Source organism: Pigmentiphaga aceris (assembly GCF_008119665.1).
GTDB classification, from domain to species: Bacteria; Pseudomonadota; Gammaproteobacteria; order Burkholderiales; family Burkholderiaceae_B; genus Pigmentiphaga; species Pigmentiphaga aceris.
Window position 1 is genome coordinate 6,039,450 of record NZ_CP043046.1, and the last position, 57,671, is coordinate 6,097,120.

At 63.0% G+C, this 57,671-nt stretch carries 53 protein-coding genes and 2 riboswitches (2 of these 55 cut by a window edge); of the genes, 27 read left to right on the top strand and 26 right to left on the bottom strand.

The features are described from left to right. The 4 genes from mrdA to FXN63_RS26115 form a co-directional block, all read right to left on the bottom strand. Nucleotides 1–106, bottom strand: the 5' portion of a protein-coding gene (gene mrdA, locus FXN63_RS26100) for a penicillin-binding protein 2 (RefSeq protein ID WP_148818566.1). The gene continues 1,790 nt to the left of window position 1, outside the view; 106 of the gene's 1,896 nt are visible here — the first part of the coding sequence; its start codon is at nt 104–106; the stop codon falls past the left edge of the window. Between the two features lie 88 nt (nt 107–194). After that, nucleotides 195–743: a rod shape-determining protein MreD gene (gene mreD, locus FXN63_RS26105; RefSeq protein WP_148818568.1), complete on the bottom strand. Its 549-nt coding sequence runs from the start codon at nt 741–743 to the stop codon at nt 195–197. Nucleotides 744–746: 3 nt separating this feature from the next. Beyond that, nucleotides 747–1,640, bottom strand: a complete 894-nt coding sequence (mreC, locus tag FXN63_RS26110; RefSeq protein WP_148818570.1) for a rod shape-determining protein MreC — start codon at nt 1,638–1,640, stop codon at nt 747–749. A gap of 65 nt (nt 1,641–1,705) precedes the next feature. Next, a complete protein-coding gene (locus FXN63_RS26115) occupies nt 1,706–2,749 on the bottom strand; it encodes a rod shape-determining protein (protein ID WP_148818572.1) in 1,044 nt (347 codons plus the stop codon). A gap of 283 nt (nt 2,750–3,032) precedes the next feature. Between FXN63_RS26115 and gatC the strand changes: the two genes are divergently transcribed. Genes gatC through FXN63_RS26135 form a run of 4 tightly spaced genes read left to right on the top strand, consistent with a single transcriptional unit; the run spans nt 3,033 to nt 6,709 of the window. Then, entirely contained in the window at nt 3,033–3,341 is a 309-nt protein-coding gene (gatC, locus tag FXN63_RS26120; RefSeq protein ID WP_148818574.1) for an Asp-tRNA(Asn)/Glu-tRNA(Gln) amidotransferase subunit GatC, read from the top strand. 3 nt (nt 3,342–3,344) lie between these two features. Next, a complete protein-coding gene (gatA, locus tag FXN63_RS26125; RefSeq protein ID WP_148818576.1) occupies nt 3,345–4,871 on the top strand; it encodes an Asp-tRNA(Asn)/Glu-tRNA(Gln) amidotransferase subunit GatA in 1,527 nt (508 codons plus the stop codon). A gap of 7 nt (nt 4,872–4,878) precedes the next feature. Continuing rightward, nucleotides 4,879–6,330 (top strand): Asp-tRNA(Asn)/Glu-tRNA(Gln) amidotransferase subunit GatB, encoded by a 1,452-nt coding sequence (gene gatB / locus FXN63_RS26130; RefSeq protein ID WP_148818578.1) that lies wholly within the window; start codon nt 4,879–4,881, stop codon nt 6,328–6,330. A gap of 16 nt (nt 6,331–6,346) precedes the next feature. Continuing rightward, entirely contained in the window at nt 6,347–6,709 is a 363-nt protein-coding gene (locus FXN63_RS26135) for a helix-turn-helix domain-containing protein (protein WP_222863971.1), read from the top strand. A gap of 115 nt (nt 6,710–6,824) precedes the next feature. Here FXN63_RS26135 and pyrE read toward each other — a convergent pair whose 3' ends face one another. Further along, entirely contained in the window at nt 6,825–7,511 is a 687-nt protein-coding gene (gene pyrE / locus FXN63_RS26140; RefSeq protein WP_148818582.1) for an orotate phosphoribosyltransferase, read from the bottom strand. A 231-nt stretch (nt 7,512–7,742) separates the two neighbouring features. On the opposite strand from pyrE, the gene FXN63_RS26145 reads away from it, so the two are divergent. Beyond that, nucleotides 7,743–8,537 (top strand): exodeoxyribonuclease III, encoded by a 795-nt coding sequence (locus tag FXN63_RS26145; protein ID WP_148818584.1) that lies wholly within the window; start codon nt 7,743–7,745, stop codon nt 8,535–8,537. Nucleotides 8,538–8,723: 186 nt separating this feature from the next. Here FXN63_RS26145 and FXN63_RS26150 read toward each other — a convergent pair whose 3' ends face one another. Together FXN63_RS26150 and FXN63_RS26155 are read right to left on the bottom strand one after the other, a co-directional pair. After that, nucleotides 8,724–10,028 (bottom strand): MFS transporter, encoded by a 1,305-nt coding sequence (locus FXN63_RS26150; RefSeq protein WP_222863972.1) that lies wholly within the window; start codon nt 10,026–10,028, stop codon nt 8,724–8,726. 134 nt (nt 10,029–10,162) lie between these two features. Then, nucleotides 10,163–10,585 carry an Rrf2 family transcriptional regulator gene (locus tag FXN63_RS26155; RefSeq protein WP_148818586.1) on the bottom strand — a complete coding sequence of 141 codons (423 nt, stop codon included), beginning with the start codon at nt 10,583–10,585 and terminating at the stop codon, nt 10,163–10,165. Nucleotides 10,586–10,665: 80 nt separating this feature from the next. Here FXN63_RS26155 and FXN63_RS26160 point away from each other — a divergent pair, with 80 nt between their 5' ends. Then, nucleotides 10,666–12,096, top strand: coding sequence for a muropeptide transporter (locus tag FXN63_RS26160; RefSeq protein WP_246164975.1), 1,431 nt, complete (start codon nt 10,666–10,668; stop codon nt 12,094–12,096). Between the two features lie 237 nt (nt 12,097–12,333). On the opposite strand, the gene metW is transcribed toward FXN63_RS26160, so the two are convergent. The 10 genes from metW to FXN63_RS26210 form a co-directional block, all read right to left on the bottom strand. After that, the gene (metW, locus tag FXN63_RS26165) at nt 12,334–12,981 is read right to left on the bottom strand and encodes a methionine biosynthesis protein MetW (protein ID WP_148819846.1); all 648 of its coding nucleotides are present in this window, start codon (nt 12,979–12,981) and stop codon (nt 12,334–12,336) included. A 56-nt stretch (nt 12,982–13,037) separates the two neighbouring features. Further along, nucleotides 13,038–14,270 carry a homoserine O-succinyltransferase MetX gene (gene metX, locus FXN63_RS26170; RefSeq protein WP_148819848.1) on the bottom strand — a complete coding sequence of 411 codons (1,233 nt, stop codon included), beginning with the start codon at nt 14,268–14,270 and terminating at the stop codon, nt 13,038–13,040. Between the two features lie 77 nt (nt 14,271–14,347). After that, a riboswitch (SAM riboswitch) is annotated at nt 14,348–14,423 on the bottom strand. Between the two features lie 155 nt (nt 14,424–14,578). Beyond that, the gene (locus tag FXN63_RS27415; protein ID WP_281290843.1) at nt 14,579–15,448 is read right to left on the bottom strand and encodes a helix-turn-helix transcriptional regulator; all 870 of its coding nucleotides are present in this window, start codon (nt 15,446–15,448) and stop codon (nt 14,579–14,581) included. A gap of 124 nt (nt 15,449–15,572) precedes the next feature. Next, nucleotides 15,573–17,300 (bottom strand): phosphoenolpyruvate--protein phosphotransferase, encoded by a 1,728-nt coding sequence (gene ptsP / locus FXN63_RS26180; RefSeq protein WP_281290844.1) that lies wholly within the window; start codon nt 17,298–17,300, stop codon nt 15,573–15,575. Further along, nucleotides 17,300–17,569, bottom strand: coding sequence for an HPr family phosphocarrier protein (locus tag FXN63_RS26185; RefSeq protein WP_148818588.1), 270 nt, complete (start codon nt 17,567–17,569; stop codon nt 17,300–17,302). The genes ptsP and FXN63_RS26185 overlap by 1 nt, the downstream gene beginning before the upstream one ends. 60 nt (nt 17,570–17,629) lie before the next feature. Beyond that, nucleotides 17,630–18,046 (bottom strand): PTS sugar transporter subunit IIA, encoded by a 417-nt coding sequence (locus FXN63_RS26190; RefSeq protein ID WP_148818590.1) that lies wholly within the window; start codon nt 18,044–18,046, stop codon nt 17,630–17,632. Then, nucleotides 18,043–19,002: a glutathione synthase gene (gene gshB / locus FXN63_RS26195; RefSeq protein ID WP_148818592.1), complete on the bottom strand. Its 960-nt coding sequence runs from the start codon at nt 19,000–19,002 to the stop codon at nt 18,043–18,045. Before gshB ends, FXN63_RS26190 begins: the two co-directional genes overlap by 4 nt. A 464-nt stretch (nt 19,003–19,466) precedes the next feature. Beyond that, on the bottom strand, nt 19,467–20,720 hold the full coding sequence (locus tag FXN63_RS26200; RefSeq protein ID WP_148819853.1) for an ammonium transporter: 1,254 nt from the start codon (nt 20,718–20,720) through the stop codon (nt 19,467–19,469). A 175-nt stretch (nt 20,721–20,895) separates the two neighbouring features. Continuing rightward, complete coding sequence (glnK, locus tag FXN63_RS26205) at nt 20,896–21,234, bottom strand: P-II family nitrogen regulator (protein ID WP_148818594.1); 339 nt, start codon at nt 21,232–21,234, stop codon at nt 20,896–20,898. Nucleotides 21,235–21,302: 68 nt separating this feature from the next. Then, complete coding sequence (locus FXN63_RS26210; protein WP_148818596.1) at nt 21,303–22,040, bottom strand: TorF family putative porin; 738 nt, start codon at nt 22,038–22,040, stop codon at nt 21,303–21,305. Between the two features lie 304 nt (nt 22,041–22,344). Between FXN63_RS26210 and FXN63_RS26215 the strand changes: the two genes are divergently transcribed. Next, nucleotides 22,345–22,650, top strand: coding sequence for an accessory factor UbiK family protein (locus FXN63_RS26215; protein WP_148818598.1), 306 nt, complete (start codon nt 22,345–22,347; stop codon nt 22,648–22,650). Nucleotides 22,651–22,759: 109 nt separating this feature from the next. Here the strand turns inward: FXN63_RS26215 and FXN63_RS26220 are convergent, their stop codons facing one another. After that, entirely contained in the window at nt 22,760–23,260 is a 501-nt protein-coding gene (locus FXN63_RS26220) for an invasion associated locus B family protein (RefSeq protein ID WP_222863974.1), read from the bottom strand. 483 nt (nt 23,261–23,743) lie between these two features. Here FXN63_RS26220 and FXN63_RS26225 point away from each other — a divergent pair, with 483 nt between their 5' ends. The 3 genes from FXN63_RS26225 to FXN63_RS26235 all read left to right on the top strand — a co-directional run bounded on the left by FXN63_RS26225 (nt 23,744) and on the right by FXN63_RS26235 (nt 27,748). Next, nucleotides 23,744–24,646, top strand: a complete 903-nt coding sequence (locus FXN63_RS26225) for a hypothetical protein (RefSeq protein WP_148818600.1) — start codon at nt 23,744–23,746, stop codon at nt 24,644–24,646. Between the two features lie 125 nt (nt 24,647–24,771). Further along, complete coding sequence (locus tag FXN63_RS26230) at nt 24,772–26,094, top strand: hypothetical protein (RefSeq protein WP_222863975.1); 1,323 nt, start codon at nt 24,772–24,774, stop codon at nt 26,092–26,094. A 112-nt stretch (nt 26,095–26,206) separates the two neighbouring features. Further along, entirely contained in the window at nt 26,207–27,748 is a 1,542-nt protein-coding gene (locus tag FXN63_RS26235; RefSeq protein ID WP_148818602.1) for a YifB family Mg chelatase-like AAA ATPase, read from the top strand. A gap of 19 nt (nt 27,749–27,767) precedes the next feature. Here FXN63_RS26235 and FXN63_RS26240 read toward each other — a convergent pair whose 3' ends face one another. Beyond that, complete coding sequence (locus tag FXN63_RS26240; RefSeq protein ID WP_148818604.1) at nt 27,768–29,432, bottom strand: GGDEF domain-containing protein; 1,665 nt, start codon at nt 29,430–29,432, stop codon at nt 27,768–27,770. Between the two features lie 369 nt (nt 29,433–29,801). Here FXN63_RS26240 and FXN63_RS26245 point away from each other — a divergent pair, with 369 nt between their 5' ends. The 3 genes from FXN63_RS26245 (at nt 29,802) to FXN63_RS26255 (ending at nt 32,108) form a co-directional block, all read left to right on the top strand. Next, the gene (locus tag FXN63_RS26245) at nt 29,802–30,386 is read left to right on the top strand and encodes a sigma-70 family RNA polymerase sigma factor (protein ID WP_246164976.1); all 585 of its coding nucleotides are present in this window, start codon (nt 29,802–29,804) and stop codon (nt 30,384–30,386) included. Next, the gene (locus FXN63_RS26250; protein WP_148818607.1) at nt 30,383–31,156 is read left to right on the top strand and encodes an anti-sigma factor; all 774 of its coding nucleotides are present in this window, start codon (nt 30,383–30,385) and stop codon (nt 31,154–31,156) included. Before FXN63_RS26245 ends, FXN63_RS26250 begins: the two co-directional genes overlap by 4 nt. A 97-nt stretch (nt 31,157–31,253) precedes the next feature. After that, on the top strand, nt 31,254–32,108 hold the full coding sequence (locus tag FXN63_RS26255; protein ID WP_148818609.1) for a DUF4394 domain-containing protein: 855 nt from the start codon (nt 31,254–31,256) through the stop codon (nt 32,106–32,108). A 214-nt stretch (nt 32,109–32,322) separates the two neighbouring features. On the opposite strand, the gene FXN63_RS26260 is transcribed toward FXN63_RS26255, so the two are convergent. From FXN63_RS26260 to FXN63_RS26280, 5 genes are all read right to left on the bottom strand, one after another. After that, nucleotides 32,323–33,429 (bottom strand): branched-chain amino acid ABC transporter substrate-binding protein, encoded by a 1,107-nt coding sequence (locus FXN63_RS26260; protein ID WP_425468755.1) that lies wholly within the window; start codon nt 33,427–33,429, stop codon nt 32,323–32,325. Nucleotides 33,430–33,913: 484 nt separating this feature from the next. Further along, complete coding sequence (locus FXN63_RS26265) at nt 33,914–34,303, bottom strand: hypothetical protein (RefSeq protein ID WP_148818613.1); 390 nt, start codon at nt 34,301–34,303, stop codon at nt 33,914–33,916. A 151-nt stretch (nt 34,304–34,454) separates the two neighbouring features. After that, a complete protein-coding gene (locus FXN63_RS26270; protein WP_148818615.1) occupies nt 34,455–34,736 on the bottom strand; it encodes a YkgJ family cysteine cluster protein in 282 nt (93 codons plus the stop codon). Next, nucleotides 34,736–35,290 (bottom strand): hypothetical protein, encoded by a 555-nt coding sequence (locus FXN63_RS26275; RefSeq protein WP_148818617.1) that lies wholly within the window; start codon nt 35,288–35,290, stop codon nt 34,736–34,738. The genes FXN63_RS26270 and FXN63_RS26275 overlap by 1 nt, the downstream gene beginning before the upstream one ends. A 96-nt stretch (nt 35,291–35,386) precedes the next feature. Then, on the bottom strand, nt 35,387–35,764 hold the full coding sequence (locus FXN63_RS26280; RefSeq protein WP_148818619.1) for a hypothetical protein: 378 nt from the start codon (nt 35,762–35,764) through the stop codon (nt 35,387–35,389). 241 nt (nt 35,765–36,005) lie between these two features. Between FXN63_RS26280 and FXN63_RS26285 the strand changes: the two genes are divergently transcribed. The 13 genes from FXN63_RS26285 to FXN63_RS26345 all read left to right on the top strand — a co-directional run bounded on the left by FXN63_RS26285 (nt 36,006) and on the right by FXN63_RS26345 (nt 51,913). Next, nucleotides 36,006–36,833, top strand: a complete 828-nt coding sequence (locus FXN63_RS26285) for an alpha/beta hydrolase (RefSeq protein ID WP_246164977.1) — start codon at nt 36,006–36,008, stop codon at nt 36,831–36,833. A gap of 402 nt (nt 36,834–37,235) precedes the next feature. Further along, on the top strand, nt 37,236–37,658 hold the full coding sequence (gene rnk, locus FXN63_RS26290; protein ID WP_148818621.1) for a nucleoside diphosphate kinase regulator: 423 nt from the start codon (nt 37,236–37,238) through the stop codon (nt 37,656–37,658). Between the two features lie 141 nt (nt 37,659–37,799). Then, nucleotides 37,800–38,027: riboswitch (cobalamin riboswitch) on the top strand. A 157-nt stretch (nt 38,028–38,184) separates the two neighbouring features. Next, entirely contained in the window at nt 38,185–40,050 is a 1,866-nt protein-coding gene (locus FXN63_RS26295; protein WP_148818623.1) for a TonB-dependent receptor domain-containing protein, read from the top strand. A gap of 103 nt (nt 40,051–40,153) precedes the next feature. Further along, the gene (locus tag FXN63_RS26300) at nt 40,154–41,161 is read left to right on the top strand and encodes a FecCD family ABC transporter permease (protein ID WP_148819863.1); all 1,008 of its coding nucleotides are present in this window, start codon (nt 40,154–40,156) and stop codon (nt 41,159–41,161) included. Continuing rightward, nucleotides 41,158–41,928 (top strand): ABC transporter ATP-binding protein, encoded by a 771-nt coding sequence (locus tag FXN63_RS26305; RefSeq protein ID WP_148818625.1) that lies wholly within the window; start codon nt 41,158–41,160, stop codon nt 41,926–41,928. Before FXN63_RS26300 ends, FXN63_RS26305 begins: the two co-directional genes overlap by 4 nt. Continuing rightward, nucleotides 41,928–42,596, top strand: coding sequence for a cob(I)yrinic acid a,c-diamide adenosyltransferase (gene cobO / locus FXN63_RS26310; protein WP_148818628.1), 669 nt, complete (start codon nt 41,928–41,930; stop codon nt 42,594–42,596). The genes FXN63_RS26305 and cobO overlap by 1 nt, the downstream gene beginning before the upstream one ends. 110 nt (nt 42,597–42,706) lie before the next feature. Next, on the top strand, nt 42,707–44,086 hold the full coding sequence (locus FXN63_RS26315) for a cobyrinic acid a,c-diamide synthase CobB (protein WP_148818630.1): 1,380 nt from the start codon (nt 42,707–42,709) through the stop codon (nt 44,084–44,086). Then, the gene (gene cobU / locus FXN63_RS26320) at nt 44,083–44,640 is read left to right on the top strand and encodes a bifunctional adenosylcobinamide kinase/adenosylcobinamide-phosphate guanylyltransferase (protein WP_148818632.1); all 558 of its coding nucleotides are present in this window, start codon (nt 44,083–44,085) and stop codon (nt 44,638–44,640) included. Before FXN63_RS26315 ends, cobU begins: the two co-directional genes overlap by 4 nt. Next, nucleotides 44,634–45,869 carry an adenosylcobinamide-phosphate synthase CbiB gene (gene cbiB / locus FXN63_RS26325; protein ID WP_148818634.1) on the top strand — a complete coding sequence of 412 codons (1,236 nt, stop codon included), beginning with the start codon at nt 44,634–44,636 and terminating at the stop codon, nt 45,867–45,869. Before cobU ends, cbiB begins: the two co-directional genes overlap by 7 nt. Next, nucleotides 45,866–46,945 carry a threonine-phosphate decarboxylase CobD gene (gene cobD, locus FXN63_RS26330; protein WP_187395264.1) on the top strand — a complete coding sequence of 360 codons (1,080 nt, stop codon included), beginning with the start codon at nt 45,866–45,868 and terminating at the stop codon, nt 46,943–46,945. Before cbiB ends, cobD begins: the two co-directional genes overlap by 4 nt. Nucleotides 46,946–47,027: 82 nt before the next feature. Further along, complete coding sequence (locus FXN63_RS26335; RefSeq protein WP_148818639.1) at nt 47,028–47,939, top strand: cobalamin-binding protein; 912 nt, start codon at nt 47,028–47,030, stop codon at nt 47,937–47,939. A 182-nt stretch (nt 47,940–48,121) separates the two neighbouring features. Next, nucleotides 48,122–49,570, top strand: coding sequence for a cobyric acid synthase (locus FXN63_RS26340; RefSeq protein WP_148819866.1), 1,449 nt, complete (start codon nt 48,122–48,124; stop codon nt 49,568–49,570). 216 nt (nt 49,571–49,786) lie between these two features. Further along, the gene (locus tag FXN63_RS26345; protein WP_148818641.1) at nt 49,787–51,913 is read left to right on the top strand and encodes a TonB-dependent receptor; all 2,127 of its coding nucleotides are present in this window, start codon (nt 49,787–49,789) and stop codon (nt 51,911–51,913) included. A 28-nt stretch (nt 51,914–51,941) separates the two neighbouring features. Here the strand turns inward: FXN63_RS26345 and FXN63_RS26350 are convergent, their stop codons facing one another. Both FXN63_RS26350 and FXN63_RS26355 read right to left on the bottom strand, forming a co-directional pair. Further along, the gene (locus FXN63_RS26350) at nt 51,942–53,306 is read right to left on the bottom strand and encodes a winged helix-turn-helix domain-containing protein (RefSeq protein WP_148818643.1); all 1,365 of its coding nucleotides are present in this window, start codon (nt 53,304–53,306) and stop codon (nt 51,942–51,944) included. A 9-nt stretch (nt 53,307–53,315) separates the two neighbouring features. Next, on the bottom strand, nt 53,316–54,677 hold the full coding sequence (locus FXN63_RS26355; RefSeq protein ID WP_148818645.1) for a tetratricopeptide repeat protein: 1,362 nt from the start codon (nt 54,675–54,677) through the stop codon (nt 53,316–53,318). Between the two features lie 236 nt (nt 54,678–54,913). Here FXN63_RS26355 and FXN63_RS26360 point away from each other — a divergent pair, with 236 nt between their 5' ends. Then, a protein-coding gene (locus FXN63_RS26360) for an MHYT domain-containing protein (RefSeq protein ID WP_148818647.1) crosses the window boundary here: on the top strand, nt 54,914–57,671 show its 5' portion. The gene runs 587 nt beyond the window's last position; 2,758 of the gene's 3,345 nt are visible here — the first part of the coding sequence; the start codon lies at nt 54,914–54,916; the stop codon falls past the right edge of the window.

Here is a 57,671-nt window from a genome sequence, read left to right on the forward strand (position 1 = left end):
AGCGGGTGCAGAGCACGCCGAAGCACGCGAACACCACCAGCATCGCGATCAACAGCCGCCCACGGAACCGCCGCATTTCGCGGTTCGAGTCCTTGATCTCGGTCATCGCCGTCCGGTCGCCAGCGTGAAAGCCGGGAACCACGACTGAGAGCGATATCTCTCGCGCACGGAATCTTGCATGCCGCGCCTGCTCCTCAGATCGGACGGGTGTCGTCGCGCTCGGGCGCACGACGTTGGGGGGCGAGCAGCAGGCGGTCGGCGATCGGCCACAACGCGGCAGCAACCACGCTGTCCAGCATCCAGCTCCAGCCCGGCCAAGTGCCCGACAGCGCCGCACGCACGCTGTAGACCACCAACTGGGTAACCAGCAGCAGCGGCAACACATGCAGGGCCTGGCCTATCGGCCCGAACCACTGAATACGCCGATGCAGCGCGATCGCAAAATAAGACAGCAGCGTGTAGGCAAGCGCGTGCTCGCCCAGCAGACGGGCCTGGTGCACGTCCATCAGCAGACCAAACAGGAAGGCCGCAAACATGCCGATCTTGCGCGGCTCGTGCACGCTCCAGAAGATCAGGCACAGCGCCAGCACGTCTGGCACCCCGGGCCACTGGCCCCAGGGCATCAGGTTGATCATCCAGGCGATGACAAGCGTCAACCAGATGAATCGTGGGTTGACGGGTAACAGCAGGGGCTGCGCGCCAAACAGGTGCGAGCGCGGGAGGGTTGAAGGTGCTTTAGGCATAGGTCAGGGACGCCGCGCCTGACGACGCCGCACTTCTTCGGCAGCGGGAAGTGCCGGTAGTTCCGACTGAACCGTCTGCAAGACCAAAAAATGCCGGTAACGGTCGAGTCGGGCTACCGGCTTGGCAAGAATTCGTGCAAAACCTGAAGAACCGTCACGCTCGACCGTATCGACCTTGCCCACCGGCAAGCCGGCGGGATAGATGCCATCCAGGCCACTCGTGACCAGGTCGTCGCCCACCTGCACGTCGATATCGGACGCCATGAAACGCAGGCCCAGGCGGCCCGGCGCTTCGTCGCCGAAGGCGACCGAACGCACGCCGTTACGCAGCACCTGCACCGGCACCATCTGGTCCCGGTCGGTCAGCAAGGCAACTTCGGACGTAAGCAGTGACACACGAACGACCTGACCGACCACGCCCCCGTCATCGATCAGGGGCATACCTGCGGCCAAGCCGTGTTGCGAGCCCTTGTCGACGATCAGCCGACGGCTGAATGCGTCACGGACTTCATATAGCACTTCAACCAGAACCGAGGGCACGCGAACGCGTGCGCTCGCACCGAGCATCCGGCGCAATTGCGCGTTTTCTTCGGCGAGTTGGGTGGCGCGCGTCGTGACTTGCGACATCTCGATGCGCTGGCGAGCCAGGTCGTCAGCTTCCCGCTGGAATTCGGTCTTGCTTTCAAAAAACACGGTGGTCTCGTTCCACATCGTGCCGGGCAGGAGCACGACGCGCTGGAACGGGTAAAGCGCCACGGCGACGGCCTGGCGCACCACATCGAGTGTCTGAAAACGTGCGTCGACGATCAAAAGCGCGATCGACAGCAGGGAAAAGAAGACCAGCCTCACCCAAACGTCGGGGCCCTGCTTGAAGAAGGACGGTGGGCTGTATTGCATGAAACTCCAGCATCGCGCCGTGGCCCTGGGCGGGCCGGCCGGCCCGTGACGGGACCGGCTGCGTCTTACTCGTTGGTGAAGATGGCGCCCAGTTTGTCCATGCGTTCGAGCGCTTCACCGCAACCACGGACCACGCAGGTGAGCGGGTCTTCGGCCACGATAACCGGCAAGCCGGTCTCTTCCTGCAGCAGACGGTCGAGGTCGCGCAGCAAGGCGCCACCGCCGGTCAGCATGATGCCCTTCTCGGTGATGTCCGCGCCGAGTTCCGGCGGGGTCTGTTCGAGCGCGATCTTGACGGCCGACACGATCTGGTTGAGCGGATCGGTTAGGGCTTCGAGAATTTCGTTGGACGACACGGTGAAGCTGCGCGGAATACCTTCCGACAGGTTGCGACCCTTGACTTCCATTTCCTTGACTTCGGAACCCGGGAACGCAGAACCGATTTCTTTCTTGATGGCTTCAGCGGTGGGTTCACCGATCAGCATGCCGTAGTTGCGACGAATGTAGTTGACGATGGCCTCGTCGAACTTGTCGCCGCCGACGCGCACGGAACCCTTGTAGACCATGCCGCCCAACGAGATGACGGCGACTTCAGTCGTACCGCCGCCGATGTCGACGACCATGGAGCCAGTCGCGTCGGATACCGACAGACCGGCACCGATGGCAGCGGCCATCGGTTCTTCAATCAGGAATACTTGGCTTGCACCGGCACCAAGTGCCGATTCGCGGATGGCGCGACGTTCTACCTGGGTAGAACCGCAGGGTACGCAAATGATGATGCGCGGGCTGGGCGCAAACAGGCTTTTCGGATGCACGATGCGAATGAACTGCTTCAGCATCTGTTCGGTCACCGTGAAATCGGCGATCACGCCGTCTTTCATGGGTCGAATCGCTTCGATGTTGCCGGGAACACGACCCAGCATCTGCTTGGCCTCGCGACCGACAGCCTGAATGGTCTTCTTGCCGCTGGGCCCACCTTCCGTGCGGATGGCGACGACCGAGGGCTCGTTCAACACGATGCCCTTGCTGCGAACATAGATCAGGGTGTTTGCTGTACCCAGATCGATCGCCAGGTCATTCGAAAAGTAACTACGCAGGAAACCGAACATGGGAATCTTTTGGTGAAGGGCTGGGTGCGGTGGAGGGCAGCGCGAGAAACGCAAAATCATAACTTATAATCGTCGGCAACTGCCGCGAAATCTGCTTCAAAACCCTGCGTATTGCGAGCTTCCACGCGGTTTGCCCCGTCATTTCGGCCCCAAAGGCCGCAGCCCCGGGCGCTATACGCAAATGCAACATTGTTTCTTTCGGCGGCCGGCGGCATCCCCGCCGCCATCCTTCCGGACCCCGAACGTTCACCGCGGACGTTCTTACCGATACTCCCCGACAGCCATGGCGCTTACCGAACAAGACGTGACGCGCATTGCGCGACTGGCCCGCCTCGATCTCGACGCCGGCCAGCGCGACCGTGTCCTGCAAGACCTGAACGGCATTTTTGGCCTGATCGAACAGCTTCAGGCGGTCGACACCACCGGCATCGCTCCGTTGGCCCACCCGCTGTCGGCAATCAATGAGGTCAGTCTGCGACTGCGCGACGACGTCGTGACCGAGGCACCTGATCAGGCTGCCCGCGACGCGTTGATCGCCAACGCACCGGCCCGACACGACGGCCTTTTCCTGGTGCCCAAGGTGATTGAATAAGCCATGACGACACACGCACTGCACAACGAATTTTCCGGCATTGCCGATCTGCGCGCCGCCCTGGCTGCCCGCAAGGTGTCGGCCGTCGAGCTGGCCCAAAGCGCACTTGCCGCCATCGAGTCGCAACAGGCGATCAATGCCTTCCTGCACGTCGATCCGGCCCTGACGCTGGCCCAGGCGCAAGCCGCCGACGCATTGATCGCCACAGGCAATGCCCCCGCGCTGGCCGGCATTCCGATCGCGCACAAGGACGTGTTCGTGACGCGCGGATGGCGCACCACGGCCGGCAGCAAGATCCTGGCTAATTATGTAAGCCCCTTCGATGCGACAGTTGTCGAGCGCCTGCAAGCCGCTGGCGCGGTGTCGCTGGGCAAGCTGAACTGCGACGAGTTCGCGATGGGTTCTTCCAATGAGAACTCTGCGTTCGGCGCGGTACTGAACCCCTGGGATACCAAGTCGGTTCCGGGCGGCTCGTCGGGCGGCTCGGCGGCAGCGGTTGCTGCGGGCCTGGCGCTGGGCACCACCGGCACCGATACCGGCGGCTCGATTCGCCAACCGGCGTCGCTGTGCGGTATTTCGGGCATCAAGCCGACCTACGGCAGCGTGTCGCGCTACGGCATGATCGCCTACGGTTCCAGCCTGGATCAGGCCGGCCCCTTCGCCCGCAGCGCGCGCGATCTGGTCGAACTGCTGGACCCGATGACCGGTTTCGACGCCAAGGACTCCACCAGCGCGGAACAATGCGGTGCGGAAGCCAACGCCGCTGGCCGTGTGCGTCGTGCCTTCGATGCGCACGCGCAGCCGGCTGACGCCGACCTGCCGCTGAAGGGCCTGCGCATCGGCTTGCCGCGCGAATTCTTCGGCGCGGGCCTGGCTGAAGACGTGTCTGCTGCCATTCACGCCGCCATTCGCCAGTTCGAAGCACTGGGTGCGACCGCCGTGGAAATCTCGCTGCCGCGTACCGAGTTGTCGATTCCGGCCTATTACGTGATTGCCCCGGCCGAAGCGTCGAGCAACCTGTCGCGTTACGACGGCGTGCGCTACGGCCATCGGGCTGCGGAATACACTGACGTCGACAGCATGATCAGCCGCTCGCGTGCCGAAGGTTTCGGTGCGGAAGTGCAAAAGCGCATTCTGGTAGGCAGCTACGTGCTGTCGCATGGTTATTACGACGCGTACTACCTGCAAGCCCAGAAGCTGCGCCGCCTGATCGCACAAGACTTCCAGCAAGCCTTCACGCAGTGCGACGTGATCGCCGGCCCCGTGTCGCCGACCGTGGCCTGGAACCTGGGCGAGAAGTCCAACGACTCGGTGGCCATGTATCTGGCCGACATCTACACCTTGAGCGGCAGCCTGGCTGGATTGCCCGGCATGTCGATTCCGTGCGGCTTTGGCGCAGGCCCGGTCAACGCGCAGCGCCCTGTGGGCCTGCAACTGATCGGCAACTATTTCGACGAGGGCCGTCTGCTTGCCATCGCCGACCGTTACCAGCAGGCGACCGACTGGCATACCCGCCGGCCGGCAAAGTGAGACAGCTATGAAATGGGAAGTCGTCATCGGCCTGGAAACGCATGTGCAGTTATCCACGGCGTCCAAGATTTTTTCCGGCAGCAGCACGCAATTCGGCGCTGAGCCCAACACGCAGGCCAACGCCGTGGATATGGCCTTGCCCGGCACGCTGCCGGTCATGAACCGCGGCGCGGTCGAGCGCGCCATTCGCCTGGGCCTGGGCGTGGGTGCACACATCGCCCCCGTGTCGGTGTTTGCACGCAAGAACTACTTCTACCCCGATTCGCCCAAGAACTACCAGATCAGCCAGTTCGAGATCCCGGTGGTGCAAGGCGGCAAGGTGAGTTTCTTTGTCGGCGACAAGGAAATGACGGTCAATCTGACGCGTGCCCACCTGGAAGAAGATGCGGGCAAGTCGGTGCACGAGAACGTCACCGGCCCGCACGGCGAACGCGCCAGCGGCATCGACCTGAATCGCGCCGGCACGCCGCTGCTGGAAGTCGTGACCGAACCTGAAATGCGCTCGGCTGACGAAGCCGTGGCCTATGCCAAGGCGCTGCACAGCCTGGTCGTGTGGCTGGGCGTGTGCGACGGCAACATGCAGGAAGGCTCGTTCCGTATCGACGCCAACGTGTCGGTGCGCCCGGAAGGCCAGAAGGAATTCGGTACCCGTACCGAAACCAAGAACGTCAATTCCTTCCGCTTCCTGGAACGCGCGATTCAGTATGAAATCCGTCGCCAGATCGAAGTGATCGAAGACGGCGGCAAGGTCATTCAGGAAACCCGCCTGTACGACCCGGACAAGGACGAAACCCGCAGCATGCGCACCAAGGAAGACGCGCATGACTACCGCTATTTCCCCGACCCCGACCTGCCGCCGCTGGCCATCAGCGAAGACTGGATCGAACGTGTTCGCGCAGACATGCCCGAACTGCCGGCCACCAAGCGCGCCCGTTTCGAAGCCGACTTCGGTATTTCGGCCTACGACGCGGCCCAGCTGACCAGCAGTCGCGCCACCGCCGAATACTTCGAAGCCGTGGTCGCCAAGCTGCCGGCAGGCCAGGCCAAGATCGCCGCGAACTGGGTGATGGGCGAAGTCGCTGCAGCGCTGAACCGCGACTCGCTGGCGATCGAACAAAGCCCGGTGAACGTGGCACAGCTGGCCGGTCTGTTGACTCGCATTGCCGATGGCACGATCTCGAACAAGATCGCGCGTGAAGTGTTCACGGCGCTGTGGTCGGGCGAGTTTGCCGATGCTGATGCCGTGATCGAAGCCAAGGGCTTGAAGCAGGTGAGCGACAGCGGTGCCATCGGCAAGCTGATCGACGAAGTGATGGAAGCCAATGCCGGCATCGTCGCGGAATTCCGCGCGGGCAAGGAAAAGGCCTTCAACTCGCTGGTAGGTCAGGTGATGAAGGCCGGTCGCGGCAAGGTGAATCCGCAGCAGGTGAATGATCTGCTGCGCGAGAAGCTGGGCTGATGACCGACCGATGAGCATGTCCGCCCGCATTGACGCCGTGATGCGCCAGCGGAACATCCGCAGCCAGAGCGAACTGGCGCGGGTGGCGGACGTGCCGCAGTCGACGGTCAACCGCATTCTGACGCGGGGCGACTCGTATTGCCCGGCGTGGGGGACGGTCAAGAAACTGGCCGATGCGCTGGGGGTGTCTGCGGTATGGCTGACCGACGGGGATGCATCGGCAAACCCTACGGCCCCTGCCATGCCCACCGATGCGCCGCTGGACGGCTGGCAGCTGGAAGCGCTGCGGATTCTGGGTGGCCTGGACGACGTGGATCGCCGCAAGGTGATGGGCGTGCTGCGACTGCTGGAGCGGCCAGGAAACAGCGGGCAACGGTGATGGTTGCCAGGTCGGCGACAGTGGTCAGCGCGTAAAAACAAAAGGCCGACAGAACTGATCCTGTCGGCCTTTTGTTTTTTACTTTGAGCGAACCGCCGAAATCAGTTCACACCAATCAGTTCACGCCATAACGTGCGCGGTACGCCAGCACAGCCTCACGATGCTCGTCGAAGCCACCTGTGCCCTGCTCTGCCAGCGCCAGAATGTCGGCCAGCGACGCAATGCTGATCACCGGAATGCCGTAACGCTGCGACACTTCCTGCGTGGCCGAATGCGCCGACAAGGCGTCGTCGGCACCTGCGCGCTCCATGCGATCCAACGCAATCAGCACCGCCGACGGCGTGGCACCCGCTGCGCGGATCATGGCCACCGATTCGTTCACCGAGGTCCCTGCGCTGATCACGTCATCGATGATCACGACCTTGCCCTGCATCGGCGCGCCCACCAGCGTGCCGCCCTCGCCGTGGTCCTTGGCTTCCTTGCGGTTGTACGCAAACGGCACGTCGCGGCCATGCTCGACCAGCGCCACAGAGGTTGCAGTGGCCAGGCCAATGCCCTTGTAGGCCGGGCCGAACAGCATGTCGAATTCGACGTTGGCGGCCATCAGCGCCTGCGCATAGAAGGCGGCCAGCTTGCCCACCGTCGCACCGCTGTTGAACAGCCCCGCATTGAAGAAATACGGGCTCATCCGCCCGGCCTTGGTCTTGAAGCTGCCGAAGCGCAACACACCGGAATCGATAGCGAAGCGCACAAAGTCCGTGCGAAAGGTGGCGGGGTCGAGGGCGTGAAGGCTGGCGGACACAGGGCGATTCCGGAAGAAATGGGGATGGGCGGGAGAAGCAGACAGACAGTGCAAGGGGCATGAGCGGACATACCCGTGATGGGCTGCCCCCGCGCTTGGCAGTTGCTAATCGTTTGCGTAGCAGTGGCTAAGCGTTTTGCTGAGCAACTGCTATTTTACGGCCATCGCGCCCCTGGTTCGCGCCCGACAATCGCCATCTGCTAGCCTTATGCGCTTTCAGGGAGCCCCATTTTGCTGCGTATCGTCTCGCTCAACGTCAACGGCCTGCGCTCGGCCACCCGCAAAGGCTATCTGGATTGGCTTGCGGCCAGCAATGCCGACATCGTCTGCATGCAGGAACTGAAAGCGCTGGAATCCGACCTGGACGATGCGCAACGCAATCCGCCCGGTTACCACGGCCACTTCTATTCGGCCGTGAAAAAAGGCTATAGCGGCGTGGGCGTCTACATCAAGAACGCCGCCGACAAGACCATCACCGGTTTCGAGAACGAAGAGTTCGACGCCGAAGGTCGCATCCTGCGCGTGGACTGGCCGGGCCTGAGCGTGGTCAGCGCCTACCTGCCCTCAGGCAGCAGCGGCGAGGAACGCCAGGCCGCCAAGTACCGCTTCCTGGATCACTTCGCGCCCTGGCTGGCCAGCCTGATGGAAGAACACCGCACGACCGGCCGCGAATTCGTCATCTGTGGCGACTGGAACATTGCGCACCGCGAAGCCGACCTGAAGAACTGGAAGAGCAACCAGAAGAACAGCGGCTTCCTGCCGGAAGAACGGGCGTGGCTGACCAAGGTGTTCGACGAGCTGGGTTTTGTCGACGTGTACCGCAGCCTGCATCCCGACACCACCGATGAGTGCTACACGTGGTGGAGCAACCGTGGCCAGGCCTGGGCCAAGAACGTGGGCTGGCGCCTGGATTATCAGATCGCCACGCCGGGCATTGCGGCGCGTGCGCGTGCGACCTCGGTCTACAAGGAAAACCGTTTCTCGGACCACGCGCCGCTGACGGTGGATTACGACTTCACGGTATAGGCGCTTACCAGCGGTCCAGGCGTCGGCAAACCTCCTCAAGAAATGCGATGAACGCCTTGAGGTCCAGGCCATCATCTGCCCCGACGCCTGGTACCGGAAACTTACGCGGTCGTTCAGGCGAAGGGCGATGTGAAGTGGCGACCGTCGTGCGTGCTGCGGCACCTCAGACGCCGGGCTGACGTGTCATCAACGAGCAGGACATGCGGGATGTTCTGCAGGATCGACGGCATCGACGGCTTGGACCACCGTGCGGCGCTTGCGGGCGAGCACAAGGATGACCGCACCGGCGGCGATCGCAAGCGCGGCACCCAGCCGCAGCGTGCCGGCAACCCCTGACGCGTCGGCGATCAACCCGCCCACAAACGCACCCGACGAGATCGACACCTGGAAGGTGACGACCAGCAGCGCCTGACCGGCTTCCGAGGCATCGGGCAAGGCCTTCTGCATCCAGGTCGTCATTGCCACCGGCACAAGGCCGAAGGCAGCACCCCACAATGCAGAGACGATCACGGCACCGGTCAGGCCACCGCCGAACGTAGTGGCGAACAATAGCGAGACGGCAATCGCGGCAGCCGCCAACAGCGGCGTGCCGCGCAGGCTGCGACCCACCAGCCGGCCACCAAGGAAGGTCCCGGCCAAGCCCGCCACGCCGAATACCAGCAGCATCGCCGTGATGTGGCTGGGCGACAGACCGAAGATCTGGTCCAGCATCGGGCGCAGATAGGTGTAGCCCACGAAGTGCCCGGTGATGAGCAGCAGGCCCACCCCCAACACCGCGCGTGATGCGGGACGCGTCAGCGGCACCAACAGGTCACGGGCGGGAATGGCGCGCTCGGCCGGCATGCGGGGCAGCAAGCGCAGCTGCATCACCAGCACCACCGCCGCGACGACGGCCGCCACCACAAACGCCATGCGCCACCCGGCCAGATCGCCCAGCAGCGCGCCCGCGGGCACCCCTGCCACCGTTGCCAACGAGATACCCGCCAGCACATACGACATCGCGCGCGGCATCAGATGCTCGGGTACCAGGCGCGCCACCACCGACGGCGCAAACGTCCAGAACCCGCCCACGACGATGCCCAGCATCACCCGCGCGATCAGCATCGTGGCGAAGTTGGGGGCGACGGCCGCCAGCACGTTGGACACCACCAGCAAGGCAGACAGCACCAGCACCACGGTGCGCCGGTCCAGTCGGCCCGACAGCACGATCAGAAGCGGCCCCATCAGCGCCGCCATTACGGCGGGCATGGTGATCATCAGGCCTGCCGTGCCTTCGGTGACACCCAGGCCGGCAGCGATGTTGGTCAGCAGGCCAACCGGCAGGAATTCCGTCGTGACCGACGCAAAGGTGCTGATGGCCAGCGACGCCACCGCCAGCCAGGCGGCCGGCGCGGCGACGGGCATGGCCGCCGTATGCGCGTTGGACCCATGCAGGTCTAGGCCGTCAGACGGTGCGCCGGCGCGAGCCGTTGCGTTGGGCGCACTCATCATGGCCGCCCCGCTTTCCGACGCGCGCCGCCTAGTCTTGTACCGAGCGATTTCGCCCGCTTCGATCGATGGATGTTCATGGCTATATTCCTGAATTGAATGTGCTTTTAAAAGTCACAAATAAGGGCAAAAAATTTTCACTTCGTATTCACGAGTGCGTTCACCAGGCCTGACAGGGATTGCTTGGCCAGTGCCTGCTCGAAACCTTCCTGGGCTTCCTGCAGCACCTTGTTCAGGCAGCCTTTGAAGTTCTGGCTGACCACGCAGTCCGTGGCCGCGTAGTCGTGCACGCAGCAGGCTTCGGGCGCTTCGCTTGCCCGATAGATGTCGAGCAGCGTGATTTCGGCCGCAGGCCGGGCGAGCGCACATGCGCCATTCTTGCCGCGATGGGTGGTCACCAGCCCAGCCTTTGCCAGCTTGGAGACGACCCGCCGCACAAAACTAGGCTCGGCATTGACGCTGCTGGCCAGTTCCGCCGATCGCACCGGCTCCCCCTTGTGGGCCCCGAGGGCGGCCATGACATGGGAAGCAACGGCAAACTGGACATTGGGCTGCGACATATTGTGATTTTATTTAGCACAAATAGGCCTGTCAACGGGCAAGTACAGCTTGCGCAACGCACACATCGGTCAGCTCAGGCATGATGCCGCTGCACCTGTTCAAATGGCGTGTGCGCGCCCGCCCCCTTTGTACCGGGGTGTCGGCGGCAGCATCGCCCGAGCATGCACACTGGTCATCGTGCCGTTTGCGTACGTCATTCATCGGTCCGACCAGGCAAGTTTTTCCCTCACTTGGCACACCGCCCAGGAGCTTCATCATCGCCCGCGCATCATCCCTTTACACCAACGCGCGCGTCGCCCCGCTGCTTGCGCTGGGCTTTGCCAGCGGCCTGCCGCTGGCGCTGACCACCGGCACCTTGCAAGCCTGGGCCACCGTGGAAGATGTGTCCTTACAGGCTATCGGCTTCCTTACACTGGTAGGGTCAGCCTATACGCTGAAATTCCTGTGGGCACCGCTGATGGACCGTTTCAGCCTGCCCTTGCTGGGCCGGCGTCGCGGCTGGATCGCGGCCACCCAGCTGCTGCTGGCGGCGGGCATCATGGCCATGGGGGCGCTGTCACCGCGTGACGCCTTGCTGCCGCTGGCACTGCTGGCGGTGTTCGTGGCGTTCTGCTCGGCCTCGCAGGACATTGCCTTCGACGCCTATCGCACCGACGTGTTGCGTAACGAAGAGCGCGGCGCAGGTGCGGCGGTATCGGTGTTGGGCTACCGGCTGGCCATGCTGGCCTCGGGGGGGCTGGCGCTGGTACTGGCCGACAAGTGGCTGGGCTGGGGAGGCACTTACGTGGTGATGGGCGGCATCATGCTGCTGACGGTCATCGTCACGCTGATCGCCCCCGAGCCGGAGGTGCAGATCAAACCGCCGCGCACGCTGCGCGAAGCCGTGACCGGCCCGCTGATGGAATTCTTCAGCCGACCGGGAGCCATCACGCTGCTGGTGTTGATCGTGCTGTACAAGCTGGGCGACGCCTTTGCGGGCAGCCTGTCGACCACCTTCCTGATTCGCGGCGCGGGTTTCAGCCCCACGGAAGTTGGCACCATCAACAAGATTCTGGGCTTGGCGGCCACCATTTTTGGGGCACTGGCAGGCGGCACCTTGCTCGCGCGACTTGGCCTGTATCGCTCGCTGATCGTTTTCGGTCTGCTGCAAGCGGTGTCCAACCTGGGCTTCTGGCTGATCGCGGTCAGCCCCAAGAGCATCGTGCTGATGAGCATGGCGGTGGGCGTGGAGAACATCTGCGGTGGCATGGGCACGGCGGCATTCGTTGCCTTGCTGATGGCGCTGTGCGATCGGCGGTTCTCGGCTACCCAGTTTGCGTTGCTGTCTGCGTTGTCAGCAGTTGGCCGCACATATCTGGCCGGACCCGCATCGCCCCCTTTGGTCGAAGCGCTGGGATGGGCGCACTTCTTCCTGCTTACCGTAGTGATCGGTGGCCCCGGCCTGTGGCTGCTGTGGTGGAAGCGCGATGAGATCCGCGCGCTGGACAAGGAAGAAGCACCGGCGACTTGATGGTTTGCATCGCAGGACGGTGTTGCCGCTCGAAACGCCAACACTATTGCCGCATCAAGATTTTGGGCACAATGGTTTCAACGCAATAGCCGGTGCGCTTCTCAGGAAGCAAAAGCGTTAACTGCCACTCAAGTGGTCCTGTCAAAAGCAGGGGTAACAGACGACTGGACTACGAAGCCCCACTTGTTGGGGCTTTCGTTTTTCAAGTTTCAATATGGCGCTACGACGCCGACAAACTCACGCCAACTGCAACGCCACTGGCGACGCAAACCGATACACCGCCAGCGTGCTGCGCAGGCTTGGCATCACCCGCACTTCGCGCTCGTTGGCGAAGGTGGCGCGTTCAAGAATCTTCAGCCCCAGGCCAGTAGCCAGGTCTTCGAAATCGCGCAGCGTACACAGGTGGATGTTCGGCGTGTCGTACCACTCGTAGGGCATCTGCCGATTCACCGGCATGCGGCCGCGCAGGATCGACAAGGGGTGGGTCCAGTGTCCGAAGTTCGGGAAGGACACGATGCCTTCACGCGCCACACGCGCCATTTCGCGCAGGATGTGTTCGGTACGGTGCATGGACTGCAGCGTCTGCGACAGGATCACCGTGTCGAACTGCTGATTGCGAAACAGCGCCAGGCCGCCTTCCAGATTCTGCTGGATGACGTTCACGCCACGCCGCACGCTGGCAATCACGCCGGCGTCATCGATCTCGACGCCCACGCCATAGGTCTTGCGGGCATCGCGCAGGTGCGCCAGCAGTACGCCATCGGCACACCCCAGGTCGAGCACCTTGCTTTCCGGGCGGACCCAGTCGGCGATCTTCAACAAGTCCGCACGCAAGACGCCGGGATTCTGCCTGGATGCAGACTGAGGTGCCGATTGGGGCGTCAGTTGCGGCGTCGGCTGCGGGGTCTGCTTGGACACGGGTCGGGAAGTCTGTTGGGCGCTCACAGGGCACCTCCGGCAGGGGCATCGATCACGGCAGTACCGTTCGCCAGTCGGCTGGCCGTTCTGCCCCCGAGGTCCAATTCCTTTGCGATTCGATCGTAGTAAGCACTCACAAGTTCGTGATAGCGGGAATCGTCAAGCAGGAAGGCATCGTGGCCGTGGGGCGCATCGATCTCGGCGTAGGTCACGGGCCGGCCGTTGCGCAGCAAGGCTTCGACGATCTCGCGCGAGCGTTCGGGCGGGAAGCGCCAGTCGGTCGTAAACGAGGTCACCAGGAATTTTGCGGTCACCTTCCCCAGCGCACGCGCCAGGTCGCCCTTGGTGTCTTTGGACGGATCGAAATAATCCAGCGCGCGGGTGATCAGCAAGTAGGTATTGGCGTCGAAATAGTTCGAGAATTTCTCGCCCTGATAACGCAGGTAGGACTCGACTTCGAATTCCACGTCATAGCCATACCGGAACGCGCCATCGGCACCCGGTGCGCGCTGGGCACGGCCGAATTTTTCGGCCATGTCGTCGTCCGACAGGTAGGTGATGTGGCCCACCATGCGCGCCACCGCCAGGCCGCGACGCGGCACGGTGTCGTGCGCGTAATAGTTGCCGCCGTGGAAATCGGGGTCGGTGATGATCGCGCGGCGCGCGACTTCGTTGAAGCCGATGTTCTGCGCCGACAGGCGCGGCGTGCTGGCAACCACCACGCAGTGGCCCAGGCGTTCCGGGTAGGCAATTGCCCAGTGCAGTGCCTGCATGCCGCCCAGCGAGCCGCCCATGACGGCGGCAAAGCGTTCGATGCCCAGCTCGTCGGCCACGCGCGCCTGGGCGTTGACCCAGTCTTCCACCGTCAAGACCGGAAATGCCGCGCCGTAAGGCGTGCCGGTGGCCGGATCGATGCTGCTTGGGCCGGTAGAGCCGAAACATGAACCCAGGTTGTTGATGCCGATGACAAAAAAGCGATCGGTATCCAGCGCCTTGCCCGGGCCGACCATGTTGTCCCACCAGCCTACGTCCTTCGGGTTGTCGGCATGAATGCCGGCCACGTGGTGCGAGGCGTTGAGCGCGTGGCAGACCAGCACCGCATTGCTGCGGGCGGCGTTCAGCTCGCCATAGGTCTCGACCATCAGCGAGTACGGGCCGAAGGACGCGCCGCTGGCAAGTTTCAGCGGTTCGGCAAAATAAATGGAACGGGGCTCGACGACACCAACTGAGCCAGCAGGCAGCTGGAGTGCAGCAATATCGGAGTCAGTGCGGGAATCAGCACGGGAACCGGCATCAGAACCGGAATGCGGGACGGCAGTACGCTCGACAGGCGAAGACACGCGGCAAAACCTCTTTAGCGGAATTTATGAGGCGCCCGCAAGCGATAGCAAATCGGCGCCGAAACAGAAAGAAATTGTACACCGCGGCTCAGGACTGCATTTTTCCTGGCGCTGATACGGTGGTTCGCTGACGATGTGCGGGAAAGATATCGGACCTTCAACACCAGTTGCTCGGGCCGAGCACCTGCGACCATGATGAAAGCAATCGCCCCATCAATGCCCGTCTACAGCTCCATATTGCCCAGCAGACCCAACATCAGCGCCCGCGCCACGGCGGCCTGCTTGTTGTTGACGTTGAGCTTGCCGAACGCGTTACCCAGGTGGAAATTCACCGTTCGTTCCCGGACTTCCAGAATCTGCGCGGTTTCCCAGCTGGTTTTGCCCACCGCGGCCCAATGCAGGCATTCGGCTTCGCGCGACGACAATCGGGTGTCCACCTGCACCCCCGACAATGCAGTCGGCAGACGCTGGTGAGCATCAAGCGCCAGCAAGGCCGCGTGATTGGCAATGGCGTGGCACAACGGCAGTTCAACCATGTCCCGGGTGCCGTCAGACCAGCCGATCATCAAGGCACCCTGGGGTGACCCGGACAGACGACCTTCGACACGCAGCATCAAACCGGCTTGCACGCCGTCGAACAAAGCCGCTCGCACGTCGGCGTCGTGCACGAATCGGCCGTCTGGCGACAGACGATTCAAGGACACCACGCTTTGCGGCTCAAGCCGGGGAAGCGTGACCAGCAGCTTGCGCAGCGCGGGCATTTGCTCGGCACGCCAGCGTGGCGAACCGGCCTCGTAGACGGTACTGACTTCCGGTGCGTCAGGATTGCGATACACCACCAGCCACATGCGTGATGCGCCAAGCGCCAGACACACGCGCTGGAAAGCGCTCACCAGGTCTTTGCGTGCCAGCGCACGCGGCAGGCCGAGCAGACCGTCGAGCGCTTCGGCACAACGGCTGATCATCAAGTCCTGGGCCACAGGAGCCAGGATGCCTGGTCGGAGACGAACACCGGCCTCGACGCAGTCGGTTGCCCTGGTGTCGATGGGAAGTGCCGTTACGCCTCGGAAATGACGGGCCGGGTCTTGAGTCATGGGCAATCCCTGATGGTCGTAATATTCTGTTGCCGATTACGTCTTCAGGCAAGGCTGAAAGATATCGAGCCTTGGTCTTCTGCATTCACTTGCGAATTCTGTCGTCTACGTGCAAATCCGGCAGTCAGATGTCGAGCACGCTCAGATCGAAGGGTACGGCACGGTTCAGCGAATTGGCCAATCTGGCCCGCAACGCATTCGAATGTGCCTGCAAAACCTCTCGTTTCACTTCCAATAGTTGGTGAGGATGCATCGAAAACTGCGTCAAGCCTAGTGCCAGCAATAAGCGGGTGTACGTGACATCACCCGCCATCTCGCCACACACGGCGACTGGCTTGCCAGCTCGTGCACCGGCGTTGATGGTCTGTGCAATCAGGCGCAGCACAGCCGGATGCAAAGGATCGTACAAAGCCGCCACTTCCGGGTCGGCGCGATCGATGGCCAGCGTGTACTGGATCAGATCGTTGGTGCCGATCGACAGATAATCGAAGGCTTCCACGAAGGGTTCGATCGCAATCGCCGCCGCCGGTACTTCGATCATTGCGCCGACTTCAATCTTCTCAGCAAAAGCCTGGCCACGGGCACGCAGTTCCTGGCGAGCGGATTCGATTGCCGCATACAACCCGACCACTTCGTGCTGATGCGCAACCATCGGCACCAGCAGACGGATCGGGCCGTGCGCAGAGGCGCGCAGCAAAGCACGCAGCTGTGTCGCAAACAAAGCCGGACGCGCCAGGCAATAGCGGATGGCCCGCTGGCCCAACGCAGGATTGATCGCCACGGTCGCTTCGCCGTCGAGCGTCTTGTCGGCACCGATATCGAGCGTGCGAATGGTGACCGGCCGCCCTGCCATGGTCTGCACGACCTTGGCGTAGGCCGCATATTGCTCTTCCTCATCGGGCAGTTCGGCTCGGCCCATGAACAGGAATTCACTGCGGAACAGCCCAATGCCATCGGCCCCCGCGTCCAGCGCAGCCTGCGCTTCTTCGGGCAACTCGATATTGGCGTACATGCCGACTTCGACACCGTCGAGGGTGACAGCCGGCACATCACGCAAGGACGCCAAGTCTGCGCGAGCGAGCGCATACTGCGCCTGCAAGCCCTGGTAATGCGTCAGCACCCGGGTAGATGGGTTGATCAAGGCCACCCCGGCAATGCCGTCGACGATGACCAGGTCACCATCCTTGATCAAGGTGCGCGCGGTGTTCAGCGCCACAACTGCCGGCACACCCATGCTGCGGGCAACGATTGCCGTGTGCGATGTTGCACCACCCAGGTCGGTGCAGAAGGCCGCGAAGCGGCCGCCGCGCAACTTCAACATATCGGCAGGCGAAATGTCGTGCGCAATGACGATCAGCGGTTCGTCGCTGTCGATGCGCTTGGGCGTGGTCGCGCCTTTGTCGGTACCGGCCAGCTCGTCCAGCACACGTTCGATCACCTGACGAACATCGTTGCCGCGCTCGCGCAGGTATTCGTCTTCCATCTGCGCGAACTGCTCGGCCAGCAACTGACCTTGCGTAGTAAGCGCCCACTCGGCGTTATAACCACGCTCGCGAATCAGGCTGAGCGGTTCTTCGGAAATCGTGGCATCGGCCAGCAACAGGCCGTGCACATGCAGGAAGGCATCGAGTTCGGGGGGCGCATCGTCAGGCAGGCTTTCGGCCAGTTGCACCAGCTCTTCGCGCGCAACCGTGATGGCGCGGGTAAAACGCGCGCACTCGGCCTCGATGTCTTCGGGCGCAACGCGATAGTGCGCGACTTCCAGAGCCGCCGCGCCAAGTACGATGGCGCGACCCACCGCATAACCGCGTGACACGCCGAGCCCATGAAGAGCGAGCAGCGTGTCGCTCATCACGAACCTTCGCCGAACTTGTCGTTGAACAGGGCCACGATCTCTTCCAGTGCGCGATCGGCATCGGCACCTTCGGCATCAACGGTGACTGTCGTGCCCAGGCCGGCGGCCAGCATCATCACACCCATGATGCTTTTTGCATTGACGCGGCGTGAGCCGCGCGCAATGAAAATCTCGCATTTGAATTTGCTGGCCAGCTGCGTGAGCTTGGCCGAGGCGCGGGCGTGCAAGCCCAGCTTGTTGGTGATCGTGATATCGACTGAAGGCATCGTGGGCGGGTCTCGGGGCGAAACTAAGATGAACGACGCAGGTAAATTTTCAGAGCAGGGTCAAAGCGCAGGCGGGGCCATGCAATCGACCGTCACCATGCCTTGCACACCACCACTGCGGGCGTGGTGGGCAGCATCGGCCAGTGACAAGTGGCGGTATGTCAGCGCGCGCAACAGCATGGGTGCGTTGACACCCGCCACCAGCAAGGCTTCGTGGCCGATGGTTGCCGCCTGTTCAATCGCGCGGGTCGCCGCGTTGGCAGGGGTTGCGCCAAGCAGGTCGACGAGAACCAGCACACCGGTTCCCTGGTCGATGCGACGAATGGCGTCGAACACGGCGGCCGTTGTGGCCTCGGGGTCATCGCTGGCCCCGACATCATAGGGCAGCACGCTCTCGACCGCACCCAGGACATGGGTGCCGCAAGACAGCAACGCGGTGGCAAGCGGCGCGTGCGCGACGACCACGACGCCGATCATGACGTGGCCACGGCAGCTTCAAGTGCCTGCGCAAACATTGCGCCGACATCGAAACCGGTTTGTTCAGTGATTTCAACAAAGCAGGTCGGGCTGGTGACGTTGATCTCGGTGATGTAGTCACCGATCACGTCCAGACCCACCAGCAACAGACCGCGAGCAGCCAGGATCGGGCCCAGCTCGTTGGCCAGTTCCAGGTCGCGCGCCGACAGCGGCTGCGCCACCCCACGGCCACCCGCCGCCAGATTGCCACGCGTTTCACCCGCCATCGGGATGCGCGCCAGGCAATACGGCACCGGCTTGCCGCCGATGATCAGAATGCGCTTGTCGCCGTCCACGATCTCGGGGATGTAGCGTTGCGCCATGATGGTCTGCGTGCCGTAGGCCGTCAGCGATTCCAGGATGGCGTTGAAGTTGATCTCGCCTTCGCGCAGCCGGAAGATGCCGGTGCCGCCCATGCCGTCCAGCGGCTTGACGATCACATCCTTGTGTTCCGCATAGAACGCCTTGACCCGCGCGGCGTCGCGCGTGACCAGGTTGGGAACGGTCAGATGCGGAAACTCGCAGATGGCGAGCTTCTCGGGATGGTTGCGAATGGCCGAACCCGTGTTGAATACGCGCGCACCCTGCGCCTGGGCGCGATCGAACAACTGGGTGGCGTAGACATATTCCATGTCGAACGGCGGATCTTTGCGCATCAGCACCGCATCGAAAGACGCCAGCGTCACGTCGACCGGTGTCGATTCCGTCCACCAATCCTTGCCGTGCAGGTCTGCATCGGCAACCAGCGAAATCGGCGTCGCGCGAACCGACACTTGGCCGGATTCGACGAACAGATCATCTTGCAATGCAACACTTAACTGGTGTCCGCGTGCGTTCAACGCACGCATCATGGCAACCGACGAATCCTTGTATGCCTTGAGTTTCGGCAGCGGATCTAGAACGAGGAGTACGTGCATGGGGCCTTGCCTCGGCAAAGAGCGTGAGGCCGCGTGGATGCTGCATTGCAGCGATTCGCAACGGCGGGAACGAACGATTCTAGCGCGGCGTTGAACACCCGGTCAGCAGCTTGTGAAAACCTCGCTATCGGTTTCCCTAGGATGTCTTGAAGCACGGGAACAAAAGGCGGAGTATCCGGTTCCACGCGGTCGACAAGCCGGAACAACACGGCAGAAGAACCGCAGGCACCCAAAGAAAAATTGCACGCCGAGTACCGCGCACCCAAGCTCGATAAAAAAGCGGACCGGCCAAGCAGTTGGACGCAGCAGTCAAAAACAAGCAGCTAAAACAAAGCACCCGCATACAAAAGCTGCAGCACGAGCACCCAATTCAAAGCCTGCCGCGCACCCTTGCAGCAAAAAAAAAGGGGCGCCGAAGCGCCCCAAAAGGAGATCCCTGCCGGGGGCACCCACCCCCTGCAGGTTTAGGAGTGGTACGCCGACTCGCCGTGAGACGAGATGTCCAGACCTTCGCGCTCTTCTTCTTCAGTAACGCGCAGGCCGATCAGCGTATCCACAATCTTGTACGCAACTACAGAAACCACACCCGTCCAGACGATGGTCAGCAGAATTGCCTTCAGCTGAACCCAGACGGCACCCAGGATCGGCGCGGAGGTGATTGCACCGTCCACCAGGAGTCCCGGACCACCCAGCCACGTAGCGTTGAACACGCCAGTGAGCAAGGCCCCTACGATACCACCGACGCCGTGTACGCCAAAGACATCCAGCGAATCATCGGCACCCAGCGCACGCTTCAGACCGTTGACGCCCCACACGCAGACCGCGCCGCAAACCAGACCGATGACCAGCGCGCCCACCGGGCCCACCAAGCCAGCGCCCGGGGTGATACCAACCAGACCAGCCACTGCACCTGAAGCAGCACCCAGCATCGACGGCTTGCCCTTCAAGACCCACTCGGTCAGCACCCAAGCCAGCACAGCACCAGCCGTAGCAACCAGGGTGTTGATGAAGGCCAGCGACGCGGTGTTGTTGGCTTGCAGTGCCGAACCAGCGTTGAAGCCGAACCAGCCCACCCACAGCAGCGCTGCGCCGATCAGGGTCATGGGCAGGTTGTGCGGCGACATGGCTTCCTTGCCGTAGCCGATACGCTTGCCGATCACGTAGGCACCCACCAGACCGGCGATACCGGCGTTGATGTGCACGACAGTGCCGCCTGCGAAGTCCAGCGCGCCCCAGCTCATGATCAGGCCAGGTGCCGTTTCCGAGGCGAACCACACCATGTGGGCAACCGGAATGTAGGCGAAGGTGAACCACAGCACAGTGAACAGCAGCACGGCCGAGAAGCGGGCACGTTCAGCAAAGGCACCGACAATCAGCGCGCAGGTGATACCGGCGAAGGTAGCCTGGAACGCAACGAAGCTGAGTTCAGGAACGGTGCCCGACAGCGCGAAGTTGCCGGTGACCGGATCGAACATGCCACCCAGGAAGACCTTGCTGAAACCGCCGAAGAACGCATTGCCTTCGGTGAATGCCAGCGAGTAACCGTAGATGAACCACAGCACGACGGCCAGCGAGAAGGTCACCAGGACCTGCATCAGCACCGACAGCACGTTCTTGCTGCGAACCAGGCCGCCGTAGAACAGCGCCAGGCCCGGTGCCACCATCAGCAGAACCAGAATGGTGGAAATGCTCAGCCAGGCCACGTCGGCCTTGACCAGTTCAGGGGTTGCAGCAGCGACCACGGCTGCTGCGGCAGCTTCGGCAGGTGCGGCCGCAGCCGGTGCGGGCGTGGTTTGCGCAACAGCGCTTGTCACACCCATGAAGCCCAGGCATAGGGCTACGAGGAAAGATGCCAGATATTTTTTCATGTTGTCTGCCGTATCGTCAGAGGCTTCAGAGGGCTTCTTGGCCGGTTTCACCGGTACGGATCCGGACCACCTGTTCAAGCGGAGTCACGAAAATCTTGCCGTCACCGATCTTGCCCGTGCGCGCGGCATTCTCGATCGCCTCGATGGCGCGATCGACGAGCTCGTCGGCAAGCGCCACTTCGACTTTGACCTTGGGCAGGAAGTCGACGACGTATTCAGCGCCGCGATACAGCTCGGTGTGGCCCTTCTGGCGTCCGAAACCCTTGATTTCGGTCACGGTAATGCCCTGAACACCGATACCCGACAGGGCTTCGCGGACCTCGTCAAGCTTGAAGGGCTTGATGATGGCGGTAATGAGTTTCATGCAGTCCTCACAGTGGGTGACGATGCCACCGGCGCATCAGCTGCGCTGGCGGCCCGTATAGCTTCGAATCAGAAGGCCTTGCTGAGGCTGACGACCAGACCGGTACGGCCTGCGTCACGCCCCTTGGTCGTCAGGTACCAGTTCTTTTCGCTGGTTGCGACAACCGAAGCACCAAGCAGCCAGCCGTTCAGGTCCTTGGTCACGCCAACCTTGTAGTCAAGGTAGTGATCCAGGTCCTCGCCATTGGCATTGACCGACTTCTTGAGCTTTTGATAACCGACGTGGGCGTTTGCGCCCCAGCCGCTGCCCAGGTCGAAGTTCAGGCCCAGGTCGAGGTAATGCGTATTTTTGGTGCCCGGTGCGCCGAAGAAATCGGACACACCATGCGAGTACTTGGCAGTGAAGGGACCGTAGGTGCCCGCCACATACAGCTCGGTGTTGTCGATGGTGCCGCCCTTGGCAGCGGTCGAACCCGGGTAGTAGTAGTACAGAACACCGACGTCGTAGCCGAAGTCACCGGCCTTGCCCTTGTAGCCGCCGTAGAAGTCCATCTCGATATTGCCGCCGCCGTACAGCTCGCTGGCAACGTTGGAATTCCAGTTGCCGGCGTAGAGGCCGGACTTATGGGCAAAGTCGAAGCCCCCCTGAATGGCAGGCTTCAGATTGGTCTGCGAGAACCCGCGAAAACGGTAGTCGCTGAACAAGCCGGCATTGCCCGTGAACGTGAAATCGGGCTCGGCCTGGGCGAACGCAGGCGACACACAAAGCGCAGTCAGGATTGCAGCAAACAGCCGGGTCGTTTTCATGAGGGTGGTTCCGAAACTGAAGCAGACAGGGGGACCAGTAAGTTTTTACCGGCGACACTCTGCCTAATGCATTTCCTGTGCCATGTCGCAAAACGCTTATAAATCAACAACTTAGAAATTAGGGTATTTCCTATCCCTGTTTTGGTGCGTCACGTTTGGACACCGCCCCGCACCACCCAGGTGCATTCGAAGGCCCTGCGACCCATGACGGTGCGTTGCCCGCAGCGTGTGCAAGCGCAGCAATACAGCAATCGGCCCCGACGACTACACTGTGGTCAATCGTCACTTTCAGCAGGAAAACGCCATGACGCGCACCGCGTGGTTTGAAGAAGTGCAGAAGAACATCTCCGACCTGATCAAGCGCAGCCCGGCCGCCGACGTCGAGCGCAACGTAAAGGCCGTGTTGGGCACCGCCTTCACCAAGCTCGATCTGGTCACGCGTGAAGAGTTCGACATCCAGGCCGAATTGCTGGCCCGCAGCCGCGCGCGGCTGGAGGTGCTGGAGGATCAGCTGAAGGCGCTGGAACAGAAGGTGAACGGGCTGTCGACGCCTGTTGCATCGAGTGGGACGGCCACGCCGTCGGCACCGTTGCCGCCCAGCCTGGGATAAGACCAAGGCAGCGCACGACACCTTGCGTGTCGTGCGTGGTGAACGTCTCTTGTTGCTTGCTTATTGACGTTCACGCAGCGTCGATCAGGGATTATCGATCAGGCCTTGATCACAGCTTTGCTTCAAGCGCCAGGCGGATGGCATCGGCGCGGTCCTTGACCTCGTCGGTGTTGGTGAACGGACGGAAATTCACCGTCAGCACCCCGGCGTCAAACTTCACGCGTTCCTTGTAAGCCGAGGCCGACGCACCCGCTTCGTTGTACACGACGCTGATCTTCTTCAGCTTGTCCTTCAGCGCTGCCTTACCCATGTCGTCCTTGGTGATGTCCGCCAGCGCAACTTCGATCGGCTGGAAAATCGTCTTCACGAAGTAATCGTCTTTGGCGTAATGCTCGGCGTCGCCGGGCATGGCGATGCTGTTCCAATTGACCTCGATCGGCACATCGAACCCAGCGGCCTGCTGGATTTTCTTTTGCCAGGCGGGATACTGCTCTTTCTCGTACGTGGCGATGGCGCGGCGCTCAGCCAGGCTGGGCTGCGCCTGTGCCATGACGCCAGCGGCCGAGGCCATCAAAGAAACTGCCGCGAGACTGAGGATGATTCGACGCAAGGTAATACTCCACGGGTGGTGAGCTGAGGATGGCAAGGACGGCACAGTCACGGCTTGCCCGGCAAACCGGACGTTCACAGCGTCATTGCTCAAGGTCTGGTCCAGCGCAGCTTATCCGTATGGGCATGCCAGGTTGTGAGCGATTGCACACAGCAGCAAGGGGTGAATATCCAAGGAATTGCTGTCTACCCTCGTCAGAATCCAGGGGTTTGCGCAATAGCTTGGGCTTGCTGCCAGCAAAGTCCGGTAACTGCTGTCGCAACTTTCGACCTTCATAACGTAAATGGCGAGCCACGCTTGGCGTGCCGACATGGTTGGTTGAACAACCGCAGTGCATGGAGCAGGGATCTGGCAATCCTCCGACTGCCTTCAGTAATCGACATCCACCCTGCGCAGGGAAAACATCCCGAAACGCTCGCGTCCTTGGAGGAGCTCTTCGGTGCTGGCATGATTTCGGCGGAATCAATGTGTCGGAGACAACGCTTGCCATCGCAGCGCGCGCTCTACTCAGCCATGACGTTCTTCTCACTGACGGCGGTCGTGGTCGTGGCGCTGCGCCGTCCGTTTGACCTCGTGGGATGGGCGTGCCTCGTCGCATGTATCGGCTTTGTGGCGCTCGGCTGCCTTGCCATCGTGAAGCCGGACATCGCCGCAGGACGCCGCCGCCACAAGACTGCGGCGGCGGGCGGCTTCCCCGCCGCGTTCGAGCACGGCCACGACACGAATGAGGCGCTTGCCCCTGAACCCGGAAAAGAGGCGACTGTCGGCGAGCCATCCGACAACGAGCCTGAGGTGCTCAAGCAAACGGTGTCTGCCCTTGAGGCGGTCGGCGCGACGACGCCTGGAGAGATCGACACAACAACATTGTGGGTGGCCGCCCAGCGGATGGACCCCGGGCAGGCCATCGGTGTCCACGAGGCACTTGCCGCCCTCTCCGATTTGCACGACGCCGGACAAGGCCAGATCGGGCGCCTGATCTTCGTTCCGGCGCACACAGAGTACGACCGATCGCTCATCGCGGAGATCGTCGCCGCCACGCTCGCCGCCTTCGGCCACGACATCCGGCCGACCGATATCGGTGTCGAGCTGCCGCCCGGCGGCGGCGAAGGAACCGCCACGATTTCATTCCCGCTTGCTGACCGCATCGAGCGAGTCACCTGCCACTACCGGTGGAAGTACCCACCTGACGACCTGTTGCCCGCGTTGGTGCGCTTCACGAAGCCCGAAGCCCCCCGCGATCTCGTGTGCGCCGATCCCGGAGATCAGACGCTCTTGTATGCCGCCATCCGGGCCGGTGCACTGGACGAACTGAACCACCAGCTTCCTGGCGACCAGGACCTTTTCGACAAGGTGGAGCCGGTTGCGAAGACGGCTGGCACTGCTTGAGCAGACGGCAAGCTCACCGACATTGCCGCCGGTGCGCCCGTCGAGGTATTCGGTGTCGACGTCATCGAGCGCTTCAGTAGCGCCGCGGAAATACCGGTCGCCATTTTGAAGGAGCACGTGCGCACATGACCTTGACCACATCACTGCCGCCGAGCCGTCCAAACCGGCTGCTTCGCGCGGCCGCCTTGCTTAAGGCATGTCTGGCGATGATGGCGTTTGCGACCACGGCGGCGCTGGGTGCACCCATGACGCTCGGGTCGATGACGTTCGAAGCGCCGGATGATGCCGCCGGCTGGAAGACCTCCACGGTGAAGGGAGGTGTCCTGTTCCAGAAGGAGATCCGCCCGAAGGACGGCAGGGGCCGGAAGGCTGCGGCGATCATCCAGGTACTCGGCCCGTTCCCGGGCTCGCCCGCGACGCTGGACAAAGGGTTTGAGACCGTCGTCGGCCTGGTCAAGGGCATGGCCGCCGAACGGCCGATGAGGAAAACGGACGGCAAGACGTCGAACGGGCATCGCATCCGGACCGACTATCGCTGCTGCACGGACCTCAAGGGCTTGTCGGCAAGCCAGTGGACCGTTGGCATGTCCTCGGAAAAGCACCAGGTGGCCATGACGCTGCTCGGGCTCGACCTGCGGGGAGACGCGCGCGATGCGGTGGAAGCCGAATTCAAGGCGATGGTCCGCTCGGTGTCGCTTGCGCCTGCCGACAAGCCGTTTGGTGTGGTGCCCTCGGCCGGAGAGGGCGGACTGGACGGCGTCTACACGCATCTCAACACAGGCGTGCGGCCAAACGTCTTCGGGGGTACGGACTTCTATTCCGACAGCGAAATCACCGTGTTCGACCGGTCTGGCCTATACGCGACCGAGATTCCGAAAGGCGGCGACCTCGCGGCACACTGCCGGGCCACACCGACGGAATGCGGGGTCTACAAGTTGATCGGCGGTGGCTTGTTCGGCGGTGCCACAAAGATCGAGATGCGCGCCGTCAAGGACGGGTTCGGCACCATCGAGGCAGAGACGAAACCCTTTGCGCGCAAAGGCGACGACCTGTCGATCGACGACGGAGACTACAGACTCCTGAAACCCTTCCCGGCCGGCACGACGTTCAACGGGAGCTGGCGCTACTTCTTCGCGTCGGCGGGCACGACTGCCCTCTCGTCCGGCAGTGTGTCCAGCGAAAAGATCCTGCAGTTGTCTTCCAATGGCACGTTCCGGCGCACCGGATGGTCGGGGGCAAGCACGACGAACGACACGGGCGGCGGGACGACGGGTGTCACGACCGGGTCCGCGCGGCCGGCGGCCAGCGGGCGTTACCAGATATCGGGGCACACGATGACGCTGACAGGTGACGACGGCAGAACCGAGCGCCTATCGGTCTTCGCGCCGGATCGCGGGTCCGACAAATTGCTGGTGATCGACGGCTCGAACTACCTGAAGCGTGAGTGAACGCGTGATGCGGAGGTGCTTGCATGAGCAGGACAAAACCGCCCCACCCCACCTAGTCCGATCCGCGTTGCCTCGCCATACTCCGCTTCCCCCGGTTTCCGAGCATCGCGCCATGACGCTTGCCGTAATAGCCAGCCGCGCCCTTGCCGGTCTGGATGCGCCGCCTGTGCGTGTGGAAGTCCATCTTGCTGCGGGACTGCCGGTGTTCAATATCGTCGGGTTGCCCGACGCGGGCGTGCGTGAAAGCCGCGAGCGGGTACGAGCGGCCATCGTCAATTCAGGGTTTGATTTCCCCGCAGGTCGATTGACCGTCAACTTGGCACCGGCCGATCTGCCTAAGGAATCCGGCCGATTCGATCTGCCGATTGCGCTGGGCGTGCTGCTGGCGTCCGGGCAACTGGCGTTGCCGGAACTGGAGCCCGGACGCTGCAAGAAAACAGACGATGAAAGTATGTCGTCCCTGGACGACTTGGTGGTAGCGGGCGAACTTTCGCTGACCGGGGCGCTGGTCCCGGTAGCTGGTGCCTTGGCGATTGCGTTGGGTGTCGCGCGCGAGCATGGCAACGCCAGCTTGATGCTGCCGTTAGCCAGCGCGGCAATTGCGGCGCGTGTGCCGGGATTGCAGGTTCTTGGAGCAGGGTCACTGGCAGCGGCAGTGGCGCATCTGACGCGGCAGGAGCCGCTGCCTGATGTGGTTCCGCAGGCCGATTCCACATCGCCCGTGTCGGCGTGCCTGTCGGACGTGCGTGGGCAGCCCGGTGCGCGTCGTGCATTGGAAGTGGCTGCGGCGGGCGGTCACAGCATCCTGCTGGTCGGACCACCGGGCACTGGCAAGAGCATGCTGGCTCAGCGCTTGCCGGGTTTGCTGCCACCGCTTCAAGGTGATGAGGCCCTGGAAGCGGCCGCCATCGCGCAGCTGGCGCAGGCAGTGCCGCCACCGTTTGGGGTGCGGCCGTTCAGAGCACCGCATCACAGTGCTTCGGCAGCGGCGATTATTGGTGGTGGCGCTCGTCCCAAACCCGGCGAAATCAGTCTGGCGCACCTCGGTGTGCTGTTCCTTGACGAGCTTCCCGAATTTTCCCGCCACGTGCTGGAATCCCTTCGTGAACCGCTGGAAACTGGCCGCGTTGCCATCGCCCGGGCAGCCCAGCGCGTGGACTATCCCGCCGCCGTGCAACTGGTCGCAGCCATGAACCCCTGCAAGTGCGGGTGGCTGGGGCATCCGCGCAGGCGCTGCACCTGCAGCCCCGATCAGGTCGAACAGTATCGCGGTCGCCTGTCTGGGCCGCTGCTGGATCGGATCGATCTGCATGTGGAAGTGCCTTCACTTCCCCCAGGCTGGGCCGACGACGCGCCCGGTGAAAGCAGCGAGCAGGTGCAGGCACGGGTGGTGGTTGCGCGGGCTCGCCAGCACGATCGCCAAGGGCGAACCAATGCTGCGCTGGCAGCGGGCGAGATCGTGCGCTGTTGCGCAGCAACGCCAGAGGCATCTCGTTTCTGGCAACAGACGATGGATCAGCTGGGCTGGTCTGCCCGCGCGGCGCATCGGGTGCTGCGGGTTGCGCGCACGGTGGCGGATCTGGCGGGCTCCGAATTCACAGACAGCGCGCACATTGCGGAAGCGATTCAGTATCGGCGGCTGTTTGCGCAATAGCGACGTGATCACGCCAACCTTACCCAGCAAATTCCCGGTACGTATTTCGCCCCGCCGACTTGGCCTGATAAAGCGCCATGTCGGCTTGCCGGCATAACTCGTCGTATCCAGCAGTTCGTGGCGTAAGCGCCGCAATTCCCACGCTGATGCTGACCGACAGGTTCATGTTGCCAAGGTGAAAAGGCGTGCTCAGCGCGTCGACCAGGGAACGGGCGAGCGTCTGCCTGGCCTCGGCATCCAGGCCCTCGCAACAGGCTGCGAATTCGTCACCGCCAATGCGCGCAATGGCAGCATGGTCGCCAGCACAGGCCCACAGCCTGCTTGCTACCGCTTTCAGCAGTGCGTCGCCAAGGTGATGCCCGTGCGTGTCGTTCACGATCTTGAAATCATCCAGATCGATATAGAAGATGCAGAAGCGCCCATCGCGCGCCTGGCTCATTGTGGTGCGGGCAAGGACTTCAAACGCACTGCGGTTTGGCAGCCCGGTAAGCGGGTCGCTCTCGGCCTGTTTTTTCAGCGTGGCCATCAACGCACGGCGTTCGTCCAGGCGCACGGAAAGCACGTCCAGAGAATCGAACAGGCTGCGGATCTCGGCGATTTCGGTGGTGATGTTTGTCGCGGTTCGTTTGCGTTCGTCGGCCATGGCGACGACGGCGTCGCGGGCGGTCAGCAGCGGCTTCACGACGGTCAGTCGAAGTGAATGCAGCAGTGCGGCAAGCAGCGTCACCAGTGCCACCACGGCCGTGGACACGATGGCGAGTTTGATGAAGGCTGCGCGGCGCTGCGTGGCAACCGATTCGATCATCAAATTAATGTAGTGGGTGCGAAGCGCTTCCAGGGGCCGCAGGGACGGCACGTACTTGTCCGTCAAGGCTTCCACGCTGATGCTGTAGTCGCCGCTGTACCGCCCTTCGGCAACCACGGTTTTCACCAACGCCAGGCCGCCGTCGAAGTACACCGTCTGTGCGGTCTGGGCCAATTCACCAAGCAGTCCGTCCGGCGCAAAGTTTCCGTGTGCATGCAGGATGTGATCGATCTGAGTAAGCCGACCCACCGCGTTATGAAAAGCGTCGATCTCTTCCGGTTTCAGTTTTTCCCGCAGCGCCACCGCAGGCACGACATAAGACGCGAGTCGCCCGGCAAATTCACGCAGGTCGCTGACCGCATGAGCGATCAGCGTCAGGCCAGCCAGGGCGGGTTCCTGTTCGGCGAGTGCACGCGCCTTGCCGGTGATCAGGGGTTCGAGTTCATCGACGGCATCGATCATTGCGTTGATGGCGTCGGCAACGTCTTGGCGTGCACGCGCAGCCGCAGGGGTTGCCACCACACGATCGACCAGTTGTCGCCCGCGTAACAACTGCGCTTTGCTGGCGGCAATCGCAGTCGATTCGGACGAGACGCCAAGCAGCCCGGACAACTGCGCGTCCAGCGCCCCGAGTGCGGTGTCTGATGCCGCCCGGAATGCCGTCAGTCTGGCTGCGGCGGCATCGGTGCCAGCGGCGATGGACATCATGGTGTTGGCCGGGCCGCGCTCGGCCGAGATGCGGTTGGCCGCACGCAGTAATGCTTCGTATTCCTGGATGCCGATGAAGTTGCGCTCGGCCTGCACGTAGGCCGTCGCCACCGGAATGAGCATCCAGCCCAGGACGACCGTGATCGCAGCGGCAAAAAGCGCCGCCGACATGCTGAGACGTCGTTCAAGAGGCGTGTAGCGTGGCAACCCAAAACCTCGCACACGTTGATTTTCAGGGCAATGCGCCGGTACCGTGCATCGTCACCAGACGATTGAACACAAGCACGACACGATCTTAAGCCAGGAAATGTGCAGCGGATCGTCGCAATCGGAGGCATGCAATGCAGATGCGACAACCCTAGAGGCAGACGACATTCAGCGCGCGGCACGGCATCGAAATGTCGTCGCTGTGCTGCAACACGTCTGCAGGTGGAGAATCGTAACGGCAGCCGACTTTACGAATGTGCCCGCCCCTGTCAGATTACGGGCTGTCTGCCGCCCGTTCGCGGCCCTTCACACGCAGTTTTCCAGGAGAGGCCGTTGTCAGCTGGCTCTGCCGCCCTTCGACTACCCCTAGCCCCCCCCGCCAACGAAGAACTGGACTTCGACTACGAAGCCGCGCTGGCCGCGTGCGCGCGCGGCGAACGGTTCGCGCTGCGTGCCCTTTATCAACGCGAAGGCCGGCGATTGCTGGGTGTCGCATTGCGCCTGGTGCGCCGCCGGGAAGTCGCGGAAGAAGTTCTGCAAGATGCCTTCGTGCAGATCTGGGAAAAAGCCGGCACCTTCGACCCCTCGCTGGGCTCCGGTCGTGGCTGGGTCTATAGCGTGGTGCGTTATCGGGCCTTGAACGAACTGCGCAAGCAAGACGGCGTCCCCGTCATGGACCCGGGCGACATTGCCGTGATGCTCGACCGGCAGGAACCGGACCACGACCCCGGGCCGGATGTCGGCGCGCTGGACGACTGTATGCGACGGCTGGACGACAAGCGCCAGCAATCGATCGCGCTGGCGTTCATCGACGGTTATTCGCATGAACAGATCGCCGATCGGCTCGGCGCACCGCTGGGCACCATCAAGTCGTGGATACGGCGCGGCCTGGCGGCTTTGAAGGAGTGCCTGTCATGAATCCCACCCATATCGGGGACAACATCGAGGACGACAGCGATCTCGCGGGCGAGTACGTGCTGGGCACCCTGGACGCCGCGACACGCGCCCAGGTCGAGGCACGGCTGGAACACGATGCCGTGCTGCGCGGCGAGGTCTATCGCTGGCAGGATCGCCTGCATGAATTGACCAGGCAGGTTGCACCGGTCGAGCCCACGCCGGGGCTGTGGCGTGGCATTGCCGACCGCCTGCCTGCTGCGGACGCGGCTCGGGGCGGTGCAGCGTCTGTGAAAACTGCGCCCACCGAGCACAGCCCGGTCGTGCACCCGCCATTCTGGGCAAACGTCAACATGCTGCGCTGGACCAGTGGTCTGGCCATCGCGGCATCGGCGCTGCTGGCGCTGCGCATGGTGCTGGCCCCGGCTGCGCCCATGGCACCGGATTCCCCCTACATGGCCGTGCTGACCAGCCCGGACAAGACCGCGTCATGGTTGGTCGATGCATCGCACAACAACGAAGTGCGACTGATTCCGCTTACGCGAACCGAAGTTGCATCGACCCAGGCACTGCAGTTCTGGACCAAGGCCGACAGCGCCAACGCGCCCACCTCGCTCGGTCTGGTGTCCAGCAACGAGATCACCGTGGTGCCGTTGGACCGCATGCCGACGCTGGAAGGTAACCAGTTGTTCGAGATCACGCTTGAGCCGCAGAATGGCTCTCCGACTGGGCGTCCGACCGGTCCGATCCTGTCTTTGGGACGTACGACGACGGTGCCCGCGAAAAAAACTTGAGGTCGCTGCATCCAAACGATCGTCTGGTGGGTAGTACTAGTCAGAAGGCGCGCGAATGAACGCCGCCGGGACCTGAACTCACCCACTGGAGCACCTCATGTTGAACACCTCTTCGTTGAACACTCGTTTCGCCAAGCTCGGATTCGCCGCTCTGCTCTGCACCGGACTCGTCGCCTGCCAATCGACCGGCAGCAACATGTCCATGACCCCCAAGTCCGGTACCCCCGGTGACACCATCGGCCTGACGACCTCGGGCTGGCTGGTGAGCTTCAACCGCGCTACTCCCGCAACGATCGCCACTTCGATGGCCATTACCGGCCTGCCGGCTGGCGAAAAGCTGGTTGGCTTTGACTATCGCCCGGCCAACGGCTGGCTGTATGCCCTGTCGCAAAGCGGCGTGCTGTACACCGTCGACACCATGACGGGTGCTGCCAAGGCCGGTGCCAAGCTGATGGCCGCGCCCGACCAGAAGCGTCCTTACACCGCCCTGATGGGTTCGCGCTTCACGGTTGACTTCAACCCGGTGGCCGACCGCCTGCGTGTGGTCAGCGATCGCGGCCAGAGCCTGCGCATCAACGTTGATACCGGTGCCACGATCACCGACGGCGACATCAACGGCGGCCAGGCCACCACCCGCATCACCGACGGTGCCTATACCAACTCGATGGCTGGCGCGACCGCCACCCAGCTGTGGGTGATCGACGGTGCAAACTCGGTGATCTACCTGCAGAACCCGCCGAACGACGGCACCCTGAGCATGCCCAAGCCGCTGGGCGTAACGGTGGCTTCGACCCACGGCTTCAACATCGACGCCGCATCCGGTGTCGGTTACGCCGCCTTCGCCGTCAACGGCAAGGCCGGCCTGTACAGCGTGGACCCGAAGGCCATGCCCGTCAGCAAGCTGATCGGCGAATGGACCGGCCCGTCGCTGATCGACATCGCGTTCAAGTAAGGCGAAAAGATGCCGTAATTGTCTGAAAGAGGGTCGCCTGTGATGGGCGACCCGGCATCACCGGTGTTGGCCGGCTTGTTTCAAGGGCGCACTCACTCCGTCGACCGGCCCCTCCGACCGGGACGATGGTTACGATGCGCCGCTCCCACGCACTCGGGCGATTGCCGATGTGCGTGGTTTTTTTTGTGCGCTTGGTTGAAGCGGGTTTGCTACCTTACTTGCCAGCCTTGCTGACCACCGTCTCGACCTGCTCCCACTTGCCGCCCTTGACCTGATAGATGGTCACGGCCACTTCCTTCAGGTCACCGGTTTTCTCATACGCGATATTGTCGCTGGTCAGACCCTTGCGCTCCAGCTTGGCCAGCTCGGGCAGGTACTTTTCCGGCTCGTCCGAGCCCGCCTTTTCCATGGCGGTGATCAGGTTCCACGCGCCGTCGTAGGCGTAAGGCGAATACACGCCCATGTCCTTCTTGAACTGCGCCTTGTACTTGTCCTCGAAGCCCTTGCCACCCGACAGCGTCGAGATCGGCACGCCGGCCAGCGATGCGTAAGTGCCTTCGGCAGCCGGGCCAGCCACCTTCAGGAAGGTCTCGCTGCGGGTCATTTCACCCGACAGCAGCGGCGCGGTGATGCCCAGCGCCACCAGCTGACGCTTCAGCGGCGCCGACTGCGCATCCGAGCCACCGAAGAAGATCGCGGCAGGTGCAGCACTGCGGATGTTGGTCAGAATGGCGGCGAAATCCGTTGCCTTGTCGGTGGTGTATTCCCGGCGCACGACCTTGCCACCAGCCGCTTCCACCGCACGTTGCAGCTCGTCGGCCAGACCTTGCCCGTAGGCAGTGCGATCGTCGATGACCGCCACGGTCTTGGCACCCAGCTTGTTCACGATGAAGCCACCCACCGCCGCGCCCTGCTGCACGTCGTTGGTCATCATGCGGAAGGCCGTGTTGTAGCCAAGCTTGGTGAATTCCGGTGCGGTCGCCATCGAAACTTGCGGAATGCCGGCTTCGTTGTACACACGTGCCGCCGGAATCGAGGTGCCGGAATTGAAGTGCCCCAGCATGCCGCTGATATGCGCATCGACCAGTTGCTGTGCCACCTGCACACCCATGCGCGGATCGGCCTGGTCGTCACGCGTGACCAGCACAAACTTGGCCGGCTTGCCGCCGATCTTGATCTGCTTCTCGTTGGCCTCCTTCAAGGCCAGCAAGATGCCGTTCTGCATCTCTTCACCATAGTGGGCCTGGGGGCCGGTCATCGGGCCGGCGAAACCGATCTTGACCTCTTGCGTCTGCGCCATGGCGGGGGTGGCGGCAAGCATGGTGCTGCCAAAGACGGCAGCCAGCATCAGGTGGCGGCGGCTGGTGTTGATGTTCATGGTGAATCCTTGAATAAGGAAAACGGACAATGAACGAGCATTTGCAGACACCAGCCGAGCCGGCTGCAGGCACAGGCAGCGCGACTGACGAGGTCAGCAAGAGGGAACACAATGCGCCAAAGCGTCAATGCTGCGGTAAGCCAGCAGACGGACGGCGGGACAGATGACGGGACAGATGACAGGACAATGGGTCCGTCATCGCCATGCGCGACTGCGGAACCCACCCATGTATTGCGTGCTTGAAAAGCAAGCCGGGCCAGTCGGAATGCCGTCGACGGACGGGCCATCGATGCCGTGCTGGCGTATGTCAAGACCGCTGAAACGCGGGGATCTGGACCCCGATACGCTTGCGCACGGTCTGACCTAGCTGGACACCTATCGGGCGACAAACATGAGGTCGCCCGGTTTTTCCAGGACGTGGAACGATTTAAGGCACGAACTTGATCGCACGACCCTTGCCTTCCAGGGTCCCCCAGCTGAACATGCTGAAGTCGAGGTCGCCGTATCGCACGAAGATCACCGCGTCCGCCCCCAGTTCAGCGCCTTTCTCCTGAAGTTTGACGTTGACCATCTCGCGCGTGGGCGTGGCATTGAAGGCACTGGTCTTGTTCACGGTGACGGTAATGTCCCCGAGCCTGAGGTACTTGCGATCCGCCATGTCACTCTCCGACAGCACCACCTCGGCAGGCAAGGTGGCGGGCCTGGCAGCAGGCCTGCGCACGCCATCGACCGAGCTGGTTGACCAGGATGCGCAGCCGCTAGCCGTGGCGGCTAGCAACGCAATGGCGGCAAGACGGGGAACATGGGGGAAATACACGTGCGGCTCCAGATAAATAACCGATGTGGCGTGCGCGGTAGCGCTCGCGCTCCAGTTTTTGGCATCAATTCGTGGGCGAATTGAAATTCAAAAACGTTAGGAGTTTATTAATGTCTGGATTACCGGTAGCGGGATTGCTTGCAGCCGGATCTCAATGGCTGGATGAACCCGGCTGGGTTTCCTCTTCCAGCCACCCCAACCACCGCAAGGCCTGTTCGCGATTGTCGCCACACATCATTTCGCTGGGCGGCAAGGAACCGCACACAACCGGGCGGTCAGGGTGGCCGAAGATCTTGCAGCGCTGTTGATCGTCCAGCTGAATACAACGCACACCCGCCGGCTTGCCATTGGGCATGCCGGGAATGGGGCTGGAGATCGAGGGGGCAATACAGCACGCGCCACAGCCGTCACGACAGGCGAAATCACTTTGCATCAATCGGCCCTCATGGACTGCACGAAGGTCTTGGCGACCTCTTCGGTCAACTCGTCAGCCGGGCCAAGGGCCACGACTTCGATCAGCCGGCGATCCAGCAAGTACACCCGTCCCAGCAACCACGACGCGCTGTCGCGCACCTTGCCGCGCACTTCCACTTCGCTGGCGTGTGTCAGTTTGCGGGTGTCGTTGCTGGATTGACGCAGCGTGACCGGGCGACGTGCGGTGACGGTGCCTTGCAGGTTGCGCTGGAAGATTTCTTCAAAGGCAGCGACCACACGATCGCGCTCGGAAGGATTCGCCACCACGGCTTCGGGCAAGTCCACATGCACCACCGCAAACATGGTGCGGTCCACCCGCGCGACCTTCATCGTCATGGGCAAGGTCAGGCCGGCAACCATGACGTCGCGGGACTCTTCCTGCGGTTTGCCGGGGTAGGTAATGCGCACGGCGTCGCCCGCTGCCGGCATGTCGCGCCAGTCGTATTTGGGGAAGCATCCGCCCAGCAGAAGCAGGGCCGAGAGGATCAATGCGCCGCGCAGATTGTTTTGCATGGCTGTCTGGAAGGTGTCGAAAAATGAGAGAACGGTGTGGCTGATTGTGCGAGCAGGTCGTGCGATCAAGTGGTGCGATCGGGTGGTGCCGTCTGGTTATGCAATTGGTTCCACAGGCAGGCGAACCTCATGTTCCAACGGGAACGATACGGCAAGCCGTGGCAGGCTCGACGCGCGAAGCCGTTCCGCTAAGGACGAACCTAACTGCTGAGTGGGTTCGGCCACACGGACGTAGGCCTTGATGGCGTCGCGCCAGTCGTAAGCGAAAAGGCCCGCCTGCGCAAAGCTGTTCCAGACCTGGCTTGAGCCCCATCCCGCCACAGGAATGTGTTCCGCCAGTTCATCATGTTGCGCCAGGCTGGCAAAGACCTGCTCAGGAACTGGCCCGGCACCCGCAGTGGCAAAAAGCGCAACGTTGCCATCCTTGTCCACCGCGAACCAATCGAACTCCATCCCGACGATGTCTTTCGCCATGTTGCTCCCCAGTTCAAGGGGGGATAGTAGCGTCAGACTTGGCGACCCTTTCGCCATGCACAATGTTTTGCATGGCAGTCTTGAAACTAGCGGAAGATGGGGTGGGATTGTCCGGCGAATACGCGGCGTTGACAGAGAAAGATTGTGTGCCGCAGTACAACCCGTTACACCGTGCCACGGCGATCCGCCTGTCGCCTTGGGCGACAATCGCGAATTCCCATTTGCCCCGCGGAGCCCTGCATTGTCGCCGATTTCGATGGTGAGTACGCCAGACCAAGGCCAGTTGGCGACCTATCGGTGGACGCCCACTGCGCCTGCGGCCGGGCGCGGCATTTACTTGCTGCACGGACTGGGCGAACACGCAGGACGCTATGACACGCTGGGCCAATGGCTGGCGATCCGGGGCTGGACAGTGGCGTCGCACGACCATCGCGGCCACGGCCGCTCGTCGGGCAAGCGCGGCGTGGTGCGCAGCGCCGACACACTGGTGGAAGATGCCGAGTTCCGCATCGAGCAGTTTGCCGATGAACTTGGCACCGCACCCGTGTTGCTTGGCCACAGCCTGGGCGGGCTGGTGGCAACCCAGGTTGCCTTGCGCAACCGCGTGCCGCTGGCTGGCGTGGTGCTGTCGTCGCCGGCCTTTGCGCTGCGCATGAGCCGCTGGCAGCACATGCTGCTGGACGCGGTGGTGAACTGGGCACCGAACTTGCGCGCCAGCAATGGCCTGGATACCAGCAAGCTGTCGCACGAACAGTCGGTGATCGACGCCTATCGGGAAGACCTGCTGGTGCACGACCGGATTTCCGGCCGGCTGGCCAAAGCCATCGAAGATGGCGGCAAGGCGGCGATTGCGCAGGCGGCTACCTTGCAGCACCGCACCTTGTTGATGGTGGCAGGCAGCGACGGCATCGTCGATGCCACGGGCAGCCGACGTTTTGCCGATGCGGCAACCCCGGGACGGCTTGCCTTGCGCTGGTACGACCGGGCGTATCACGAGATTTTCAATGAAAGCCCGGACATTGCTGCTGCGGTCCTGGCCGATCTGGAAGCTTGGCTGGCCGAGGTCTGATCGACCCTGGATCAACGCCTGACCGACCTTCAACCTCACCCCGCTGAACAGTCGCGTCGCGTCACACCGTGGCACCCCAATCAGCGAACGCCTGACTCGTTTCAGCGAACGCCCGGCAGACGAAAGACCCGTTCTCCGATATGGGCTATCCTGAGCCCGTCATGTCCCTCCCCTTGCCTCTCGCAGCCCTGCGCTGCGTCGCCTCCATGCACTGCCGTCCCCTGCGGACCGACGGTGCGTTGGCACTCGCCTGGACGAGCCGAAAGCTCGCGCTTCAGTTCCACGACTGAGCCCGGCGATCCTCCCCCCTCTGCTTGAACCATCACGATCGCCGGGCCACGCACAGGTCCGCTATGCGCGCATGTGCGCGCAGCGCCAACTCACTTTCTCATTGGAGTGCGCATGTCCACACCTCGTCCGGAATTCATCACGCTGACCGAACTCGACCACGTCCGCATCAGCAACCTCATCGGCGTCAATGCCTCTGGCACCCGCTCTGCCATCAATGACGCCTTGCTTGCGGTACTCGACGATGCCGATCTGGTGGCCTCGCAGGACATCCCTGCGGACATCATCACCATGAGCTCGCGCTTTGTGGTGAAAGACGCTGCCACCGGGGCCAGCGATACATTGACGCTGGTCTATCCGCAGGAAGCCGATGCGGGCCATGGTCGTTTGTCGGTGCTGTCGCCGCTGGGCACCCAGTTGTTGGGCGCGCAGCCCGGCCAGCGCATTGCGGTCGCGGGGCCGACGGGTCGCGCACGCGAGCTGGAAGTGGTGGAACTGGTCTATCAACCCGAGGCCAACGGCGACTACACCGCTTGAACGTCCAGGCAGGAATTTCAGACTTCCGCCACCAGCTCAAACCAAGCACCCAACGGATCGTCATCAGCTTATTCAGCGCGCATCCGTTGGGAACACGCATCATCACGGCCTTATTGCTTCGGCTTCCCCCGAGGGCGGTGATAGAGTAGCGCCCGAATTGGTGCGCCTGGAACTCTGACCCAGGCGTTAAACGGGAAACAGGATAGGCGCTCGCCTTAACCTGTGCTGCCCCCGCAACGGTAAGCATCCGTCCCAGGCCTTGGCCGGGACACGTCTCCGATCAGTACGCCACTGCGGCCCACGGGCTGTGGGAAGGCGGTCGGACGCATGGATGCCAGCCCGGATACCGGCCAGTTCTGCGGCCGACCCCCGGCCGTATGAGGGAACGCGCTGCGGATGGGCAGCCGGTCGAAGACAGCCTTGCCGACGTCGTCCAGACGGTCCGCACGATGCTGCCTGGCCGCCGCGTGTTCCGACCGACATCGGACGTGCGGGGTAGCACGTCTTTCGAGGCTCCCTGAATTTCATGTCTTCGTACTTTCAACGCTCCCTGATCGGCGCTGCCGTCGCCTTGCTGGCCGCCTCCGGTGCCAGCGCGCAGACCACCGCCAATGCCTCTTCTTCAGCCACCGTGCTGGGCCCCGTCGTCGTGACCGCTGCACGCGGTGAACAACTGCTGGCCGACACGCTTGGCGACGTCAGTGTCATCGACAGCGAGACGCTTGGCGCAGCCGGTCAAAGCAGCCTGGCGGAAGTGCTGCGCCGCGAACACGGCGTGGAAATCGTCGCCAATGGCGGCCCGCACAATTCGACCTCGGTGTTCCTGCGCGGTGCAAGCAATGCCCAGACCCTGGTACTGCTCGACGGCCAGCGCATCGGCTCGGCCACCGCAGGCGGCGCATCCTTCAATGCGATCCCGGCCAGCAGCATCGAGCGCATCGAGATCATCCGTGGCGCAGCCAGCAGCCTGTACGGCGCGGACGCCATCGGCGGCGTGATCAATGTCATCACCAAGAAGGGGGCTACCAACGCGCCCTTCGCCGTCAACGGCTCGATTGGTGCAGGCAGCTACAACACCCGCAAGCTGACGGCAGGTGTGTCGGGCAACGACGGCATCCTGACCTACGGTTTCCAGGCATCGCACGCCACCAGCGACGGTTTCAGCTCGCGTCGTCCGATCGGTTCGTCCTACAACCCGGATGACGACGGCTATACGCTCGACGCCATCAACGGCAATATCGGTCTGAACTGGAAGCCCGGCCAGAAGCTGGAAGCCACCTTCTTCCATTCGTATCTGCATGGCCAGTACGACTCGCGCCCGCGTGCCGATGACCGCACCATTTCGCGTGTCGAAGGCCTGGCGCTGACCAGCACCAACAAGATCACCGACCTGTGGACCAGCCGCCTGCGTTACGGCGAAACCACCGACAAGTCGCGTGATATCTCGGCGACCACCAGCGTGTTCAACACGCGCCAGCAGCAGATTTCGTGGCAGAACGACCTGGCGTTTGCGCCCGGCCAGAACCTGAGCATCGCGGCCGAGCACCTGAACGAAGTGGTCAGCAGCTCGTCCTACCTGGCCAGCGCGCCCGGCTCGCGTCGCACCAACTCGGTGACGGGCGTGTATCGCGGCGACTTCGGCCCGCACCACACCCAGATCAGCCTGCGTCACGACGACAGCTCGCAGTACGGTGGCAAGACCTCGGGCAACGTGTCCTATGGCTATGACATCAACCGCGTGCTGCAAGTTACCGGTGCGGCCGGCACCGGCTTCCGCGCCCCGTCGTTCAACGAGCTGTACTTCCCGGGCTACGGACAGCCTGCCGTGCTGCCCGAGCGTTCGCGCAATCTGGAAGCCGGCTTGCGCTACCGTGACGGCGGCACCGATGCCGGCGTGACCGTGTACCGCAACAAGGTCCGCAACCTGATCAGCTCGCTGACCCCCTGCCCGTTCCCCGGCTACGCCTTCGGCTGCGCCTACAACGTCGACCGCGCCGTGCTGGAAGGCGTGACGCTGACGGCCGGCCAGCAGTTCGGTGCGACAAACTTGCGCGCATCGCTGGACCTGCAAGACGCGCACGATGCCAAGACCGGCAACCAGCTGGCACGCCGTGCAGAACAGATCCTGCGTCTGGACGCCGAGCACCGCATTGGCAAGGCATTGATCGGTGCCGAACTGTTCGCATCGGGCCATCGCTACGACAATCTGGCCAACACCACGCGTCTGGGTGGCTACACGCTGCTGAACCTGCGTGTGGCGTATGACGTCACGCGCGAGATCCAGGCACAGGTACGCTGGAACAACGTGGCCAACAAGGACTACGAACTGGCACGCGGCTACAACACCCCGGGCTCGAACGTGTTCTTCAATCTGGTCTATCGTCCGGAGTGATTGCGGCCGTCGGCTGCAGGCAGTGCGGCCTCGCACTGCCTTGACCCTTCGTCCGAGTCCGCCCTTGATCGCTTTGTCTTCCCGCCGCAAGCCCTCTGCCTCCATGGTGTCGCCCAGGCGGGCGCTGGCGATCCTGGGCGTTCTGCTGTTGGCCGCATTCGCCAGTCTGGTGGTGGCGGCGGCAGTGGGATCGGTTGCCATCGCCCCGCGCGATTGGTGGCCTGCCCTGCACGATGCAATGGGCACCCCCGCTACGCTTTTCGGCACGCTGGTCGACCTTCGGGTGACCCGCGCGCTTTCTGCGATGGCCACGGGCGCATCGCTCGCCTTGGCTGGCCTGCTGCTGCAGGCCCTGCTGCGCAATCCCCTTGCCGATCCTTACGTGCTGGGCGTCTCTGGTGGCGCATCGGTAGGCGCACTGGCGGCCATGCTGTTTGCGCTGACATCGTGGCACGTCGACCTGGCCGCCTTTGCGGGTGCGGCAATCGCCACACTGCTGTTGTTCGCGCTGGCGCGCGACGACTTTCGTGCCGGCCCGGCCGGAGGCGCGCCCTTGCTGTTGTTGACCGGTGTGGTGCTGGCATCTGGCTGCGGCGCGCTGGTCACGCTGATGTTGTCGGTCGCACCGGAAGGCCGGCTGCGCGGCATGGTGTTCTGGCTGATCGGTGACCTGTCGGGCGCACAGGCGCGCTGGTTGCCGTGGGTGGCAGTGGTGCTGGCACTGGTGCTGTGCATGGCACGCGCTCGCGCCATCAACCTGATCGCGATGGTGTCGGACCATGCGGTGTCGCTGGGCGTGAATGTGCCCCGCCTGCGGGTGCTGCTGTTTCTGTGCGCAGCGGGCCTGACCGCGAGTGCCGTCACCACGGCCGGCAGCATCGGTTTTCTGGGCTTGATCGTTCCGCATGCATGTCGTTTTGCACTCGGTCCCGATCATCGTCTGTTGATTCCCGCCAGCGCCTTGGCTGGCGGTACTTTCCTGGTGTTGGCCGACACCGCGGCGCGCAGCATCGTGGCCCCCATGCAGTTGCCGGTAGGGGTGATTACCGCGCTGATCGGCGTGCCCGCCTTCCTGCTGCAATTGCGTCATATCCGGAAGGTGCAGCGATGATGCGCGCGCACGGCTTATCGCTGGCGATTGGCGAACGCGTACTGCTGCGCGCGCTCGACTGGCACATCGGCCCCGGCCAGTGCTGGGCGCTGATCGGCCGTAATGGTGCGGGCAAAAGCACCTTGCTGCGTGCGCTGGCAGGGCTGGTCGCGCCCCAGGCTGGGCACGTTGAACTGGCGGGCCGCGCCTTGGCGGATTGGTCCTTGATCGAGCGCGCACGGCACTGCGGTTATCTGTCGCAAGGGCGCAGCGACAGCTTCGGATATCGCGCCATCGACATGGTACTGGCCGCGCGTTATGCGCAGCCCTCGGCGGGCTTCTGGGATGGCGACGCCGACCATGCCGCCGCGATGCAGGCACTGCGTGATCTGCACGTTGACGACCTGGCGGCACGCGACGTGCGCACGCTGTCGGGCGGCGAACGACAACGAGTCGCCATCGCCGCTTTGCTGGTGCAGGACACGCCACTGATGCTGTTGGACGAACCGGCCAATGCGCTGGACCTCGCACACCAGATGTCGCTGATGGCCCTGCTTGAACGGCTGACGCGTGAACGCGGTAAAACCATTGTGATGGTGAGCCACGATCTGAACCTGGCGGCACGCGTGGCAACGCATGCGCTGCTGCTGATGCAAGACAGTGACTGGCTCGCCGGGCCTTGTGCCACCACGATGACGGCAGATGCGCTGGGCGCATGCCTTGGCCATGCGGTCGAGGCCGTGCCGCATCGCGGCCGCACTTTATTCATTCCTTCGGAGACTCCCTGATGAGCCAGGACACCGCAGACCGCGACCCCAACGACTCGACGCCTTCCGATGCCACACCCAGTGATGACGCCGCGCGCGACGAACGCCATCGCGTGCGCATGCAGCGCAAGAAGGAAGTGGTTGACGCGAAGATTGCCGACGCCAAACGCGACGCTGGCGTATTGCTGGTGCACATTGGCAATGGCAAAGGCAAAAGCTCCAGCGCCTTTGGCATGGTCACGCGCGCACTGGGCCACGGCATGAAGGTTGGCGTGGTGCAATTCATCAAGGGCGGCAAGCCCAGCGGTGAAGAGATGTTCTTCCGCCGTTTCCCCGATGACGTCAGCTTCCACGCCATGGGCGAGGGCTACACCTGGGAGACCCAGGACCGCAGCCGCGACGTTGAACGGGCCGAAGCCGCCTGGGCGCAGGCCATGGTCTTCCTGACCGACCCGGCGTATGGCCTGGTGGTGCTGGACGAGCTGAACATCGCGCTGAAGTACAAGTACCTGGACGTGAACAAGGTGGTGGCCGATCTGAAGGCACGGCCGCCGATGCAGCACGCGGTTGTCACCGGCCGGGGCGCGCCGCCAGAGATGATCGAGGCCGGCGATACCGTGACCGACATGCAGCCGGTGAAGCACGCGTTTGCTGCGGGCATTGCCGCGCAGGCAGGCGTCGAGTGGTGATCGGGGCGGGGCGGGTGGGGGATGCTGGTGTTGAGTCCGGCGCAGAAGCCGGTACTGACGCCGATACTGAAGCCACAACCAACGCTGGTGCCCAAATTGGCACTGGCGATGTGAGTCTGACCCGCCCCGCTTCCACCTGCCGCGCGGTGCTGATTTCGGCCATCGCATCCGGGCAGGGAAAAACCACCGTCACCGCTGCCTTGGCGCGCCGCCTGGTGCGTGAAGGCAAGCGTGTGCGGGTGTTCAAGACCGGGCCGGATTTTCTTGATCCGATGCTGCTGGCGCGCGCCAGTGGCGCACCCGTGCATCCGCTGGATCTGTGGATGGTCGGGGTTGAAGCAAGTCGGCAACGGCTGGCGGATGCGGCACGCGATGCCGACGTGATCCTGGTCGAAGGCGTGATGGGCTTGTACGACGGCAAGCCGTCGTCCGCAGACCTGGCGCGTGCCTTCGGCCTGCCGGTGCTGCTGGTGGTCGATGCCAGTGCAATGGCACAGACCGTGGGTGCAGTGGTGTGCGGACTGCGGGACTACGGGCCGTGTAAGGTGCTGGGCGTGATCGCCAATCGGGTGGCCAGCAGTGGGCACGCCACGATGGTTGCGGAGTCGCTGCGCGACGTGGCCCTGGTCGCCACCCTGCCCCGCCAGACCGCAAGCTTGCCCGAGCGACATCTTGGCTTGGTGCAGGCCGACGAGGTGGCCGATCTTGATGCCTTATTGGATACGCTGGCTGATGCGCTGGTACTGCGTGATGGGGTGGATAACTGGCCGTTGCTGCAGTTCGACGCAGCGGAAGATCGGCACTCGAACCAGCATTCAGCATTGCTAACAGGCAAAACCATCGCCATTGCGCGCGATGCTGCCTTTGCGTTTGTGTACCCCGCCAACATCGATTGTCTGCATGCACTCGGTGCCGACATCGTCTTCTTTTCGCCGTTGGCCGATGATGCCATTCCCGCCAACGCCGATGCGGTCTACCTGCCGGGCGGCTACCCTGAACTGCATGCCGAAACACTTGCCGACGCACACGCTTGGCGTGCATCGATTCGCGAGGCCGATGCCGCAGGCATGCCGATTCTGGCTGAGTGCGGCGGCATGATGGCCTTGGCCGATATGCTTGTCGACGCGCAGGGTGTGTCCTGGCCGATGGCCGGTGTGCTGACGGGTACAGTACGTATGCAAACCAAGCTGGCCGGCCTTGGCATGCAGTCGCTGCCGACTGCGCACGGCCACGTGCGCGGGCACACCTTCCATTACTCGCGCTTCGATACATCGCTTGTGCCCCATGCGCACACCACGCGCCAGCGCGATGGCAGTGCGGGCGAAGCCGTCTATCTGCGTGGGGCATTGCACGCCTCGTATTTCCACGCGTATTTCCCCTCGCAGCCCCACGCCATTGCGGCGCTGCTGGGCGCGGACCTGACCATGCCAATGACCATGACGACACATGCGATGCCTGACGCGATTACCAACCACAAGGCAAACCCATGACCATCACGCTAGTGCTGGGCGGCGCGCGCTCGGGCAAGAGCCGTCATGCCGAAAGCGTGGCGGCCAAGACGGGAAAAGAAGTTGTCTACATTGCCACCGCGCAAGCCGGCGACGAGGAAATGCGCGCGCGTATCTTGCTGCACAGACGCCGTCGGCCTGATGCCTGGATCACCGTCGAGACCCCGCTTGCATTGGCCGATGCGATCCAGAAATGGAGCAGTCCCACACGCGTAGTGCTGGTCGATTGTCTGACGGTATGGTTGAGCAATCTGCTGTTTTCCGACGGCCGGGTCTACCCGGAAATCGGCACGCTGGACCTGCCCTTGCGACTGCACGCGGAACGCGCCGCGCTGCTTGAAGTGCTGTCGCATCCGCAAGGCGATCTGATCATGGTGGCCAACGAAGTGGGCCTGTCGATTGTGCCCATGGGGGCTATCTCGCGCGCCTTTGTCGATCAGGCAGGCTGGCTGAATCAGGAGATCGCTGCGCGTTGCGATCATGCGGTACTGACGGTGGCAGGTTTGCCGTTGGTGCTGAAAGGTGCGGCATGTTGAGCGGCATTCCGTTTGCGTGGCTGGGCCTGCTGGCACTGGCGGGCATCGCGCTCGACATGCTGTTGGGCGAGCCGCGTCGCTGGCATCCCCTGGTGGGCTTCGGCAACTTGGCCAACGCGATTGAGCGTCGTCTGAACCAGGGTGCCGCGCAGGCGGCAAGCCAGCCCCGCACCAACCAGGAACCCGGCGCGGGACGCCCGGCGGGTGTGCTGGCATGGTGCTTGGCAGTCTTGCCAATCGTTGCGCTGCCTTGTGTGGCGCTGGTCTGGTTGCAGACGCAGCTTGGGCTGACAGCACTGGCCGCCGCTGTGCCAATCACTGCATTGCGTGAACTGTTGGCAGAGCCCACCACCGCCCGTTTTCTGATCCCCACGCTGATTCTGCACGTGGTCTTGCTGTACGCCTGCCTGGGCTTGCGCAGTCTGCGCGATCACACCAAACCAATCTCAACCGCCTTGCGCGATGGTGACCTTGCCACTGCCCGCAAACTGACCAGCTACATCGTCAGCCGGGACACTGCGGATGCATCGGAATCCGACCTTGCCAAGGCAGGTGTCGAATCACTGCTGGAGAACGGCAATGATGCGGTATTCGGCACGCTGTTCTGGTTTGCGGTGGCGGGAGGCCCAGGTGCTTTGCTGTTCCGCTTGGCGAACACGCTTGATGCAATGTGGGGTTATCGCAATCCGCGCTTCAACCACTTCGGTTGGGCCGCTGCGCGTATCGACGACGTACTGAATTGGATTCCCGCGCGGCTGACCGCGTGCAGCTATGCGTTGTTGGGTAATCGGCGGCTGGCGTGGCAATGCTGGCGTAGTCAGGCACCCGCGTGGCCGAGCCCGAATGCCGGTCCGGTGATGGCCGCAGGCGCAGGTGCCTTGGGCCTGGCGCTGGGTCGTGAGGCGACCTACGACGGGGTGCCGGAAGTGCGCCCCCCGCTGGGCATGGGAGAACCCGCCAAGCGTGAAGACCTGGGCCGCGCATGGCGATTGGTGTGGCGCGGCGCGGTCTTGTGGGTGGCCTTGCTGTTGTTCGCGGGCACCATGCAAGAGACGGCGGCAAACAAGCGCGCGGCACCGGCGACAACAACGACGGAATCACTGAAAACAGACCAGCAAAATACCGCTGCGCCAAACACACCGACTACACCGACCACGCCCCAAGCCCCCGTGTCGCCAGCCACGCCACGCACCGATACGCCTGCAAATATTCCGGGAGTGGCCCGGTGACGGCACATCGAATCAATACCGAGAATTCAGGCACCGGAGCCAAGACAAGTCCGGCAACAGACATCTCAGAAATCACCGGCACTGGCGTCGTCACGCACGGCGGCAACCTGCGCCAAGCCATCGCGCAGTACGGCGGCGACCCCGCCGACTGGATGGACTTGTCCACCGGCATCAATCCGCACGCCTACCCTGCCCCGCCGATCGCAGCCGACGCCTGGCATCGCTTGCCAGAACCCGATGCGCGGCTGGTCGACGCTGCGTGCGCCTACTACCGCGCGCCCGTCTTGCTGCCCGTTGCTGGCACGCAAGCCGCCATTCAGGCGCTGCCCCGATTGCGCGCGCACAGCCGGGTCGCGATCGTCTCGCCCACCTACGCGGAACATGCGCTGCGCTGGCGGGAGGCGGCTCACGCCGTGACCGAAATTTCGCCAGCAGATATCGACATACACATCGATCATTGCGATGTGCTGGTGATCTGCAATCCCAACAATCCGACCGGTCATCGAACGACGCCTGACCTGCTGTTGGCATGGTCGCAACGGCTCGCATCACGCAATGGCTGGCTGGTCGTCGATGAGGCCTTCGGTGACATGGAACCGGCGCTGAGCGTGGCTGCGCATTGTCAGCAGCCGGGGCTGATCGTATTGCGTTCCGTGGGCAAATTCTTTGGTCTTGCGGGACTGCGGTTGGGGTTCGTGGGCGCTGTGCCCGTTGTGCTGGAACGCCTGGCCGCGTTGCTGGGACCGTGGGCCATCAGTGGCCCGGCTCAGCAGGTCGGCGTGGCCGCGCTGTCTGATGATGCATGGCAACGTGACATGCGCGCGCGCCTGGCCGATGACGGCCTGCGACTGCGCCAACTGCTTGCGCAATATCTGCCCGCTACCAGCGGCACGGACTTGTTCCAGTGGTGCGCCGCCCCGGTACCGACGGCCTTGCATGAACACTTGGCTCGGCACCATATCTGGGTGCGGCTCTTTCCAAATGCTGCGCGCGGATTGCGCTGGGGCCTGCCGGCGGCCAAGTCAGATTGGGCAAGACTCGATCTCTCCCTGGCGGGTTTTCAGATTGGGGCCTAGGCATGCCGGTGTTGTTCTGTCCGCGGAGCGGACTTTTTTATTTTTTGGCGATTTTTGGCGGCGGCTGATGAGGTTTTCCACAATGCACGGACGTGTTCGGTCGATTGCGGCGGCAACCATCCTGTTTCTGAGCGGCAGCTACGCGTTTGCACAGACGGTGGCACAAGCGGTTGTCGTCCACGACGACCAAGGCACGCGCATCGAGCTGCCGCACGAGGCCAAGCGCATCATCGCGCTCGCCCCGCATGTGGTCGAACTGATCTTTGCCGCAGGCGGTGGCGAGCGCATTGTCGGCACCGTGGCGCACGCCGATTTTCCGCCTGCCGCGCGCGATATTCCGCAGATCGGGGACAACCGTGCGCTGGATATCGAGCGCATCATCGCCATGCGGCCCGACGTGATGATCGCGTGGCGTCACGGCAATGCCGAAAGCCACCTGGAACCGCTGCGCAAGCTGGGCATTCCGCTGTTCTACAGCGAACCGCACACACTGGAAGACGTGGCCAATTCCATCGAAAAAGTCGGCCGCATGATGGGCACGGATGCCGTTGCCAAACCCGCTGCCCAAGCCTTCCGTGCACGCATTGCCGAGCTGTCCGCCAAGTACCGTGACCGGCCGCCGGTGCGCCTGTTCTACCAAGTATGGGACCAGCCGCTGTACACCTTGAATCGCACGCACATTCTGAACGACGCGCTGGGCGTGTGTGGCGGTGTGAACATCTTTGCGGCCTTGCCGGCGACCGCACCCACCGTCAGTGTGGAAGCGGTGCTGGCCGCCGACCCCGAGGCCGTGATTGCAGGCGCGCGCGAAGGCCGCAGTGGTACCGGGCCGCAGGTCTGGCAGCAGTATCCGACGCTGTTGGCGACCAAGCGCGACAACCTGTTCGACATCGTGCCCGACCTGATTCTGCGCGCCGGGCCGCGCATTGTTGAAGGCACAGCGCAGCTGTGCGAAAAACTGGAAACGGCGCGTGCGCGTCGTCCTGCGCAATGAGTGTGGCGATGAATTCAGCGATCAATACGGCGGCAGGGGATACAGCAAGGACAGCAACGACCACCGCAGCAAATGCCGCAGGGGATTTTGAGTCCCCCGCGCTTGGCACCATGATCGACCCAGCTGCCAACGCCCGCTATCACGGCGAGTCTACCCGCCACTTCCCGGCCATGCACACCTTGATGATCCAGGGTTGCACGTCCGACGCAGGCAAGAGCACGGTGGTCGCCGCCCTGTGCCGGCTCTACGCCCGTGCAGGCATCCCGGTCGTCCCCTTCAAGCCGCAGAACATGGCGCTCAACAGCGCGGTCACGGTCGACGGCGGCGAGATCGGCCGGGCGCAGGCTTTGCAGGCAATTGCGGCCGGCATCCCGGCGCACACCGACATGAATCCGGTGCTGCTGAAACCGTCGAGTGACACCGGTGCGCAAGTCATCATTCACGGCAAGGTGCGCGCCGACATGAACGCGCGCGACTATCACCGCTACAAGACCGAGGCGATGGGCGCGGTGCTGGCATCCTACGCACGGCTGCGCAGCCAATATCAGATGGTGCTGGTGGAAGGCGCGGGCAGCCCGGCCGAAATCAATCTGCGCGCGCGTGACATCGCCAACATGGGCTTTGCGGAAGCGGTGGATTGCCCGGTGGTGCTGGTTGCCGACATCGATCGTGGCGGTGTGTTCGCGCATTTAAGCGGTACGCTCGACTGTCTGTCGGAAAGCGAGCGCGCCCGCATCGTAGGCTTTGTGATCAACCGCTTCCGGGGCGACATCAGCCTGCTGGAACCCGGGCTGGACTGGCTGGAAGCACGCACCGGCAAACCGGTGCTGGCCGTTTTGCCCTACCTGCACGGGCTGCATCTGGATGCTGAAGATGCCATTCAGTCATCACAGTCGGGCGGTGCGTTTCGCATCATCGTGCCGGCGGTACCGCGCATCAGCAATCACACCGATTTCGATGCGCTGCGCGCGCACCCGGACGTCACCCTGGAATTCATCGGCCCGGGCCGGCCGATCCCGCCTGCCGACCTGGTGATATTGCCGGGCAGCAAAAACACCCGGGCTGACCTGGCGTGGCTGCGGGCACAGGGCTGGGAACCGGCCCTGCAGAAACACCTGCGATACGGCGGCAAACTGATCGGCATCTGCGGCGGATTCCAGATGCTGGGCAGTGTCGTGCACGACCCTGATGGTTCTGAAGGCCCCGCAGGCAGCACCCAGGGACTGGGCTTGCTGGCCCTGGAAACCGTCATGCAGGCAGACAAGCGACTGGCTCAGGTCAGCGGGCGCTGCGTCTTTCCCGGCGCGCCGGAAAGCGCAGCAGTCCAGGGCTACGAAATCCACTTGGGCGATTCGACCGGCGCGGCGCTGAAACGCCCCGTCTTCACCATCGAAGGCCGCCCGGAAGGTGCAGTGTCGGAAGACGATGCCGTGCTGGGCACTTACCTGCATGGCGCATTCGACCATCCCGACGCGTGCCAGGCACTGCTGGCCTGGGCAGGTTTGCGCAGCAACCGCTCGGTTGACCTGAGCGCACTGCGTGAACAAAGCCTGGATCGTGTAGCCGATGCGGCCCAGGGCTTGTACGACGCGCTTCAGGCACTCCAGGTCGGCCGGTCAACCAGTGAGTAAACATGCGCGTCGCCAGCGAAACCAAGGGTTTTCCCTTTATTTCGCTGGGAATGCGCGTGTCACCCGCAACAAATGTGTCGCGTTACACCGACATCTGCTTAATAATTGCTTAATTCGTATCGGCAATGCGAATCATTCTCTGTAAGATTGCGAAAATTTTTAGCAGCTTTGTTTCACAACATTTCTGCATTGACCCCGCGTTCTACAGATACCCCCATGATTCGTCACCCGCGTCGCACCCACGCCGCTATTGCCGCTGCCACCGCTGTTCTGGCCAGCACAGGCATCACGGCAGCCCAGGATCAGTCCTCGGTCAGCACTCTTGGTACCGTTGAAGTCACTTCTGACTACGATCCCAACGACGTTCGCCCGGAATCGATTTCCACGGCGACCAAGACCAAGATGGCGGCGCGTGACATTCCGCAGACCATCGACACGCTGGACGTCAACAAATACAAAAGCTATGGCATCAACGACCTGAGCATCATGCTCGACGGCGTGCCCGGCGTGACGACGTCCTACGACATGCGCGGTGAAGGCGTGATGATTCGCGGTTTCAGCGCCGACTCGGGCGACATCTACCGTGACGGTGTGCGCGAAAGCGGTCAGGTGCGACGCAGTACCGCCAACGTGGAACGCATTGAAGTCCTGAAGGGCCCGGCCTCTGTCCTGTACGGCCGCAGCGCAGGCGGCGGCATCGTCAACCTGATCAGCAAGCGTGCCAACTTCGACACCAAGAGCAGCGCCACGCTGCGCGCGGGGTCGTGGCACAACTACGGCGGCACCTTCGACCTGAACAAGGTGATCACGCCCGACGTGGCGGTGCGCCTGACGGTCGATCGCGAACAGGCCGACAGCTTCCGCAGCGGCATTCGCAATCGCAATGAAATGGTCTCGCCCAGCATTGCCTACGACAACCACAAGGGCTTGCGCTGGGTTGGTCAGTACACCTACGACAACGTCTGGCGCGTGCCGGACCGCGGCCCGTCCTACGACAACCTGCCAGCTGGCGTGTCGGTGCGCACCGGCTTTGCGCACCCCGACGACTACGTCGAAGACCGCCTGCGCGTGCTGCGCTCGGACCTGAGCTACGACTTCAACGACAAATGGTCGCTGCGCTGGGTTGCTACCCACCGCGAAGCCAGCCAGGATTTCGACCACTTCTTCGCCGGCACGTATTGCAATGCCAATGGCCGCACGTCTACCAATGCAGCGTGCACGTATCGCGGCTTGCTGCGTCAGAGCTATGCCTGGCAGCAGACCGAGAACAAGACCAACACCCAGACGCTGGACCTGACCGGCAAGTTCGACACCGGCCCGCTGCGTCACGACACCTTGGTCGGCGTCGAATACACCGACGAAGTGCGTCACCCGCGTCTGTTCTCGACCGCCAATACCAATTCGTACATCAACCCGTTCGCACCGGGCGGCTGGACGCCCAAGGCGGCACAAGGCGCACCGAGCCAGCACAACAAGCACGAAGCCAACGCTCAGGCCCTGTATCTGCAGGACTTGATCAGCATCACGGATCAGTGGAAGGTGCTGGCCGGTCTGCGTTATGACCGCTTCGAGTTCAAGAGCACCAACCGCCTGACCAACGCCACCCGCAGCTACCAGGGCAATACCGTCAGCCCGCGCGTGGGTGTGGTCTGGCAGCCCACCATCGAGCACAGCGTGTATGGCTCGTATAGCAGAAGCTTCGCGCCCTATGGCGGTCGCGGCATGCTGAGCGTCAGCGTCGATCCCAACGTGGTTTATGACGCCGAGCCGCAGCAATCGCGCCAGCTGGAAGCGGGTATCAAGAGCGAATGGATGGATGGTCGCCTGTCGACCACGATGGCGGTCTACCAGCTTGAGCACTACAACATCCGCTACCAGCCCGACCCGATCAACGATCCGTTCACCTATGCCTTGCGCGGCAAGGAACGTGCACGCGGTGTCGAACTGAGCGCGGCCGGTCGCCTGGCACCGTCGTGGTACATCCGGGGCGGTATCGGTTTCATGGACACCGAAGTGGTCCAGGACGTCAGCAATCCCACCCTGAACGGCAAGGCACTGCAAGACACCGGTCGCCGCAACGGCAATCTGTTCCTGCGCTACGCCCCGGAAGGCCACTTCTACGGCGAAGTCGGCGTGACCTACAGCAGCTCGCGCTGGCTGAACGCCACCAACACGCTGAGCCTGCCGGGTTACACCCGCTGGGATGCGCTGATCGGCTACCGTGCGGCACCGTGGACGGCCACCCTGGCCTTCTCGAACATCTTCGACAAGGACTACTGGCGTTCCAGCTCGATGCCGGGCGCACCGCGCAGCGTGCTGCTGAGCGTCAACTACCAGTTCTAATAGTAGAAACCTGACCCTGACGACAGGGTCAGATCGCAGGAAGCGGGGGCGGCGCGTGCTGAAACACCGCTGCATGCACCGCCGCATAGCGTGGATGATCGCGCAGGCGGCGGTTCCCCGGCGAGTGCAGGAAGATCGGCAGGAACCCCGCCCCCAGTGCCGCTGCGGCTTCGACCCGCTGCTGGGCGTCTTCGGTTTCGCCCAGCAACAGCTGGGTCGAGGTATAGGTGGCACGCACACTCGGGTTGTCACCGGCGCTGCGGGCGATCAAGGCCGCTGCCGCATCGCTTGCGCCACACAGCGCCAGGCCATAAGCCACCGAGGGTGGCGCAAAACTCCAGGACAAGGCGTCCAGTTTCACGTCCAGCAAGGGGTCGATCAGCGCGGCGCGCGGGTTCACGCTTGCTTCGCACACCAGCCAGAACACATAGGCCTGTGAACTGTCGGGGTGTTCTTCATATACCTTGTTGGCGTAGACCAGCGCCATGTCTGGCTGATCCAGGAAGGTATAGGCCCGCGCCACCATGATCGCCAACGCAGGCGAGAACGGGGCCAGCGCCAGCGCATCACGAAACGCGTGCAAGGCATCGTCGCTACGACCGCGCGCCAGCATATGCCAACCCAGGTGGTAATGCGTGGACGGATCGTCAACCTGGGTTTGTCGCGCCCGCGCATGCAGGCGGTCGGCCTCACTGAAGCGCCATGCCCCGTCCAGCATATGGGCGGTCTGCGACCATAATCCAGCGGCCTGTGGCGACTGCTTTGCCACGTCTGCCAACAGGCGCAGGCCTTTGTCGAGATCGGCCGGGGTCAGGCCCCACCCGCAACTCATCTGGCCACCCAGACACTCTGCAAAAGCAATCTTTGCGGGCGCATAGTCCGGTGCCTGGGTCATCAAGGTGCGCAACAGCGCTTCTGCACGCTCCAGCGATGAGTTGGTGCGCCGTTGAATCAGCGTGCGCGCATGCATCAAGGTTTCGGCATGCACCGGGGCGATTCGCGCGGCATCGAGCAGGCGTGAATACGCAATCGGTGGCGCGATCGTCTCGGTGACCGGCCCGGGCACCGACAGTGCCGGCGGCACGATCTGCAATTGGTAGCCCTGTCCGTAGATCGCGCGAATCTGTATGCCTGCAATGCCTTTCAGCGCTGCACGCAGCGAGGTCACGCAACGCGCCAGGCTTTCGTCGGACATCTCGCCCGCCCAGACCTCACGGGCAAAACTTGCCTTGGCCACCATTGCCGGCCAATCCCGCAGCAGCAGTTGCAGCACCCCTTTTTCTTTCCGGGCCAGTGCAAGCGGGGCCGCCTGATAATGCACAAATCCATTCTTGTCGATATCCAGCCCCAGCATCGCTGGTGTCATGACCGGTTTATCGTCGTTCGGATTCATTCAATGCCGTCAGCTCACAAAAGTGCAGCGATCCTGGGTGGGTAAGGCTGCGAATACCTGCTCGGCCACTGCGCCATAGGCAGGATGCTGGTGCAGCAGGCGATTTTCAGGGGCCCGCATGGAAAGCGGCAAAAAACCGCAACCGAGTTCGGCCGCATCGGCAATCCGCGCGTGCGCAGCCTCGGTTTCTCCCAGCAATAATAAGGCCGACGTGAATGTGGCCCGCATACTGGGATTATCGTTTGCGTGACGCGCGATCACGGCAGCGGCTGCATCGAAGGCACCGCAGCGTGCCAGGCCATAAGCCATGGATGACGCGGCGAAACTCCATGAACCTGGCCCAAGTCTGATCTGCATCAACTGGTCGATCAGTTCAGCGCGGGGCTGCACATACGCTTCATAGGTCAGCAAATATATATGTGCCTGCAAGCTGTCCGGGTGCTCGGCATATGCTTTACGCGCGTATTGCAGGCCATTTTCCGGCTGGTCCACGAAGGTATAAGCCCGCGCCAGCATGGTAGTCAGGCCACGTGACAGCGGTGCGAGCGAGTGCGCCCGTGACAGTGCCTGCACCGCCTCGTCAAAACGGCCACAGGCCAGCAGGTGCCAACCGTGGTGATAATGCGTAATGGGATCGGCCATGCCGGTTTCCAGCGCGCGGGCATGCACCAGAGACGCCTCGTCAAAGCGCCAGGCGCAATCCAGCAAGTGGGCGCGCTGTGACCACAGGCCGGTGGCGTCAGGCGCGCGCCGTGCCGCGTCGTCGATCAGGTCCAGCCCTTCCTCGATGCGTTCCGGCCGCAAACCGAGTCCGCAACTGACCTGGCTGGCAAGTGATTCAGCAAATGCGATTTTCGCAGGAACATAATCAGGTGCGTGTTCGATCAGCCCGCGCAGTAAATCTTCCGCGCGCAGCAACGAAGACGGGGTATAGCGCTGAATCAAGGTGCGCGCATACAACAGCGTTTCGGCCAGCGCAGGGGCGGCCATCGCAGTATCGAGCAGGCGCAGATGCATGCTTTGGGGAGTGGGCACAGCAGAAGCAGGCGCAGCGGGATCGACCACCTGCAACTGATAACCCTCGCCATAAATGGCACGGATTTTCAGGCGGGTAATCCCCAGCAAGCCATTGCGAAGCTGGGTCATGCAGCGTGCCAGGCTTTCGTCCGACATGGCACCGCGCCAGATGTCCTGGGCAAATCGCCGCTTGGGTACCACCGCCGGCCATTCTTGCAACAACAGCCCCAGCGCGGCCCGCGCCTTGGGCGGCAGGGTCAGCGGCGCGGACCGGTAATGAACGAAGCCATGCTTGTCGATATCCAGGCCAAGCATCGCGGGTGTTGTAGGCACACCATCACCGCTTGAATTCATTCCTCACCAAACCTGTTTTCTTTCCGTTCATGACGCTACATTCACCGCCACAGCGGTGGATACGCAACCTGATCAATACCGGATTCAGCATTACATAAATTATCAAGATTCGGTCAAGATTGCCCAAGGATTACTGATTAGTATCCAGCCCTGATACAAATTCCAGTCGCACGCTGTCGACTTTGCCTTGGTCGGTGATCGCCGCCAATTTCCCCGGTTACAGGTTTTCGCCAGCTATGCCGTCCTTCGATAGCTTGTTCGTAGGCACTCACGACACCACGCCATTCATGCCCAGCAGCCACGATCCGTGGCTGGTGGCGCTGTCGATTTTCCTGGCGATTTTCGCGTCAACCATGGCCTTGCAGGTGGCCGGGGTGGCGCGCGAGACCGCGAACTACTTCTATAAACAGGTGGCCCTGGCCAGCGGGTCGATGGCGCTGGGCTGTGGTGTGTGGGCCATGCACTTCGTCGGCATGCTGGCGTTCGAACTGTGCACGCCGGTCAGCTATGACTATTCACAGACCCTGCTGTCGATGCTGCCAAGCCTGGGCGCATCGTGGGTCACCTTGTGGATTCTGTCGCGGCCCAGCATCACAACGTCGCAACTGGTGATCGGCGGCGTGCTGGTTGGCGGCGGCATTGCCGCCATGCACTACAGCGGCATGGCCGCCATGCGCATGGCACCGTCGTTGCGTTACGACGTGGTCTGGTTCCTGATTTCAGCGGCGGTCGCCGTATCGCTGGCGATTCTGGCGCTGTGGATCCGCTTTGGCCTGGCACGCACCAACAACAACTGGCATGGTGTGATCGCGGGCGGCGTGGTGATGGGCTTTGCGATTGCCGGCATGCACTACACCGGCATGATGGCCGCGCGCTTCGTTGGCACGCCTGTCACCGACGGCACGATGGCATCCAGTTCAGCCACCTTCATCTCGCTGGCGGTGGCGCTGATCAGCGTGGCGCTGACGATTCTGGTGCTGGCGGTCAACACCTTGCTGCGCTATCGCCAGTTGCTGGCCCAGATGCGCGCCAGCGAATCGCGCCTGCGCGCCATTGTCGATACCGCCGCCGACGGCCTGGTCACCATGGACTCACGCGGCAACATCGTATCGATCAACCCGTCGGCGGAAGCCTTGTTCGGCTGGCGCGGCGACGAACTGGTCGGGCGCAACGGCGAAATCCTGCTGCATGGCGAGTACGGCGCCAGCTACAACGACCTGCTTCGGCAATATCTGGCGGGGGGTTCCAGCCAGGTGCTGGGCATGGGCCGTGAAGTCGTCGGCCGGCGCAAGGACGGCAGCCTGGTGCCGATCCGGCTGGCCATCGGCGAGGTCAAGATTCGCAATCAACAGTCGCTCTTCGTCGCGTTCATTACCGACATCAGTGAACGCAAGGGCATGGAAAAGACGCTGCGGGATCGCGAACAGCAATACCGTTCGCTGATTCTGAACATTCCCGGCGCGGTCTATCGCTGCCTGCCTGAATCACCGTGGCAGACCCTGTTCATGAGCGAACAGGTAGAGACACTGACGGGATGGCGCGCGGAGGAATTCATGGATGGCCAGGTATCCCAGGCGGCCTTGATTCACCCGGACGATATCGAACGTGTCACCCAGGAAGTGCGGGCAGCCTTCAGCCAGGGCCTGAGTTTTGTCGTGGAATATCGCCTGATGCATCGCGACGGCAATATCCGCTGGATCTGGGGCAGCGGCACGGCCGTGACGGATGCCGACGGCAAGCTGGAATGGGTCGACGGCATGATGCTCGACATCAGCGAACGCCGCGTCATGGAAGAAGACCTGCGCGACGCCAAGACCCGGGCGGAAGAAGCGGCGGCCGCCAAGGGCGCGTTCCTGGCCAACATGAGCCATGAAATCCGCACGCCCATGAACGCCATCATCGGGTTCACCGAATTGCTGCTGGGCGGTCACCTGGAAGTGCAGCAACGGCGACATCTGGGCACCGTGCGCCATTCGGCGCGCTCGCTGCTCGGCTTGCTGAATGACATCCTGGATACCGCCAAGCTGGAAAAAGGGGCGTTCGAGCTCGATGTCATCGATTTTTCGCTGCTGGAACTGTGCCGCCAGATCACGGCCTCCCTGCGCCTGAGCGCCGAGTCCAAGGGCTTGCAGCTGGCGCTGGATTATCACCCCGCGCTCAGCCCGTTCTTCAAGGGCGACCCGCTGCGGATTCAGCAGATCATCACCAATCTGCTGGGCAATGCGATCAAGTTCACCGATCGTGGCTGGGTTCGCCTGGAAGTGCTCAGCAGCCACGGCCAGGTCAACATCCGCGTGAGCGACACCGGTGTCGGCATTGCTGCCGACCGTCTGGACCGGATCTTCGCCCCGTTTGCTCAAGCCGATGCGTCGATGAGCCGCCGTTTTGGCGGCACCGGCCTGGGCACCACCATTGCCCGCCAGCTGACCGAATTGATGGGCGGCCAGATTCAGGTGGAAAGCCAGGTAGGCGTGGGCAGCGTGTTCCAGGTGCTGCTGCCGCTGGAAGCCGGCAAACCCGTGATCGAACGGCCGGTCATGACTCAGCAACCTTTGCCGACGCTGCGCATTCTGGTCGCTGACGACGTGCCGCAGAATCTGGAACTGCTGTCACTGGCGCTGAGCAAGGCGGGCCATCGTGTCACCACTGCGCGCGATGGCGCGGAAGCGGTCACCTTGTTCCTGGCCGACAGCTTCGACGTAGTGTTGATGGACGTGCAGATGCCCGGCACCGATGGCCTGGAAGCCACGCGCCAGATCCGTCGCGCGGAAATGCAGCGCGGTGTGCCGGCCACGCCGATCATTGCGCTGACCGCCAGCGTGATGGAAGAAGACCGCCGTGCCGCGCGCGAGGCCGGCATGGACGGCTTCACGCCCAAACCGGTGGAGTTGCCGCGCCTGTTGAACGAAATCGCCCAGGTGGTTGGCGTGGTCTTCGAGCGTCACGCCGAAAACCCGCTGACGCGCCCGGCGGAACAGCCCAACCTGGCCATCG

Coding starts and splice junctions, on each gene's coding strand:
- FXN63_RS26240 (WP_148818604.1), bottom strand. CDS start 29,432: ATGTCGGCGGCGCTTTTTGCCGCTGCGATCACGGTCGTCCTGGGCTGG.
- gatA (WP_148818576.1), top strand. CDS start 3,345: ATGACGACACACGCACTGCACAACGAATTTTCCGGCATTGCCGATCTG.
- FXN63_RS26115 (WP_148818572.1), bottom strand. CDS start 2,749: ATGTTCGGTTTCCTGCGTAGTTACTTTTCGAATGACCTGGCGATCGAT.
- FXN63_RS26340 (WP_148819866.1), top strand. CDS start 48,122: ATGATCCAGGGTTGCACGTCCGACGCAGGCAAGAGCACGGTGGTCGCC.
- FXN63_RS27415 (WP_281290843.1), bottom strand. CDS start 15,448: ATGACTCAAGACCCGGCCCGTCATTTCCGAGGCGTAACGGCACTTCCC.
- FXN63_RS26270 (WP_148818615.1), bottom strand. CDS start 34,736: ATGCAAAGTGATTTCGCCTGTCGTGACGGCTGTGGCGCGTGCTGTATT.
- FXN63_RS26350 (WP_148818643.1), bottom strand. CDS start 53,306: ATGAATCCGAACGACGATAAACCGGTCATGACACCAGCGATGCTGGGG.
- FXN63_RS26335 (WP_148818639.1), top strand. CDS start 47,028: ATGCACGGACGTGTTCGGTCGATTGCGGCGGCAACCATCCTGTTTCTG.
- FXN63_RS26150 (WP_222863972.1), bottom strand. CDS start 10,028: ATGATGAGTGCGCCCAACGCAACGGCTCGCGCCGGCGCACCGTCTGAC.
- FXN63_RS26230 (WP_222863975.1), top strand. CDS start 24,772: ATGACCTTGACCACATCACTGCCGCCGAGCCGTCCAAACCGGCTGCTT.
- FXN63_RS26305 (WP_148818625.1), top strand. CDS start 41,158: ATGATGCGCGCGCACGGCTTATCGCTGGCGATTGGCGAACGCGTACTG.
- FXN63_RS26210 (WP_148818596.1), bottom strand. CDS start 22,040: ATGAAAACGACCCGGCTGTTTGCTGCAATCCTGACTGCGCTTTGTGTG.
- mreD (WP_148818568.1), bottom strand. CDS start 743: ATGCCTAAAGCACCTTCAACCCTCCCGCGCTCGCACCTGTTTGGCGCG.
- FXN63_RS26300 (WP_148819863.1), top strand. CDS start 40,154: ATGGTGTCGCCCAGGCGGGCGCTGGCGATCCTGGGCGTTCTGCTGTTG.
- gatB (WP_148818578.1), top strand. CDS start 4,879: ATGAAATGGGAAGTCGTCATCGGCCTGGAAACGCATGTGCAGTTATCC.
- FXN63_RS26235 (WP_148818602.1), top strand. CDS start 26,207: ATGACGCTTGCCGTAATAGCCAGCCGCGCCCTTGCCGGTCTGGATGCG.
- FXN63_RS26190 (WP_148818590.1), bottom strand. CDS start 18,046: ATGATCGGCGTCGTGGTCGTCGCGCACGCGCCGCTTGCCACCGCGTTG.
- gshB (WP_148818592.1), bottom strand. CDS start 19,002: ATGCACGTACTCCTCGTTCTAGATCCGCTGCCGAAACTCAAGGCATAC.
- FXN63_RS26280 (WP_148818619.1), bottom strand. CDS start 35,764: ATGGCGAAAGACATCGTCGGGATGGAGTTCGATTGGTTCGCGGTGGAC.
- FXN63_RS26275 (WP_148818617.1), bottom strand. CDS start 35,290: ATGCAAAACAATCTGCGCGGCGCATTGATCCTCTCGGCCCTGCTTCTG.
- rnk (WP_148818621.1), top strand. CDS start 37,236: ATGTCCACACCTCGTCCGGAATTCATCACGCTGACCGAACTCGACCAC.
- mreC (WP_148818570.1), bottom strand. CDS start 1,640: ATGCAATACAGCCCACCGTCCTTCTTCAAGCAGGGCCCCGACGTTTGG.
- ptsP (WP_281290844.1), bottom strand. CDS start 17,300: ATGAGCGACACGCTGCTCGCTCTTCATGGGCTCGGCGTGTCACGCGGT.
- FXN63_RS26250 (WP_148818607.1), top strand. CDS start 30,383: ATGAATCCCACCCATATCGGGGACAACATCGAGGACGACAGCGATCTC.
- FXN63_RS26345 (WP_148818641.1), top strand. CDS start 49,787: ATGATTCGTCACCCGCGTCGCACCCACGCCGCTATTGCCGCTGCCACC.
- glnK (WP_148818594.1), bottom strand. CDS start 21,234: ATGAAACTCATTACCGCCATCATCAAGCCCTTCAAGCTTGACGAGGTC.
- FXN63_RS26295 (WP_148818623.1), top strand. CDS start 38,185: ATGTCTTCGTACTTTCAACGCTCCCTGATCGGCGCTGCCGTCGCCTTG.
- FXN63_RS26135 (WP_222863971.1), top strand. CDS start 6,347: ATGTCCGCCCGCATTGACGCCGTGATGCGCCAGCGGAACATCCGCAGC.
- FXN63_RS26355 (WP_148818645.1), bottom strand. CDS start 54,677: ATGAATTCAAGCGGTGATGGTGTGCCTACAACACCCGCGATGCTTGGC.
- cbiB (WP_148818634.1), top strand. CDS start 44,634: ATGTTGAGCGGCATTCCGTTTGCGTGGCTGGGCCTGCTGGCACTGGCG.
- cobU (WP_148818632.1), top strand. CDS start 44,083: ATGACCATCACGCTAGTGCTGGGCGGCGCGCGCTCGGGCAAGAGCCGT.
- gatC (WP_148818574.1), top strand. CDS start 3,033: ATGGCGCTTACCGAACAAGACGTGACGCGCATTGCGCGACTGGCCCGC.
- FXN63_RS26155 (WP_148818586.1), bottom strand. CDS start 10,585: ATGTCGCAGCCCAATGTCCAGTTTGCCGTTGCTTCCCATGTCATGGCC.
- FXN63_RS26185 (WP_148818588.1), bottom strand. CDS start 17,569: ATGCCTTCAGTCGATATCACGATCACCAACAAGCTGGGCTTGCACGCC.
- FXN63_RS26160 (WP_246164975.1), top strand. CDS start 10,666: ATGATGCCGCTGCACCTGTTCAAATGGCGTGTGCGCGCCCGCCCCCTT.
- FXN63_RS26255 (WP_148818609.1), top strand. CDS start 31,254: ATGTTGAACACCTCTTCGTTGAACACTCGTTTCGCCAAGCTCGGATTC.
- cobO (WP_148818628.1), top strand. CDS start 41,928: ATGAGCCAGGACACCGCAGACCGCGACCCCAACGACTCGACGCCTTCC.
- FXN63_RS26260 (WP_425468755.1), bottom strand. CDS start 33,429: ATGCTTGCCGCCACCCCCGCCATGGCGCAGACGCAAGAGGTCAAGATC.
- FXN63_RS26215 (WP_148818598.1), top strand. CDS start 22,345: ATGACGCGCACCGCGTGGTTTGAAGAAGTGCAGAAGAACATCTCCGAC.